General features: G+C 64.6%; 51 protein-coding genes (2 of these 51 cut by a window edge). 28 read left to right on the forward strand and 23 right to left on the reverse strand.

What is annotated here, in order from left to right; all coding sequences use genetic code 11:
* From trpS to KRX12_RS11025, 4 genes are all read left to right on the forward strand, one after another.
* Positions 1–901, forward strand: partial view of a tryptophan--tRNA ligase gene (gene trpS / locus KRX12_RS09140; RefSeq protein ID WP_218366428.1) — the 3' portion only. It extends 143 nt beyond the left edge of the window; only the last 901 of its 1,044 coding nucleotides appear in the window; the start codon falls outside the window, past its left edge; the stop codon is at positions 899–901.
* Positions 902–937: 36 nt separating this feature from the next.
* Positions 938–2,014: an inner membrane protein YhjD gene (yhjD, locus tag KRX12_RS09145; RefSeq protein WP_218366429.1), complete on the forward strand. Its 1,077-nt coding sequence runs from the start codon at positions 938–940 to the stop codon at positions 2,012–2,014.
* A 136-nt stretch (positions 2,015–2,150) separates the two neighbouring features.
* Positions 2,151–3,257 carry a YihY/virulence factor BrkB family protein gene (locus KRX12_RS09150; protein ID WP_218365262.1) on the forward strand — a complete coding sequence of 369 codons (1,107 nt, stop codon included), beginning with the start codon at positions 2,151–2,153 and terminating at the stop codon, positions 3,255–3,257.
* Complete coding sequence (locus tag KRX12_RS11025) at positions 3,257–4,162, forward strand: RDD family protein (RefSeq protein WP_218366430.1); 906 nt, start codon at positions 3,257–3,259, stop codon at positions 4,160–4,162. Before KRX12_RS09150 ends, KRX12_RS11025 begins: the two co-directional genes overlap by 1 nt.
* On the opposite strand, the gene KRX12_RS09160 is transcribed toward KRX12_RS11025, so the two are convergent.
* Entirely contained in the window at positions 4,159–5,472 is a 1,314-nt protein-coding gene (locus KRX12_RS09160; protein ID WP_218366431.1) for a serine hydrolase, read from the reverse strand. The genes KRX12_RS11025 and KRX12_RS09160 overlap by 4 nt on opposite strands.
* Before the next feature lie 78 nt (positions 5,473–5,550).
* On the opposite strand from KRX12_RS09160, the gene KRX12_RS09165 reads away from it, so the two are divergent.
* The gene (locus KRX12_RS09165; RefSeq protein WP_218366432.1) at positions 5,551–7,290 is read left to right on the forward strand and encodes an adenosine deaminase; all 1,740 of its coding nucleotides are present in this window, start codon (positions 5,551–5,553) and stop codon (positions 7,288–7,290) included.
* Positions 7,291–7,330: 40 nt separating this feature from the next.
* On the opposite strand, the gene KRX12_RS09170 is transcribed toward KRX12_RS09165, so the two are convergent.
* From KRX12_RS09170 to KRX12_RS09180, 3 genes are read right to left on the reverse strand one after another with little or no spacing between them, the layout of a single operon-like run.
* Positions 7,331–8,572, reverse strand: coding sequence for a hypothetical protein (locus tag KRX12_RS09170; RefSeq protein WP_218365259.1), 1,242 nt, complete (start codon positions 8,570–8,572; stop codon positions 7,331–7,333).
* A 21-nt stretch (positions 8,573–8,593) separates the two neighbouring features.
* Positions 8,594–9,439 carry a C40 family peptidase gene (locus KRX12_RS10965; RefSeq protein ID WP_218366433.1) on the reverse strand — a complete coding sequence of 282 codons (846 nt, stop codon included), beginning with the start codon at positions 9,437–9,439 and terminating at the stop codon, positions 8,594–8,596.
* A gap of 5 nt (positions 9,440–9,444) precedes the next feature.
* Positions 9,445–9,726, reverse strand: coding sequence for a hypothetical protein (locus tag KRX12_RS09180; protein WP_218366434.1), 282 nt, complete (start codon positions 9,724–9,726; stop codon positions 9,445–9,447).
* A 76-nt stretch (positions 9,727–9,802) separates the two neighbouring features.
* Between KRX12_RS09180 and upp the strand changes: the two genes are divergently transcribed.
* Positions 9,803–10,438 carry a uracil phosphoribosyltransferase gene (gene upp / locus KRX12_RS09185; protein ID WP_218365309.1) on the forward strand — a complete coding sequence of 212 codons (636 nt, stop codon included), beginning with the start codon at positions 9,803–9,805 and terminating at the stop codon, positions 10,436–10,438.
* Positions 10,439–10,534: 96 nt separating this feature from the next.
* Positions 10,535–11,104, forward strand: a complete 570-nt coding sequence (locus KRX12_RS09190) for a helix-turn-helix domain-containing protein (RefSeq protein ID WP_218366435.1) — start codon at positions 10,535–10,537, stop codon at positions 11,102–11,104.
* On the opposite strand, the gene KRX12_RS09195 is transcribed toward KRX12_RS09190, so the two are convergent.
* Positions 11,087–12,622 (reverse strand): phospho-sugar mutase, encoded by a 1,536-nt coding sequence (locus KRX12_RS09195; protein ID WP_218366525.1) that lies wholly within the window; start codon positions 12,620–12,622, stop codon positions 11,087–11,089. The two genes, KRX12_RS09190 and KRX12_RS09195, sit on opposite strands and share 18 nt — an antisense overlap.
* A gap of 240 nt (positions 12,623–12,862) precedes the next feature.
* On the opposite strand from KRX12_RS09195, the gene KRX12_RS09200 reads away from it, so the two are divergent.
* On the forward strand, positions 12,863–14,059 hold the full coding sequence (locus tag KRX12_RS09200; RefSeq protein ID WP_218366436.1) for an amidohydrolase: 1,197 nt from the start codon (positions 12,863–12,865) through the stop codon (positions 14,057–14,059).
* A 55-nt stretch (positions 14,060–14,114) separates the two neighbouring features.
* Complete coding sequence (locus tag KRX12_RS09205) at positions 14,115–15,521, forward strand: NAD(P)H-quinone dehydrogenase (protein WP_218365255.1); 1,407 nt, start codon at positions 14,115–14,117, stop codon at positions 15,519–15,521.
* 69 nt (positions 15,522–15,590) lie between these two features.
* On the opposite strand, the gene KRX12_RS09210 is transcribed toward KRX12_RS09205, so the two are convergent.
* Positions 15,591–16,913 carry a short-chain fatty acyl-CoA regulator family protein gene (locus tag KRX12_RS09210; protein WP_218366437.1) on the reverse strand — a complete coding sequence of 441 codons (1,323 nt, stop codon included), beginning with the start codon at positions 16,911–16,913 and terminating at the stop codon, positions 15,591–15,593.
* Positions 16,914–17,080: 167 nt separating this feature from the next.
* On the opposite strand from KRX12_RS09210, the gene prpD reads away from it, so the two are divergent.
* From prpD to KRX12_RS09230, 4 genes are all read left to right on the forward strand, one after another.
* Positions 17,081–18,586, forward strand: coding sequence for a 2-methylcitrate dehydratase PrpD (gene prpD, locus KRX12_RS09215; protein ID WP_218366438.1), 1,506 nt, complete (start codon positions 17,081–17,083; stop codon positions 18,584–18,586).
* Positions 18,587–19,507, forward strand: coding sequence for a methylisocitrate lyase (gene prpB, locus KRX12_RS09220; RefSeq protein WP_218366439.1), 921 nt, complete (start codon positions 18,587–18,589; stop codon positions 19,505–19,507). It begins immediately after the preceding gene.
* A gap of 2 nt (positions 19,508–19,509) precedes the next feature.
* Positions 19,510–20,655: a bifunctional 2-methylcitrate synthase/citrate synthase gene (locus KRX12_RS09225; RefSeq protein ID WP_218365251.1), complete on the forward strand. Its 1,146-nt coding sequence runs from the start codon at positions 19,510–19,512 to the stop codon at positions 20,653–20,655.
* Positions 20,656–21,111: 456 nt separating this feature from the next.
* Complete coding sequence (locus KRX12_RS09230) at positions 21,112–24,522, forward strand: pyruvate carboxylase (protein WP_218365250.1); 3,411 nt, start codon at positions 21,112–21,114, stop codon at positions 24,520–24,522.
* Between the two features lie 208 nt (positions 24,523–24,730).
* Here KRX12_RS09230 and KRX12_RS09235 read toward each other — a convergent pair whose 3' ends face one another.
* Positions 24,731–26,509 carry an acetyl/propionyl/methylcrotonyl-CoA carboxylase subunit alpha gene (locus KRX12_RS09235; protein WP_218365249.1) on the reverse strand — a complete coding sequence of 593 codons (1,779 nt, stop codon included), beginning with the start codon at positions 26,507–26,509 and terminating at the stop codon, positions 24,731–24,733.
* 462 nt (positions 26,510–26,971) lie between these two features.
* Positions 26,972–27,859, reverse strand: a complete 888-nt coding sequence (locus KRX12_RS09240) for a sulfurtransferase (RefSeq protein WP_151550087.1) — start codon at positions 27,857–27,859, stop codon at positions 26,972–26,974.
* A gap of 557 nt (positions 27,860–28,416) precedes the next feature.
* On the opposite strand from KRX12_RS09240, the gene KRX12_RS09245 reads away from it, so the two are divergent.
* Together KRX12_RS09245 and KRX12_RS09250 are read left to right on the forward strand one after the other, a co-directional pair.
* Complete coding sequence (locus KRX12_RS09245; RefSeq protein ID WP_151529531.1) at positions 28,417–29,478, forward strand: Cj0069 family protein; 1,062 nt, start codon at positions 28,417–28,419, stop codon at positions 29,476–29,478.
* A gap of 150 nt (positions 29,479–29,628) precedes the next feature.
* The gene (locus KRX12_RS09250; RefSeq protein ID WP_151529529.1) at positions 29,629–30,045 is read left to right on the forward strand and encodes a hypothetical protein; all 417 of its coding nucleotides are present in this window, start codon (positions 29,629–29,631) and stop codon (positions 30,043–30,045) included.
* Here the strand turns inward: KRX12_RS09250 and KRX12_RS09255 are convergent.
* The 6 genes from KRX12_RS09255 to KRX12_RS09280 form a co-directional block, all read right to left on the reverse strand.
* Positions 30,042–30,455, reverse strand: coding sequence for a DUF3151 domain-containing protein (locus tag KRX12_RS09255; protein ID WP_218366440.1), 414 nt, complete (start codon positions 30,453–30,455; stop codon positions 30,042–30,044). The two genes, KRX12_RS09250 and KRX12_RS09255, sit on opposite strands and share 4 nt — an antisense overlap.
* A gap of 29 nt (positions 30,456–30,484) precedes the next feature.
* A complete protein-coding gene (locus KRX12_RS09260; protein WP_218366441.1) occupies positions 30,485–31,075 on the reverse strand; it encodes a nucleoside triphosphate pyrophosphatase in 591 nt (196 codons plus the stop codon).
* A gap of 11 nt (positions 31,076–31,086) precedes the next feature.
* Positions 31,087–33,066, reverse strand: a complete 1,980-nt coding sequence (locus KRX12_RS09265; RefSeq protein WP_218366442.1) for an OPT family oligopeptide transporter — start codon at positions 33,064–33,066, stop codon at positions 31,087–31,089.
* Positions 33,067–33,356: 290 nt separating this feature from the next.
* Complete coding sequence (locus KRX12_RS09270) at positions 33,357–33,626, reverse strand: acyl-CoA carboxylase subunit epsilon (RefSeq protein ID WP_151529523.1); 270 nt, start codon at positions 33,624–33,626, stop codon at positions 33,357–33,359.
* A 45-nt stretch (positions 33,627–33,671) separates the two neighbouring features.
* Complete coding sequence (locus KRX12_RS09275) at positions 33,672–35,297, reverse strand: acyl-CoA carboxylase subunit beta (RefSeq protein WP_218365243.1); 1,626 nt, start codon at positions 35,295–35,297, stop codon at positions 33,672–33,674.
* Positions 35,298–35,500: 203 nt separating this feature from the next.
* Positions 35,501–37,126 (reverse strand): acyl-CoA carboxylase subunit beta, encoded by a 1,626-nt coding sequence (locus tag KRX12_RS09280; protein WP_218366443.1) that lies wholly within the window; start codon positions 37,124–37,126, stop codon positions 35,501–35,503.
* Between the two features lie 159 nt (positions 37,127–37,285).
* Between KRX12_RS09280 and KRX12_RS09285 the strand changes: the two genes are divergently transcribed.
* The 5 genes from KRX12_RS09285 to KRX12_RS09305 all read left to right on the forward strand — a co-directional run bounded on the left by KRX12_RS09285 (position 37,286) and on the right by KRX12_RS09305 (position 40,922).
* Positions 37,286–38,080: a biotin--[acetyl-CoA-carboxylase] ligase gene (locus KRX12_RS09285; RefSeq protein ID WP_218365241.1), complete on the forward strand. Its 795-nt coding sequence runs from the start codon at positions 37,286–37,288 to the stop codon at positions 38,078–38,080.
* A gap of 14 nt (positions 38,081–38,094) precedes the next feature.
* Complete coding sequence (locus KRX12_RS09290; protein ID WP_218366444.1) at positions 38,095–38,574, forward strand: hypothetical protein; 480 nt, start codon at positions 38,095–38,097, stop codon at positions 38,572–38,574.
* Positions 38,575–38,669: 95 nt separating this feature from the next.
* Positions 38,670–39,854 (forward strand): 5-(carboxyamino)imidazole ribonucleotide synthase, encoded by a 1,185-nt coding sequence (locus tag KRX12_RS09295; RefSeq protein ID WP_218366526.1) that lies wholly within the window; start codon positions 38,670–38,672, stop codon positions 39,852–39,854.
* Positions 39,855–39,888: 34 nt separating this feature from the next.
* Positions 39,889–40,386: a 5-(carboxyamino)imidazole ribonucleotide mutase gene (purE, locus tag KRX12_RS09300; protein ID WP_151550079.1), complete on the forward strand. Its 498-nt coding sequence runs from the start codon at positions 39,889–39,891 to the stop codon at positions 40,384–40,386.
* Positions 40,383–40,922: a YdcF family protein gene (locus KRX12_RS09305; RefSeq protein ID WP_218366445.1), complete on the forward strand. Its 540-nt coding sequence runs from the start codon at positions 40,383–40,385 to the stop codon at positions 40,920–40,922. The genes purE and KRX12_RS09305 overlap by 4 nt, the downstream gene beginning before the upstream one ends.
* Here KRX12_RS09305 and KRX12_RS10925 read toward each other — a convergent pair.
* The 7 genes from KRX12_RS10925 to KRX12_RS09335 all read right to left on the reverse strand — a co-directional run bounded on the left by KRX12_RS10925 (position 40,830) and on the right by KRX12_RS09335 (position 47,787).
* Positions 40,830–41,042 (reverse strand): hypothetical protein, encoded by a 213-nt coding sequence (locus tag KRX12_RS10925; protein WP_255549308.1) that lies wholly within the window; start codon positions 41,040–41,042, stop codon positions 40,830–40,832. The genes KRX12_RS09305 and KRX12_RS10925 overlap by 93 nt on opposite strands.
* A gap of 84 nt (positions 41,043–41,126) precedes the next feature.
* A complete protein-coding gene (locus KRX12_RS09310) occupies positions 41,127–41,948 on the reverse strand; it encodes a carbohydrate ABC transporter permease (protein ID WP_151529508.1) in 822 nt (273 codons plus the stop codon).
* Positions 41,945–42,979, reverse strand: coding sequence for a carbohydrate ABC transporter permease (locus KRX12_RS09315; protein ID WP_218365238.1), 1,035 nt, complete (start codon positions 42,977–42,979; stop codon positions 41,945–41,947). Before KRX12_RS09315 ends, KRX12_RS09310 begins: the two co-directional genes overlap by 4 nt.
* A gap of 192 nt (positions 42,980–43,171) precedes the next feature.
* On the reverse strand, positions 43,172–44,422 hold the full coding sequence (locus KRX12_RS09320) for an ABC transporter substrate-binding protein (protein WP_218366446.1): 1,251 nt from the start codon (positions 44,420–44,422) through the stop codon (positions 43,172–43,174).
* A 97-nt stretch (positions 44,423–44,519) separates the two neighbouring features.
* Entirely contained in the window at positions 44,520–45,551 is a 1,032-nt protein-coding gene (locus KRX12_RS09325) for an ABC transporter ATP-binding protein (protein WP_218366447.1), read from the reverse strand.
* Between the two features lie 84 nt (positions 45,552–45,635).
* Entirely contained in the window at positions 45,636–46,283 is a 648-nt protein-coding gene (locus tag KRX12_RS09330) for a TIGR03089 family protein (RefSeq protein ID WP_218366448.1), read from the reverse strand.
* Between the two features lie 10 nt (positions 46,284–46,293).
* On the reverse strand, positions 46,294–47,787 hold the full coding sequence (locus KRX12_RS09335) for an LCP family protein (RefSeq protein ID WP_218366527.1): 1,494 nt from the start codon (positions 47,785–47,787) through the stop codon (positions 46,294–46,296).
* Between the two features lie 274 nt (positions 47,788–48,061).
* Here KRX12_RS09335 and rfbD point away from each other — a divergent pair, with 274 nt between their 5' ends.
* The 4 genes from rfbD to KRX12_RS11030 all read left to right on the forward strand — a co-directional run bounded on the left by rfbD (position 48,062) and on the right by KRX12_RS11030 (position 51,997).
* Positions 48,062–48,940, forward strand: a complete 879-nt coding sequence (rfbD, locus tag KRX12_RS09340; protein WP_218366449.1) for a dTDP-4-dehydrorhamnose reductase — start codon at positions 48,062–48,064, stop codon at positions 48,938–48,940.
* Complete coding sequence (locus KRX12_RS09345) at positions 48,937–49,833, forward strand: glycosyltransferase family 2 protein (protein ID WP_218366450.1); 897 nt, start codon at positions 48,937–48,939, stop codon at positions 49,831–49,833. Before rfbD ends, KRX12_RS09345 begins: the two co-directional genes overlap by 4 nt.
* A 214-nt stretch (positions 49,834–50,047) precedes the next feature.
* Positions 50,048–51,181 carry a sugar phosphate nucleotidyltransferase gene (locus tag KRX12_RS09350; protein ID WP_370625580.1) on the forward strand — a complete coding sequence of 378 codons (1,134 nt, stop codon included), beginning with the start codon at positions 50,048–50,050 and terminating at the stop codon, positions 51,179–51,181.
* Positions 51,182–51,652: 471 nt separating this feature from the next.
* Positions 51,653–51,997, forward strand: a complete 345-nt coding sequence (locus KRX12_RS11030) for a WhiB family transcriptional regulator (RefSeq protein WP_370625236.1) — start codon at positions 51,653–51,655, stop codon at positions 51,995–51,997.
* 81 nt (positions 51,998–52,078) lie between these two features.
* Here KRX12_RS11030 and KRX12_RS09360 read toward each other — a convergent pair whose 3' ends face one another.
* Positions 52,079–52,546 (reverse strand): metallopeptidase family protein, encoded by a 468-nt coding sequence (locus tag KRX12_RS09360; protein WP_218366451.1) that lies wholly within the window; start codon positions 52,544–52,546, stop codon positions 52,079–52,081.
* Positions 52,547–52,641: 95 nt separating this feature from the next.
* Between KRX12_RS09360 and KRX12_RS09365 the strand changes: the two genes are divergently transcribed.
* From KRX12_RS09365 to manA, 4 genes are all read left to right on the forward strand, one after another.
* Positions 52,642–53,100 (forward strand): DUF3499 domain-containing protein, encoded by a 459-nt coding sequence (locus tag KRX12_RS09365; RefSeq protein ID WP_151529494.1) that lies wholly within the window; start codon positions 52,642–52,644, stop codon positions 53,098–53,100.
* A gap of 89 nt (positions 53,101–53,189) precedes the next feature.
* The gene (locus KRX12_RS09370; RefSeq protein WP_218366452.1) at positions 53,190–54,566 is read left to right on the forward strand and encodes a phosphomannomutase/phosphoglucomutase; all 1,377 of its coding nucleotides are present in this window, start codon (positions 53,190–53,192) and stop codon (positions 54,564–54,566) included.
* A gap of 23 nt (positions 54,567–54,589) precedes the next feature.
* On the forward strand, positions 54,590–55,579 hold the full coding sequence (locus KRX12_RS09375) for a hypothetical protein (protein ID WP_218366453.1): 990 nt from the start codon (positions 54,590–54,592) through the stop codon (positions 55,577–55,579).
* A gap of 89 nt (positions 55,580–55,668) precedes the next feature.
* Entirely contained in the window at positions 55,669–56,895 is a 1,227-nt protein-coding gene (gene manA, locus KRX12_RS09380; RefSeq protein ID WP_218366454.1) for a mannose-6-phosphate isomerase, class I, read from the forward strand.
* Between the two features lie 77 nt (positions 56,896–56,972).
* On the opposite strand, the gene KRX12_RS09385 is transcribed toward manA, so the two are convergent.
* Positions 56,973–57,671: the 3' portion of a hypothetical protein gene (locus tag KRX12_RS09385; protein ID WP_218366455.1), read on the reverse strand. Its footprint extends 177 nt past the window's final position; the window shows 699 of its 876 coding nt (coding positions 178–876); its start codon lies beyond the right edge, outside the window — the gene reads right to left on this strand; it ends in the stop codon at positions 56,973–56,975.

The following is a 57,671-nucleotide window of genomic DNA, read 5'->3' on the forward strand; positions in this document are numbered from 1 at the left end:
CGCCTTCTACTTCATCCCTGATCTGCACGCCATTACTGTTGAGCAGAATCCGAAGGAGTTGCGCGAGCGCACCATCAAGGGTGTCGCGCAGCTCTTGGCGCTGGGTATTGACCCGGAAAAGTCCACCCTCTTCGTGCAATCGCATGTGCCCGCCCACGCCGAGCTGAGCTGGGTGCTCACCTGCCTCACCGGCTTCGGCGAGGCCTCCCGCATGACCCAGTTCAAGGACAAGTCCGCCAAGCAGGGCCAAGACCGCACCAGTGCCGGTCTGTTTACCTATCCCATGCTCATGGCCGCCGATATCCTGCTCTATCGCCCCCAGCTGGTGCCGGTGGGCGAGGATCAGCGCCAGCACCTCGAGCTCACCCGCACCCTTGCGGAGCGCTTTAACTCCAAGTACAAGAAGACTTTCGTGGTGCCGGAGAGCTTCATCCCCGAGGGCGCGGCCAAGATCTACGATCTGCAGGAGCCCACCTCGAAGATGAGCAAGTCCGGCTCCAACCCCAAGGGCCTGATCAACCTGCTCGACGAGCCGAAGGTCTCCGCCAAGCGGATTAAGTCCGCCGTCACCGACAATGACGGCGAGATTCGTTATGACCGCGAGGCCAAGCCGGGCGTGTCCAACCTGCTCGTGATTCAGTCGGCATTGACCGGCACCAGCATCGAGGATCTGGTGAACGGTTATGCTGGACAGGGCTATGGCGCGCTCAAGACGGATACGGCCGCCGCGCTGGAGGAGTTCACCACCCCGCTCAAACAGCGCTTCGATAGCTTCTTGGCTGATCGCGGCGAGCTGGAAAATATCCTGGCCAAGGGAGCCGATAAGGCTTCTGAGATCGCCGAATCCACCTTGGACGATGTCTACGAGCGGGTGGGCTTTTTGGCAGGACAGCGTCGCTAAGCGAGACGCATAAAAGAGACTGAGGAGACACCATCTATGGCGGCACGCACTACCGCTAATCCCGCACGCACCGACGTGCACGGCATCGAGCGCACCAACGACGATAACGTCGGCGCCCTCGCCGCGTTCCGCGCCAAGCACGCGTGGTTCGATCACATCATGCGCATGCAGGAGCGCTATTCCTCGATGGGTGGCAATCAATACGCCGCCGGCATCACCTACTTTTCGGTGCTGTCGATTTTCCCCATTCTCATGCTGCTATTCGCCGCCCTCGGCTTCGTGCTCGCCGGCAATCCGCAGCTTCTCGGCGAGGTGCACCAGCGCATCACCGAATCGGTGGACGGCTCCATGTCTGAGACCCTCACCGAAATCCTGGACACCGCCGTGAAACAGCGCGGCTCGGTGGCGGGAATCGGTGCCCTCACCGCCCTGTGGTCCGGTCTGGGCTGGATGCACAACCTGCGCTATGGCGTGTCCAAGATGTGGAAGCTCAACCCAGTGGGTGGCAACTTCTTGGTGAATAAGCTGCGCGACTTCGTCGGCCTGATCACCCTGCTGCTGGCCTTGGTGCTTGCCTTCGGCGTGACCGCCGTGGGCGCCTCGGGCCTGACCGCCACGCTGCTGGAACGAGTGGGCTTGAGCGGTATTCCTGGCATCAGCTACATCACCTATGTGGTGGCGGTGGTCGTCGGTGTGCTGGCGAACTACCTCGTGTTCTTCTGGTTGGTGAAGTTCATGCCGCGCACCACGACCCCGCTGAAATCCTGCGCGAAGGCCGCTCTTTTGGGCGCAATTGGATTCGAAATCCTGAAGCAGTTCGGTTCCTTGTTCTTCTCCAATGCGCTGTCCAACCCGGCCGGTGCCACCTTCGGGCCGATTATCGGTGTGATGGCCCTGCTCTACTTCGTCTGGCGTATCCTGCTGTATTCCTCCGCGTGGGCGGCCACCACCGAGGAATCTCTGCAGCTGGTGGACTATGACGTGCCAGAGCCGGCCGTGATCCGCGTGCGCCGCGAAGTGCGCACGCAGAGCGCCGCCTCCTCGACCGCCGCTATTATCGGCGCGGGCGCCGTGGCCGGCGGTCTGCTCGCCGCGATCTTCGGCGGCAAATAGATTCTCCAGCCTCTCGGGCCTCGTTCACCCAGCGTGGACGGGGCCCTCTTTCTGTGATGGGCGGACTGTGCTGCTTCTCAGTCTTTGCTAAGCTGCCAGTGGTCTGCTCAGCGAGACGGATGGAGAGCACACCCAGGTGGCCGCACTAACCTCACCGAATCCCGCGGCGGAGGATGAATTCGGCATTGAACGCGCCGATTCCGTCCCGCCGCGGTTGTGTGCTGCGCGCCGCGCCGCGTGGCCGTGGTTCGACCACACCATGCGCATGATCGAGCGCTATATTCGCTGCGGCGGCTGGCAATACGGTGCCGCCATCACCTACTTCTCGGTGATGTCCATCGTCCCGCTGCTCATGCTCGTCTTTGCCGCCGCCGGCTTCGTGCTCAATAGCCAGCCGCGGCTCATCGACGGCATCGATAGCTTCCTCCGCGAATACTTAGGCGGCGACGCCGCTGCTCCTTTCATGTCCCTCATCATGGAGGCCATGGACCAGCGCAATATGGTGCTGGGAGTGGGTGCCTTCACGGCGCTGTGGACGGGCACGAACTGGATGGTGAACCTGCGCTTCGGCACCAGCGCGGTGTGGCTGGCGGATGCCCGCGGCCCCAATTTCCTCATCTCTAGGCTGCGTGACCTGGTGGAGCTCATCGGCCTCATGGTGGTGCTGCTCATCGCCTTTAGTGTCACCACCGTGCAGACGAGCGCGGTGGCGGACCGCATTGTCGCCTATCTCCGACTGACTCATGTGCCTGGGGTTGGCGTGGGGTTGAGTCTGGCGGCGCTGGCCGTGGCGGTGCTGGCGAATATCATCGCTCTGGCGTGGATTATGAAGGCCGTGCCCACCGTGGCTGTGCCGTGGTCGCTGGTGTGGCAGCCGGCGCTGGTGGGTGCGGTGATCCTGGAGCTATTCAAACGCGCCGCCAGTGCCATCGCCATCTTTTTCTTCAACTATCCGGCGGGGGTGGTATTCGGCCCCGTGATCGCGCTCATGGTGCTGCTCTTTATCGTCTGGCAGATCGTGTTGCTGTGCACCGCGTGGTCGGCCACCAGCGATGGTGCCCGCCAACTCGTGGAGCTTGAGGTGCCCCAACCCGCCGTGCTGCACATGGTGGGGGTGCGTGTCCGCCGCGCCCCGATCGCCACCGTGTTCGCACTCCTGTGCGCCGGAGCCGCCGCAGTGGCCGTGGGTGTCCGGTGGCTGCGCTACTCTAGAACTGACGATCGTGCCAAAGGAGAACACTAGTGAATTACCAGCACATTGTGGCCGAGCCAGTGGTGGACATTTACCGTTTGCTGGACCTCGATCATGACGGGGAGCGAGCCCTCGTGCGGCTGTGCACCATCGACGCCGAACTAGAGCTGGAGGGGCTGGCGGAAGAACAATCACCGCGGCGCGAGGTGCGCATCCTCATGGAAATCATGGATGATGCCGACACGCAGCGGGAATATGACGAGAAGGCGCTCGGCCAGCCGTGTAGCTGGGCTGAGCTCGACACCCTCGCCAAGCTCGGCGAGCTGCCCGATGATCTCGGCACCCGTACCCACTTCGGCTCGCAGGCAGCGATGCCGCCGCAGCCCGGGCCGGGAGTCACCACGGCAGGGCCTGCTGGGGTGCCGGGGATGCCGAATATGTCTTCCCCCACCTACGGGGTCGCGCCGCAGAGCCCGCAGCAGCCTGTCCCCGCGCAGGGATATAGCACCGGCGGCCCCGAAGAGCGCCGGCCAGGGCAAGGAACGCGCTTTATCCTAGGAGTCGGCGACTGGTTTGTCGCCCAGTTGTGCGCGCAGGCGATACTAGGGGTCTTAGGCTATCCCGACTCGGATACCCTGGTGAGCGTCCTCATTACCCTCGTGGTCATGCTGGTCTATGTGTGCGGCTCCGAAACCCTCCTCGGCGGCACCCCGTTGAAACTCGCCGCCGGATACCGCACGAAGGATGTGCGCACCGGGAAGAATCTCTCGCTGGGGCAGTCGTTGCGGCGTTCCTGGTGGAAGTTCTTCGCCTGCTTCTCGGGCGGCCAGGTGATATCGATCGTCGCCGGCGCCTACTACAAATACACCATCACCGAGCAGCGAGGATATGTGGGTAAGCACGACGAGTTCGTGCACGGCGAGGTCGTGCGCAAGCGCTTCGTGGAGGATAACTAGCGCCGGCGGCGGGGGCGCAGACGCACCCGACGGCGCCGCCGCGAGCGCACCCCAGCCACGCCGACCACTCCAGCGAGAATAAGACCGAGGAGAAACGCCGCCACCAAGGCGACGTCCGCACCCCGTGATGGGGCGGCAGGTTCCGGCTCCGCCGCAGCGGCGTCCTCGCTGGTAGTGCTGGTGGCTGAGGGGGTGCTTTCCTCCGTGGGGCTGGTCGCGGCCAGAGCGGCCACCGTGCCGACCGGCTCGGCAGCGGGTGGGGTGTCGGCTGCGGCGTCGATGAGATCATCGGCCATCTGCCAGGCGCGCCTCTCTGGGGTGATGGTGGCATCCAAGATCACCGCGGCGAGGCGGCGCCCATTGACCTCCCGCGCGCCCACGAAGGTGTGGTTGGCGTCATCGGTATAGCCGGTCTTGCCGCCGAGGGAGTCCTCATGCTTGGACAGCAGCTGATTATCGTTCCACACCTCGAATCCCTCGTAGTCGCCCCAGCCGGGAAAATCGATGGAGCGCGTGCGTACGATCTCCGCGAATACCGGATTGGCCCACGCCTGCTTATAAATGAGCGCCAAATCAAAGGCCGTGGTGGACATGCCCGGGCCATCCAGGCCGCTATAGGAAGCGGCGCGCGTATTGCGTGCCCCCACCTGCTGGGCGAGGGCATTGACCTTCTCGAGTGCGATGCGATCGCCGCCGAGCTCCTGGGCGAGAGCGTGGGCGGCATCGTTGCCGCTGGCCATGAGCAGGCCACTGATGAGCTGCCGGTTGGTGTACACCCCATCGGGGCCGATACCCACCGCCGAGCCCTCGATACCGGCCGATTCCGCCGAGACGGTCACCTTCTTATCCAGATCGAGATTGGTGATGCTCACCAGCGCCAGTAAGGCTTTGATCACCGAGGCCGGGCGGTAGCGGCCGTGCGGATCCTTCGCGGCACTCACTTCGCCGGAGTCAAGATCGAACACAATCCAGCTCGAGGCGGTATTGCCGTCGGGCACAGTGAAGCCCTCGGCGGCGATGACACCGCACTCGTTGAGCTTCGGCCCGCCAGCATTGATTGCCGGCACCGGTAGCGGCGCCGGGGAGCTCTGCCCCGGTTTCGGTTCCTCCGAGGTATCCACCGGCGGCGGTGGGGTAGTGGCGTGCGGGCAATCATCCGTATTCGGCGAGGTGGTTCGCTGCGTCGTCTCTGAGGTGGAGGGAGTGGTCTCCTCCTGCGCCCAGGACACGGGCACGCCGGTGGTGCATAAAGAGAGCGCGAGAAGACAGGCGGGGAGGCGTCGATAAGCGCGGGAAAAATGTTCAGCCATGATAGGCCGATAGTCTATTGCACGAGGCCACCCATGAGGTGGGAGGCGGCGACGCTGGTGTCACCCTAGAATGTGACCATGATCAACCCCACGTCCTCTCCTCTTCCACCGCCGCCGCGTGAGATCGTGCAGCAGCTGCCGAAAGTATCCCTTCACGATCACCTCGATGGCGGTTTAAGCCCCGATCTCATGGTGAGTCTCGCCGCCGAGCAGGGCTATGAGCTGCCGGAACCCACACCAGAGGCGCTGGCGCAGTGGTTTGAGCAGAAGGCCAATGCGGGCAGTCTCGCGGGCTATCTCGAGTGTTTTGCCCACACCGTGGCCCTGATGCAAGACGCCGCCTCCATCACCGCCGTGGCCAAGGACGCCGTGTTTCAGCTGGCCGCCGACAATTGCGTATACGCGGAGCTGCGCTTCGCCCCGGAGCTGCACACGCAGAAGGGGTTGAGCATGCAGGAGGTGGTGGACGCCGCCATCACCGGGATCAAGACGGCCACCGTCATGCTCGACGAATGCGGCGTGAGCATTGTGGTGCGGCTGATCCTCTGCGGCATGCGCCAGCAGAACAACGTGCTGGAGGTGGCGCAGCTGACCGTGGACAACTATCACCCGGGCTCGGTCGAAGGCATGGTGGTGGGCTTCGATCTTGCCGGCCCGGAGGATGGTTTTCCGGCCTCGCGCTTCCGCGAGGCCTTCGAGCTGCTGCGCCGTCACTTTGTGCCCGTGACCATTCACGCCGGCGAGGCCGCCGGGGTGGAGTCCATCCGCGAGGCCCTGGAGCTGGGGGCGCGTCGTATCGGCCACGGGGTGCGGCTGATGGATGTGCTGCCCGGGGATGAGGAACTCACCACCGATCCCGTTGCGCGCTATATCTACGACAACGAAATCTGCCTCGAGCTCTGCCCCCACTCGAACTACCAGACGGGCGCGGTCGCCCACGGCCAGGTGCATCCCTTCGCCGAATTATTCAACCGCGGCTTCGCCTGCGCCATCAACACCGATAACCGGCTGGTCTCGGGTGTCACCCAGACCGATGAGATGATGTATCTGGTCGAGGAGTGCGGCCTGAGCTTCGAGGATCTGCGCGATATCACCCTGATCTCCATGGAGGCCGCCTTCATGCAGCGGGAGGTGCGCGATGTGATCCTCGTGGACTATATCGATCCGCGCATGAACGAGGCGCGGGAGGCCTATGCCGCATGGCTTGCCCGCGCCGGCGCGGGCAGCGCTGAGGGTGAGACCACCGGCGCAGGCGAGGAGGGCGTTCTGCCCGTCTCCACACCGGATGTGGAGGAGGGGCACTCCTATGGCGAGGGCGAGGCCATGCCGCTGCTGGTGGTGGAACAGCTCAGGGTCACGCCCTTCTGGGGCGATATGAACCAGGAGCTGGCTGGGCTTACTCCAGAACGGGTGGAGGATATTGAGGAGCGCGTCGATATGCTGGCGCGCACCTACCTAGTGACCCACCACGTGGCGCTGGATGGGGTGCACCGCGCGCGGCTGTGGCTGCTGCTGCGCGATAGCCTCGCGATGCTCGATGAGCTCTCCCACGTGGCGGGCCGCCCCATCAAGGCCGTGCACGATATCCTGCCGATCTTTCGCCCCGATGCCGAGGATGAGCGCAGCCGCTATGGCGGCTACCGGGTAGATGCCAGCGAGCTCGCCGCGCTCATCGGGGAGGATGTGCAGGGCGCAGATACCGCCGCCAGTGAGGAGGAGGACATGGATGAGCCCACCGTGTCGGAGCCGCCGCAGGGGGTGCAGCCCTGGGCGCGCGGTGTCGATCACGATGGGCAGATTGGGTGGCGCCGCGTCTAGCGGCTAGGGCATCAGCGCCGCGAGCGCTGGCGCCACGGGGCTAGAACTTGCTGAAGCGCTGGGTGAGAGTCTCGGTGAGGGCCTTCCAGCCTTCGGCCTCCTTGCTAAAGGGCGCATCCGGCACATAGTTGGAGGCGCCGCCAAGCATATAGGCGATGTAGTCCTGCAGGCTGGGGCGGGCCAGCAGGATGGAGTTGAGCGAGTCATCGGCGGCCCAGTCGGCGGCATCGGCCAGCAGCTCATAGGCGCGGCGCATCTGCTCGGTATCCACTTCCTTAGGCCCCTTGCGGATATCGTCCTCGAGCCCGGCGAAGGAATAGGAGTTGTCCTCGTGCACGGTGACATCGAGGGTGCCGCCATTGACCTCCGTCATCACGGTCTCCCAGGTGGAGAGCTTGGCGAGGTCATGATCGCCGTGCTCGGCCAGCCAGCGGGGCATGGTCTTGCGGTTATTGAAGGTGAAGATCTCGCCGTATTTACCCAGGAACACCGGCCGGCCTTCCACATAGGTGCGCAGCGTATAGAGGGTGCGGCCTTCAATGCTGATTTTCACCGGATCGATACCGGCGGCAGCCCACACGGTGCTGTCATAGGGATCAGCGGCCTCGGCCTCTTCCTTGCGCTTGGCCTCGGCGGCGGCCTTTTCCTCCGCAATGCGCTCCTGGGAGGCGGCGATAGCGGTCTCGGCCTCGGCCACGGCGGCGTCATCGACCTCGGGGGTGAATACGTGGCCGTCGAGGGCGTCCACCACATCATTCCAGCTGTTGAGCACCACGCGGCCCACGCCGGTCCATTCCTCTGCGCCCTGCTCGCCGATGTAATGATCCGAGCCGCGATCCAGATTGTCCAGCACAGAGTGCCCGGAGAAGAAGGAGGTCACCGTCACATCGGCGAGGACCTCGCCCAGCGAGCGCGCCACCCGCAGGGCGCGGGCAGTGCCCGAGACGGCGTTGTGGCTGGGGCGCTCGGCGAGCAGCGCGGGCACACCCACCACATCGGCGTAGCCGGAATCGTCCGGCACCACGCGGGCCTCCGGTTTGGATTGGAAATTCGACCAGCGCGGGTGATTCGACAGATCGTGGTGCGGATGCGCCGAGATATAGGCGAGGAGCTCGGCGGGGGAGTGGAAGAAGAAGACATTGTCGTCATCTCCCAAAAACGCCTGCCAGACGCTGCCGTGTTCGCGGTAGGCCGGCGCCCACAGGGTGTAGAAGTCCCCTTCTGTGAGCGCAATCTTTATAGGAATAATCGTCTGTTGTGCCTCGGAGGAGGAAGAAGTCATGCGCTAAAGCCTAGTCGAGCCTTAGTAGGTGGGGCGATAGAACCCTAGAAACCCCATCCCCATGTTGGTGGTGCGCACCGGATTCTTCTGCACCGGGTCGCCGGCCTCGATCATCATGCCCTCGCCGGCGTACATGGCCACATGCCCATCCCACACCACGAGATCGCCCAGCTGCAGCTCATCGGCGCTGACCTGCCGGCCCACCGCCTGCTCGTGCGCCATCCGCGGCAGCTCCACCCCGGCCTGGGCATAGGACCATTGCACCAGCCCGGAACAATCAAAACCATCCGGGGTGGTGCCGCCCCACACATAGGGCGTACCCAGCTGGGATTCCGCGGCCGCCACGGCACGCGCTCCCGCGGTGCTTGTCGACGCCGTCCCGCTGCCCGCACCACCCGCCGCAGAGTCGGGCGCCTGGTCCAGATCGAGCGGGCTGCGCTGCGCGATATGCTCCAGCTGGGCGGTGGGCTGTGCCAGCTCCGCCTCGAGCTGCTGGGTGCGCTGCCCCGCCGCCGCGAGGGTGGCGGGGGAGAGCGCCGCGAGCGCCTGGGCGGCGGCGAGGTGCTGTGCCGGATGGGGGCTGAGCATTTGGGGCGCCAGCCGGGTGACGTCTGCGAGATAGTGCTGGGCCAGCTGCACGAGATCGGTGCTGGCGCGGGCAATGATCGGCTGGGCAATGGCCATGATCTGCTGCATTTCCGCCTTTTCCGCATCCAGGGCGCCGGCGGCGTGGGTGAGGCGGTGGGCCGCGGCGCCGAACATGGGGGCCAGACGCTGTGCGGCGGAAATATCCGTCACCCCGCCGAATGCGCGGGGCAGGGTAGCGGTGGGCACAAGGGCGGCGAGCTGGGTGAGTACCGGAAACATGAGCCTTAGACCTGCCTGTTCAGGGATGCGGCGAGGTCGGCGTCGACAAGCTCAATCGAATGAAGATGCCCGGCTGTGTCCTGGGCGCGCTGTTCGCAGCAGCGGGCGAGCTGCTGGCTGCGCTGCCCAGTGGCGGCCGTGGCGCGGGCGAGGGCGGCGGCGAAACGCTCCATCCCAGGTGTTGGGGCCAGCGCCGGTGGTGCTGCTGGGGTGGTGGCGGCTGCCGCGGCGAGGAGATCGCGCAGCAGGGAGCGGGCATAGCTGGGGGTGCATATGAGGTCAGTCATGCTCATTAAGACGTTGCGCACACCCGTGATGGTTCCCCTCGTCGGCGACACGGGGCACTGTTCTATTCTGGAACGTATGGAGACCAAGGTTATTGACCACCCGCTCGTCGCAGCCCGACTGACCATCATGCGGGATAAGCGCAGCAACAACGCCACCTTCCGCGCCGCGCTCCGCGATCTCGGAGCAATGCTCATCTACGAAGCCTGCCGCGAGGTGCCGGTAGAAACCTTCGACTGCCACACCCCAGTGGCCGTGGCCGAGGGAGTGCGCCTGGAAAACCCGCCGATCATCGTGCCCGTCATCCGCGCCGGGCTGGGCATGATCGATCCGGCCCTGTCCATGATCCCCGACGCCCAGGTGGGCTTCATCGGCTTGGCCCGGGATGAAGAGACCCACGAGCCGGTGCCCTATCTGGAGGCACTGCCCGAGGATCTCACCGACCAGCCGGTGTTCGTGGTGGATCCCATGCTCGCCACCGGTGGGTCGCTGCTGCACGCCATCCGGCTGCTGCACGCCCGCGGCGCCACCGATATCACCGCCGTGTGCATGGTCTCGGCGCAGCCCGGGGTGCAGGCGCTCGCCGATTCCGGACTGCCCGTGCGGCTGGTCACCGCCACCATCGATCCCGAGCTGAACGAGGACGCCTATATCGTCCCCGGTTTGGGTGACGCCGGCGATCGCCTCTACGGTCCGCGCAACATCGACCTCTAAAAATCCGCCCACCCCATGGTGGTGCTCCTCACTCTCGTGGGGAATGCACACCATGGTGTGCAGACTCTGCCCGCTTGCGTAGGCAGAGTCTTTTTGATGGCTGATGACGATAACGTAATTTACTGGCCGAGCTACGCTGTGGCGCTCGGCCAGCGGGTGCGCACATTGCGCGCCATGCGCGATATCAGCCAAGAACGCCTCGCCGAGCTCGCCGGGGTGCACCGCAACGCGGTGGTCGGGCTCGAACGCGGGGTGTCCTCCCGAAATAGCAGCGCCAATCCGCAGCTCGCCACCGTCTATCGCATCGCCCGTGCCCTCCACGTGCCCCTCGCAGTGCTGCTTCCCGACGCCACCACCCCGCCCCGCCGGCTCTGCCGGGCCACCGAGTCCCTGCCCAGCGAGGTGGATGTGGTGTGGCCGCGCGAGCCGGAGGACGTGCTGCCCTTCGATGGCTCGCACGTGATCATTGACGGCGATGATCCTCGCTTTGTGGATGAGTTCCACCCGCTCTATGTTCTCCGGCAGCGGGCGCGGCTGCAGCTCAAGGCGCGAGAGGATGCTGTAGACGACGCGGATGCTGTGGATGCTGCCGAGACCGCGGCGACTGCGGATGCTGCCGAGCCCGCCGAGACCCCAGAGACCGCCGAGCTAGAGGCGTCCGAGTAGCTCCCGCAGCTCGCCGACGATGCGGGTGAGCAGCGCCTCCGAGTGCTCCGCTGAGTCGGTCCCAGAGACGTGGATATAGATTTTGGCTTTGCTCTCCGTGCCAGAGGTGCGGGCCAGAATGCGCACGCGCCCGGCCTCGCCGCTGCCGCTCCAGCCGATGATTTGATCGTCGAGAAGCGGCAGGGGACGGAGGGGAATGCCGGCCAGTTCCTGCGGCGGCGTGGCGGCGGCTTCCTCCAACAGGGTCTGCGGATCGGAGGTGCGGATGATGACTTTGCGGCTGGCATAGTAGCCATGGCGTTTATGCAGCGTCATCAGCTCCTGCTCGAGGGAGGAGCCGTGCATATTCAGCTCGGCCGCCCAGGCACAGGTAATCAGCGCGGTGGCCAGCCCATCCTTGTCCGGAACCCGCGCCGGATCGACGCAAAAACCTTGAGCTTCCTCATAGGCGAAGGCGAGCTGGCCGGGGCGATCGTCCGCGGTTTGGGTCATGTTCTTAAAACCGGTGGCGGATTCCTGATAATCCCAGCCCCGCGCGGCGGCCAGAGACTTCAAGAGATGCGAGGACACGCGGGTGGTGGCCACCACCGGCGCCGGCGCGCCCGCAGGAGCGTTGGCGACCAGCCGGGTAGCCAGCAGCGGACCCAACTCGTCGGCGCTGAGCATGCGGTGGCTGCCGGCGGCGGTCTTGATGCCGATGCCGCAGCGATCCCCGTCCGGGTCGAGGGCAATGATGAGATCGGCGTCGTGGTGGGCGGCGAGCTCCAGCACCTGCTCGACCGCGCTGGGTTCCTCCGGATCAGGGAAGGCGAGGGTGGGGAAGGTGGGGTCGGGATGCTGCTGGCTCAGCACCGGATAGCACAGCGCGAACCCCGCTGACTGCAGGCATTGGTGCAAAACACGGCCGGTCACCCCATGCATCGCGGTGTAGACCACCGTCAGTCCGGCGCGCTCGGTGGCCACGCGCAGTCGATCATCCGCGCCGGGATCCACTAGGTCCACCACATAGTCCACATAGCGGCGCAGTTGATCCTGGGTGGGGCGCACATGCACCCGCGGGATCTCGGGTGCCGGCGGCATCTCCTCCATCAACGCGGTGATCTCCGCCGCCCTGTCGGTAGACAGCAGCCGCCCGTCGCGGGTGTAGAGCTTGCAGCCATTGTCCACGGCCGGATTGTGGGAGGCGGTGATCTGGATGCCGCCATCGAAGCAGCGCGTGTGTATTAAAAAGGGGATGAGCGGGGTGGGGGTGGGTTGGGGCAGCAGTGTCACTTCGAAGCCGGCCCCAGCGCACACCTCGGCGGCGGCCTGGGCGAAGGCGGAGGAGCCATAGCGGGTATCCCAGCCCACCACCACGCGAATGGGGGCGTCGGTGGCGTGGAGCAGCCGGCCGATCCCTGGTTCTTCGGAGGGGGAGTCGCCCGCGAAACGGCTGGGCAGGGTGGTGCGCTGCGTGGTGTGGCTGGGCAGCCAGGCGGCGAAGGCCGCGGCCAAGCGGGTGATGAGAGTGATGTTCATCTGCCGTGGTCCTGGCCCGACGGGGGCGCGGAAGCCGGTGGTGCCATAGACCAAAGGGGCAGCGGAGTGGGGCTCGGAGGGGCGGGATTCCACGACTGACTATCCTTTAGCTGCTTGCGGAAAGGGTCCTGTGTTGAGCCTAGCGTTATTACCCCACGTTCTGGTACGGCAAAGCCGCTAGTGTGTAATGGAAGATAGAGTTCAAGGATTATTTGTTGCCACGAGGAGGGACGAAGTCGCGTGAGCGATGTGTGGAGTCATGTTCAGGGCTGGATCGAAGAGCACCATGATGTGGTGCTCAGCTGGCGCCGTCATCTCCACAGCCACCCGGAGTTATCGCACCGCGAGTACGAGACCACCGATTTTCTCGAGCAGGTGCTGCGCTCCTATGGATTAGAGCCGGTGCGTTTCCCCGATACGGGGCTGCGGGTGGATCTCGGCCCAGACACCGGCGAGAAGCTGGCCTTCCGCGCCGATATCGATGCCCTGCCCATTACCGAGATCACGGGCCTCGATTTCGCCTCCGAGAAACAGGGCTATATGCACGCCTGCGGCCACGATGTGCACACCACCATCGCCTTGGCCACGGCCTGCGCCTTAAGCAGCTTCGACCTCAACCTCGGGGTGCGTTTTATTTTCCAGCCCGCCGAGGAGGTACTAGAAGGCGGCGCCCCCGAGGTGATCTCCTATGGTGCCCTCGAGGGAGTGGGCAGCATCTACGCCCTGCACGTCGAACCGAAACTGAAGGTGGGCAAGGTAGGGGTGCGCACCGGGGCGATCACCTCGGCGGCCGATAGCCTCACCATCACGGTCTCCGGGCACGGCGGGCACTCGGCGCGCCCGCACCTGACCGAGGATGTGGTCTACGCCCTGGGGGCGCTCGTCACCCAACTGCCGGGGCTCTTGTCGCGCCGGGTTGATCCGCGCTCCGGCACGGTGCTGGCCTTCGGCTCGGTCAAGGCGGGTTTCGCCGCCAACGCTCTGCCCCAGCACGGGGTGCTCTTGGGCACGGTGCGCACCGCCGATATTCGGGTCTGGCGCATCATGCAGCCGCTCATGGAAGAGCTGATTCAACAGGTGGTGGCGCCCACCGGCTGCGAGGCGCAGGTGCGCTATGTGCGCGGGGTTCCGCCCGTGGTCAACGATGATGTGGCCACGGCGGTGCTTGCCGACGCCGCCACGAGCGTGGATCCACACGCGGTAGTGGAAGCCCCCCAATCCTCCGGTGGCGAGGATTTCTCTTGGTATCTCGAGCACGTGCCCGGCTCCATGGCGCGGCTGGGCTGCTGGGATGGCACCGGCACCCCGGGAGATTTGCACCAGGGCGATCTGGTGGTGGACGAGCGCGCCATCTCGGTGGGCATCCGCCTCTTCGCCGCGATCCTGAAACGCTACCTCGCCACCGATACTGGGGCCAGTAACCCTGAGATTCCTTAAGGTTTCGTTAGACTGAAGCCACCCATAGTTTCACAATCGTCTGCACGGAGGAATCTTGTCTAAGCGCATTGTCATTATCGGCGGCGGCCCCGCCGGCTACGAAGCCGCTCTCGCCGGCACCAAATACGGTGCCGAGATCACGCTCATCGAGGATCAAGGAGCCGGCGGCTCCGCGGTGCTCTTCGACTGTGTGCCCTCGAAGTCCTTTATTTCCACCACCAGCGTCAAAACGGACCTGCGCCGTGCCGACGACATGAAGCTGGTGGATACCGGCGATACCGTGCTCTTTTCTCTCGGCGCCGCCAATGAGCGTGTGCTGGATCTGGCGAAGGCCCAGTCCCATGACATCCGCACCCAGCTCGAGCGCGCCGGGGTGCGCGTGATCAACGGCCGCGCCGAGTTCGACGATAGCGCCCCCAAGCAGGCCACCCACTTCGTGAAGGTGCACACCGCCGACGGCGAGGAGGAAGTGCTCGAGAGCGATCTCGTGCTCATCGCCACCGGCGCCTCCCCGCGGGTGCTGCCCGGTGCCGTGCCGGATGGAGAGCGCATCCTGGACTGGCGCCAAATCTATGACCTAAAAGAACTTCCCGAGCACCTCATCGTGGTCGGCTCCGGTGTGACCGGTGCGGAGTTCGTCTCGGCCTTCGCCGAGATGGGCGTGCAGGTGACGATGGTGGCCTCCCGCGACCGCATTCTGCCCCACGATGACGCCGACGCCGCCGATACCCTCGAGGACGTGCTCGCAGAGCGCGGCGTGCAGCTGGAAAAGCACGCCCGCGTCGATAGCGTGACCAATACCGGCGAGGGCGTTGTCGTGCGCACCTCTGATGGACGCGAAATCGAGGGCTCGCACGCCCTGATGACCGTCGGTTCCGTGCCCAATACCAAGGATCTCGGCTTGGACCGTGTCGGTGTTGAGGTGGCCCGCTCCGGCCACATCATGGTCGATCGTGTCTCCCGTACCTCCGTCACCGGTATTTATGCCGCCGGCGACTGCACCGACCTCTTCCCGCTGGCCTCCGTGGCCGCTATGCAGGGGCGCATCGCCATGTATCACGCCCTCGGCGAGGGCGTGAACCCGATTCGCTTGAAGACGGTCGCCAGTGCAGTGTTCACCCGCCCGGAGATCGCCGCCGTGGGCATCACCCAGGCGCAGCTCGAGTCCGGCGAGGTGGCCGCCCGCCAGATCAAGCTGCCGCTGTCGACCAACCCGCGCGCCAAGATGCGCGCCCTGCGCTATGGCTTCGTCAAGATCTTCTGCCGGAAGAACTCCGGCCTAGTCATCGGCGGCGTGGTGGTGGCCCCCACCGCCTCCGAGCTGATCCTGCCCATCGCGCTCGCCGTGAACCACAACCTCACGGTGTCCGATCTGGCTGATACCTTCTCCGTGTATCCGACGCTGTCGGGCTCTATCACCGAGGCTGCCCGCCAGCTGGTGCAGCACGACGATCTGGAGTAACACGCCCGCAGGCCGTGATCGAACCCCGAGATTCCCAGCGTATCTCGGGGTTTCTTGCGTTCCGGGGCGCTAGGCGTAGGGGAAACGGGCCGACTGGGAGAGATCAATCTCCACGCGAGAGCGGGCATAGGGGAAGGCCCGCTGATTGCATTCGGGCCGCGAGCAGCTCCGGCAGCCAGGACCGATAGGGGTGGCCGCGTCCGGGGAGAGATTCAACCCGTGGGAGTACACCAAGCGATCCGCGTGGGTGATATCGCAGCCCAGGCCAATGGCGAACTGGGCGGGGTGGTGGCTAAAGCTCGTCGCCCGGCGGGTAATGGTGCGCGCGATCCACAGGTAGGTGCGACCATCCGGCATGGCCGCGACCTGGCGGACGATGGTCTCGGGGGTGTCGAAGGCGCGGTGGATGACCCAGAGCGGGCAGCTGCCGCCGCTGTGCGAGAAGTGAAACGAGGTTGCGGATTGGCGCTTGGAAATATTGCCTGCTCGATCGGTGCGAATAAAGAAGAAGGGCACCCCGTGCGCGCCGGGGCGTTGCAGGGTGGATAGACGGTGGCAGGTGGCCTCGAAGGAGGTGCCAAAGCGGACCCCGAGGGCCTCGATGTCATAGTTGAGCTGCTCGGCCTGGGCGAGGAACTCTCCATAGGGCAGGGTGACGGCAGAGGCGAAGTACTGGGCCAAGCCCAGCCGGGCCACGTCGCGGGTGCTCTCTGGCAGGGTGTCGGCGATGCGGCCAAAGAGCGGATCCAGCACGATGAGCCCATATTGCAGAGCCATTTCGAAACAGAGCTGCGCAGCGGAGAGATCACTGCGCAGGTGTAATTCCCGATGGGCGCTGAGCTGCCGCTTGGGGCCCACGTGATGATGATTAAAACGGACGCTGATCCCCGCGTCCGCGGCGAGGCGTTTGGCCAGGTTCATGCTCCGCAGCGAGCCCGATCCGAGGCTCCCGGCGAGAGATTCGGCCTCTTCCTCGATAGCGGGGAAGTGGTTGTGGTGGGCATAAAAGAGATCGCGCACAGTCTCGTAGGGGTTCGAGGCGCTGTCATCCTCATCCCGCGGGGCGCGCAGTAGCGCGGTGGTGAACTCCGGATGGTGGGTGGCGATCTCGTAGAGCTCATTATCGCTGACCGCGATGTCGGGGGCATGCGCGATGCGCTCTTTGAGCCCGTCGATATGGCGATAGGCGCTATCGGTGGAGAAGTAGTCCACACCCACGGAGAAGTGCTGTGCCAGCGAGATCAGCAGCGGCGCGGTGAGCGGGCGTTTGTCGTTTTCTAATTGGTTGAGATAGCTGGTGGAGATCCCGAGCAGCCGTGCCATCTGCGCCTGGGTGAGATGACGGGCGGAACGCAGCGCCCGAATCCGTACCCCCGCAAAAAGTTTATCCATGACTACCTGCCTCGCTATGTATGCACCTAACAGGAAATTTTACAGAGTTTACAAAACAGCCGAGGTAAGTCTGCAAAAATATTCACCTTTTACTGTGACCTGAGAAACATTTTTCGCCCTAGCGTTAGCGGTACCCCATACGGCACGACCCCTCAGGGAGAAGTGACATGAAGATCCATGATGTGCGGACCTACCGCTCCGCTGAAGAATTTCCGCGAGACGAGCATCTCGCGGCCAAGATCGCGGCGCTCGCCACGGACCCCGTGGCCATCGAGGCAGACGTTGAGGAGATGATCATCAACCGCCTCATCGACAACGCGGCCGTGAGCGCGGCCTCCGTGGGCCGCCGCCCCGTCACCGTGGCTCGCCGCCAGGCCGAGGCGCATGCCGTCACCACCGGCGGCGCCCAGGTATTCGGCATCCCCGGCTCCTATAGCGCCGAGTGGGCCGCGTGGGCCAATGGCGTGGCGGTGCGCGAGCTCGACTTCCACGACACCTTCCTTGCCGCCGAGTATTCCCACCCCGGCGATAATATTCCCGCCCTCGTTGCCGTCGCCCAGCACACGGGCCGCTCGGGCGCGGAGCTCATTGCCGGTATTGCCACCGCCTATGAGGTGCAGGTGGACCTCGTCAAAGGCATCTGCCTGCATGAGCACAAGATCGACCACGTCGCCCACCTCGGCCCGTCCGTGGCTGCCGGGCTGGGCACGCTGCTCGGCTTGGACGAGGAGACCATCTACCAGGCGATCGGGCAGGCCCTGCACACCACCACGGCCACCCGCCAATCGCGCAAGGGGCTCATCTCCTCCTGGAAGGCCTTCGCCCCGGCCTTCGCCGGCAAGATGGCCGTCGAAGCGGTGGATCGGGCGATGCGCGGCGAGGGCGCCCCGGCACCCATTTGGGAGGGCGAGGATGGCGTGATCGCCTGGCTGCTCTCCGGGCCGGAGCACACCTACCAGGTGCCGCTGCCGGAGAAGGGCGAGCCGAAGCGGGCCATTCTCGATACCTTCACCAAGGAGCACTCCGCCGAGTATCAGTCCCAGGCGCCCATTGATCTGGCGCGCCGGATGCGCGAGCGCATCGCCGATCTCTCCGAGATCGAGTCCATTGTGCTGCACACCAGCCATCACACCCACTATGTGATCGGCTCAGGCGCGAATGATCCGCAGAAGTTCGACCCCGATGCCTCCCGAGAAACCCTCGATCATTCGATCATGTACATCTTCGCCGTGGCCCTAGAGGACGGCGATTGGCACCACGAGCGCTCCTATGCTCCCGAGCGTGCCCACCGCCCAGAGACCATCGAGCTGTGGCACAAGATCTCCACGGTGGAAGACCCCGAGTGGACCCGCCGCTATCACTCCACCGACCCCGCGGAAAAGGCCTTCGGCGCCCGCGCCGTGATCACGCTGCGCAACGGCGAGGTGATCGAGGATGAGATCGCCGTCGCGGATGCCCACCCCCTCGGCGCGCGCCCCTTCGCCCGCGAGAACTACATCCAGAAATTCACCACTCTGGCAGAGGGCGTCGTCGATAAGCAGGAGCAGGAACGCTTCCTTGACGCGGTGCAACACTGTGCCGATCTCTCCGGCGCGGAGTTGCACCAGCTCAATCTCCAGGTGCGCGAGGAGGTGCTGGCGCAGGCGCCGCACACGGGGAAGGGGCTGTTCTAGATGAACGAGCGACTATTCGCGCCTGCGGCCACCGCCCGCGATATCCGCGCCAGCTTCGCCCGCTCCTTGCGCAGCGGTGAATTGCAGCGACTGCCCGGCGCGTTCTCGCCACTGGTCGCCCGCGCTATCGAGGACGCCGCATTCGATGGTGTCTACGTTTCCGGCGCCGTGGTCGCCGCCGATCTCGCGCTCCCCGATATTGGCCTGACCACCCTCAGCGAGGTGGCTGCCCGCGCGCGGCAGATTGCCCGGAGCACCTCTCTACCGGTGCTTGTCGACGCCGACACCGGCTTCGGTGAACCCATGTCCGCGGCCCGCACCATCGCCGAGCTGGAAAGCGCTGGGGTTGCCGGCTGCCACCTCGAAGACCAGGTCAATCCCAAGCGCTGTGGCCATCTCGATGGCAAAGAGGTAGTGCCCACCGAGCTCATGGTTCGCCGCATCACGGCGGCGGTGAATGAGCGCGCCGATCCGAACTTCATCATCTGTGCCCGCACCGACGCCGCAGGAGTGGAAGGAATCGACGCCGCCATCGAGCGGGCGCGCGCCTATGCCGATGCGGGAGCCGACATGATCTTCAGCGAGGCACTGACCACGCCCCAGGACTTTGAGACCTTCCGCGCCGCCGTCGATATCCCGCTCTTGGCGAATATGACGGAGTTCGGCAAAACCCAGCTGCTCACCGCCCAGCAGCTCCAAGACATCGGCTATAACGCCGTGATCTATCCCGTGACCACGCTGCGTATCGCCATGGGCCAAGTAGAAGACGCCCTCCACGAGCTCGCGGCAACGGGCACCCAAGAGGGGTGGCTGGAGCGAATGCAGCACCGCTCCCGGCTCTATGAGCTGCTGCGCTACGCCGAGTACAACGCCTTCGATCAAGAAATCTTCACCTACACCAACCCAGAAAGTGGGGCATAACAATGACGCAAGACACAACGATTCGCAAGGGCCTCGCCGGGGTGGTGGTGGACTACACCGCCGTGTCCAAGGTGGTGCCGGAGACAAACTCCCTGACCTACCGCGGCTATCCCGTCCAGGAACTCGCGCGCTACTGCACCTTCGAGGAAGTGGCCTACCTGCTGTGGAATGGTCAGCTGCCCACCCCTGATGAGCTGCGCCGGTTCTCCATCCGCGAAAAGGCCCTGCGGCATATCGACCGCGGGCTAATCGAATTGGTGAATAAGATGCCCACCACCTGCCATCCCATGGACGTGCTGCGCAGCGCCGTGAGCTATATCGGCTCCCAGGACCCGGAGGCCTATACCAAGGACTCCGATCACATCCGCCGCACCTCGCTGGAGCTCATGGCCAAGCTGCCGACCGTGGTTGCCTTGGATATTCGCCGCCGCCGCGGCGAGGGCTATATCGAGCCCTCCACGCGCAAGGGTTTTGCGGAGAATTTCCTGCACATGGTCTTCGGCGATGCGGAAGGATCCCCCGCCAATGATCGCGCCGATATTGAGGCCTTTGATAAGTCGCTCATTTTGTACGCGGAGCACTCCTTCAACGCCTCGACCTTCACGGCACGCGTGATCACCTCCACCATGTCGGATACCTACTCGGCCGTCACGGGCGCCATCGGCGCCCTCAAGGGGCCGCTGCACGGCGGCGCCAATGAGGCCGTCATGCACACCATGCTGCAGATCGGCGATCCCGCCCGCGCCGAGCAGTGGGTGAAGGATGCCCTGGCCAATAAGGAACTGATCATGGGATTCGGCCACCGCGTGTACAAGCGCGGCGATTCCCGCGTCCCCACCATGGAGGCGGCGTTTCGGGAGCTCGCCGAGAACCATGATGGCGAGAAGTGGGTGGAGATGTACGACATCATGGCGCGGACCATGGACGAGGCCACGGGCATCAAGCCGAACCTGGACTTCCCCTCCGGGCCGGCCTATCACCTGCTCGGATTCGATGTGGAGTTCTTTACTCCCATCTTCGTGATGGCGCGGATTACCGGGTGGACAGCGCACATCATCGAACAGAATGAGTCCAACTCGCTCATCCGGCCGCTGTCTGCCTACAACGGCGAAGAGCAGCGCAAGGTCCCGGCCCAGACGGTCGAATAACACGACTTCCGCACCTTCCTGCCGGGGATGCCCCCGAGGAGGGGCGGTAGCGTCTCTCACTCACTCCCAGATCCACAGGCATGGTGGACGCATCACGCGGTCGCGCTGACACGGTGGTTCCTGCACACACGAAAGATGAAGAAAAAAGCGGCACTCAGGTCTTTACGGCAGTCATAACCGAGTCAAAGACAGGGTTTCGCTGGCGCTTCACTTTCGCTGCTGTGGGCGATGAACCATCGCCGCACACCCGTCGGCGCGCAGGCGTACGGGCTCTTAGGGTGCGTTCCACATTAGGATGTGGGATGTGTGAGGGAGACGATCATGGCTCCGGTGCATGTTCCTCCTTACATGCGCCGGAGCCATGTGCTTTCCCGGCGCATGCATAGTACGGCGCTCAAAGGCACTACTCTGTGTGATATGCCCTACACAACGGGCGCACGACCAAGAAAGAGATATATGAATCAGGATCAGTCCCTGCCCAGTTTTAATAAGGTGCTCGTGGCCAACCGCGGTGAGATCGCGGTACGTGCCTTCCGCGCCGCCTATGAGATCGACGCCAGCACGGTGGCGGTCTATCCCATCGAGGATCGCAACTCCTTCCACCGCTCGCATGCCACCGAGGCCGTGCGCATCGGAGAAGAAGGCGCGCCCGTCAAGGCCTACTTAGATCCGAATGAGATTATCCGCGCCGCCCAAAAGGCTGGGGCAGATGCCATCTATCCCGGCTATGGCTTCCTCTCGGAAAACGCCGCTCTCGCCCGCAAGTGTGCCGATGCCGGCATCACCTTCGTCGGCCCGCCCGCCGAGATCCTCGATCTCACCGGCGATAAGGCCGCGGCCGTCACCGCCGCCCGCAAGGCCGGACTGCCCACCCTGGAGGAGTCCACGCCGAGCGACAATATCGATGACATCGTGGCTGCCGCCGAGGGGCAGGAGTACCCGATCTTTGTCAAGGCCGTGGCCGGCGGTGGCGGACGCGGCATGCGTTTTATCCCCAGCCCCGATAAGCTGCGCGCCCTCGCCGAAGAAGCCTCCCGTGAGGCGCTCTCGGCCTTCGGCGATGCGAGCGTGTATGTCGAGCGTGCGGTGATTAACCCGCAGCACATCGAGGTGCAGATCCTCGCCGATACCACCGGTGATGTCATCCACCTCTACGAGCGCGACTGCTCCTTGCAGCGCCGCCACCAAAAGGTGGTGGAGATCGCCCCCGCCCAGCAGCTCAGCGCCGAGCTCCGCGAGAAGATCTGCGCCGATGCGGTGAAGTTCTGTCAGTCCATCGGCTATGTGGGCGCCGGCACCGTGGAGTTCCTCGTGGACGAAAACGGCAAGCACGTGTTCATCGAGATGAACCCGCGCGTCCAGGTGGAGCACACCGTGACCGAGGAGGTCACCCAGGTCGATATCGTGCAGACTCAGCTGCGCATCGCCGCGGGTGCCACCTTGAAGCAGCTGGGACTCACCCAAGACGCCATCCACACCGAAGGCGCGGCGCTGCAGTGCCGTATCACCACCGAGGATCCCAATAACGGTTTCCGCCCCGATACCGGCGTGATCACCGCCTACCGCTCCCCGGGCGGAGCGGGCGTGCGCCTGGATGGCGCCGCCATGCTGGGCGGCGAGATTACCGCGCATTTCGACTCGCTATTGGTGAAGATGACCTGCCGTGGCCCGAACTTTGCCACCGCGGTCTCCCGCGCCCAGCGCGCCCTGGCCGAGTTCACCGTCTCCGGTGTGGCCACCAATATCGGCTTCCTGCGCGCCCTGCTGCGCGAGGAGGACTTCCTGCACAAGCGGATTTCCACCTCCTTCATCGAGGACCACCCGTGGCTCCTGCAGGCCCCGCCTGCCGATGATGAGCCCAGCCGCATCCTCGAGTACCTCGCCGATGTCACCGTCAATCAGCCCAATGGTGCCGCGCCCCAGGTGGGCCGCGCCAAGGCGAAGCTGCCGGTGGTGCCCAAGGGGGAGCGCCCCCGCGGTTCCCGCGATGTACTCCGGGAGCTCGGCCCGCAGAAGTTCGCCGAGCAGCTGCGCGCGAACACCACCCTCGCGGTCACCGACACCACCTTCCGCGATGCCCACCAATCCCTGCTCGCCACCCGAGTGCGCCAGTCCGCGCTGGTGCACGCCGCGCGGGCGCAGTCCTATCTCACCCCGGAGTTGCTCTCTGTAGAGGCCTGGGGCGGCGCCACCTATGATGTGGCCCTGCGCTTCCTCCACGAGGATCCGTGGGAGCGGCTGGATCAGCTCCGCGAGGCTATTCCGAATGTGAATATCCAGATGCTCTTGCGCGGCCGCAATACCGTGGGCTACACCCCCTACCCGGACACGGTGTGCCACTCCTTCGTCCAGGAAGCCGCCCGCTCGGGCGTGGATATCTTCCGTATCTTCGATGCACTCAATGATGTCTCGCAGATGCGTCCCGCCATCGAGGCAGTGCTAGAGACCAATACCGCCGTGGCCGAGGTGGCCATGGCCTACTCCGGCAACCTGGCCGATCCGAATGAGTCGCTCTACACCCTGGACTACTACCTGAAGCTCGCGGAGCAGATCGTGGAGTCCGGCGCCCACATCTTGGCCATCAAGGACATGGCCGGGCTGATGCGCCCGCAGGCCGCCCGCACCCTGGTGTCGGCTTTGCGCAAGGAATTCGACCTGCCGGTGCACGTGCACACCCACGACACCGCTGGCGGCCAGCTGGCCACCTATATGGCGGCGGCCGAGGCCGGTGCCGACGCCGTCGATGGCGCCTCCGCGCCCCTGGCGGGCACCACCTCGCAGCCCTCGCTCTCCGCGATTGTGGCGGCCTTTGCCAATACCGAGCGCGACACCGGGCTATCGCTGAAGGCGATCTCCGATATGGAGCCCTACTGGGAGGCCGTGCGCCAAATGTATGCCCCCTTCGAAACCGGCCTGGCCGGCCCCACGGGCCGCGTCTACCGGCACGAGATCCCGGGCGGGCAGCTCTCGAACCTCAAGGCCCAGGCCACCGCGCTGGGCTTGGCGGATCGCTTCGAGCTGATCGAGGACTACTACGCAGCAGTGAGCGATATGCTGGGTCGCCCCACCAAGGTGACGCCTTCCTCGAAGGTGGTGGGCGATCTCGCCCTGCACCTAGTCGGCGCGGGCGTGGATCCGGCGGACTTCGCCAAGGATCCGCAGAAATACGACATCCCAGATTCTGTGATCGCCTTCCTCCGCGGCGAGCTGGGCACCCCTCCGGGTGGCTGGCCGGAGCCGCTGCGCAGCCGCGCCCTCGACGGCCGGGCACAGGGCAAGGACCCGCTGGAAGCTCTGTCCTCCGACTCGGAGGAGGCACTGCGCAGCGAGGATGTGGATACCCGCCGCCAGATGCTCAACCACCTGCTCTTCCCGCAGCCCACCAAGGAGTTCGCCGAGCACCGTCGCCTCTTCGGCGATACCTCGGTGCTGACGGACCGCGAGTTCTTCTACGGGCTGAAGTCCGGCGAGGAATCTCTGATCCGTTTGGAGAACCAGTCCAGTCTCGTGGTGCGTCTCGACGCTATCTCCGAGCCGGACGATAAGGGTATGCGCACCGTGGTGTGCAATGTCAATGGCCAGATCCGCCCCATCAAGGTGCGCGACCGGTCGGTGGAATCCATCACCGCCGCCGCCGAGCAGGCCGACCCGAACAACCCGGGCCATGTGGCTGCTCCCTTCGCCGGTGCGGTCACCGTGAACGCCTCCGTGGGCGATGAAGTCTCCGCCGGCGACGCCGTGGCCGTGATCGAGGCCATGAAGATGGAGGCCTCCATCACCGCCCCAGTCGATGGCACCATCACCCGAGTGGCGCTGCAACAGCCCACCAAGGTTGAGGGCGGCGACCTGCTCCTCGTGATTGAGTAGCAGCCGCGCCCGCGGCATAGAAGCGAACTGGCCCCGTCCTTGCCGGACAGGGGCCAGTTTTTTATGGCGCACCGTGCTAGTCGCCTCCGGGTCTCGCTGCGGGGTCTCGCCGCCCTATGAGCTCAGCGCCCCAGACAGCACACAGCCCTAGGCAGCACATAGCCGCGTGTGCACGAGGCAGCACGCGGCTATGCGGGAGGGTATGTGACTACTTGATCTCCATGAGCGGCTCGCCCTTGGAGACGCCGGAGCCGTTCTCGGCGCTGAGGCCTTCCACGGTGCCGGACTTGTGGGCCTTCACGGGGTTCTCCATCTTCATGGCCTCGAGGACCACGACGGTATCGCCTTCGTTGACTTCCTGGCCCTCTTCCACGTTCACCTTGATCACGGTGCCCTGCATCGGGGCGACCACGGCGTCACCAGAGACAGCCTTCTTGCCGCCGCCAGCGCGACGCTTCTTGGCCTTCTTCTTGGCACCGCCAGCGCCACCGCCCAGAGCCAGGTCGCCCGGCAGGGCCACCTCGACGCGACGGCCGTCGATCTCCACGACAACCTTCTGGGAGGGAACCTTCTCCTCTTCCTCATCGGCGTCGGCGGGATCCACGTAGGGCTCGATCGGGTTGTCCCACTCCTCTTCGATCCACTTGGTGTAGACGTCGAAGCCTTCACCATCGCCCACGAAGGCGGGGTTCTCCACGATATGTGCGTGGAAGGGGATCACGGTGGGCAGGCCCTCAACAACGTACTCGGCGAGAGCGCGGCGGGAGCGCTGCAGCGCCTCCTCGCGGGTCTCTCCGTAGACGATGAGCTTCGCCAGCATGGAGTCGAACTGGCCACCGATCACGGAACCCTGGACGATACCGGCGTCCATGCGCACGCCCGGGCCGGAGGGCTCGTGGTACTTCACCACGGTGCCGGGGGCCGGCATGAAGTTGGAGCCAGCGTCCTCGCCGTTGATACGGAACTCGATGGCGTGGCCGCGCGGCTTGGGGTCTTCCTTGATGTGCAGCTCGCGGCCCTCGGCGATGCGGAACTGCTCGCGCACGAGATCCAGGCCGGTGGTCATCTCGGTGACGGGGTGCTCCACCTGCAGGCGGGTGTTCACCTCGAGGAAGGAGATGAGTCCATCGGAGCCCACCAGATACTCGACGGTGCCAGCACCGTAGTAGCCGGCCTCCTTACAAATACGCTTCGCGGACTCGTGCAGCTGGGTGCGCTGCTCCTCGGTGAGGAACGGCGCCGGGGCCTCCTCGACGAGCTTCTGGAAGCGGCGCTGCAGGGAGCAGTCACGGGTGCCGGCAACGACGACGTTGCCGTGCATATCGGCCACCACCTGGCACTCCACGTGGCGGGCCTTGTCGAGGTAGCGCTCCACGAAGCACTCGCCGCGACCGAAGGCGGCAGTGGCTTCACGGGTAGCGGAATCGTAGAGGTCGGCGACCTCTTCCATCTTGTAGGCGACCTTCATACCGCGGCCGCCGCCGCCGAAGGCTGCCTTAATGGCGATGGGCAGGCCATGCTCCTCAGCGAAGGCCACCACCTCATCGGCGTCCTTGACCGGCTCCTTGGTGCCCGGGGCCATCGGTGCTTCGGCGCGCAGCGCGATGTGGCGAGCGGTGACCTTATCGCCGAGATCATTGATGGACTGCGGGGAGGGGCCAATCCAAATCAGGCCGGCATCGATGACGGCCTGGGCGAAGTCGCCGTTCTCCGACAGGAAGCCGTAGCCAGGGTGAATGGCGTCGGCGCCGGACTTCTTGGCGGCATCGAGGATCTTGTCGAAGACCAGGTAGGACTCTGCAGAGGTGGAGCCGCCGAGGGCGAATGCCTCATCGGCCAAGGCGACAAAGGGTGCCTCGGCATCAGGCTCGGCGTAGACCGCAACGCTGGCGATTCCTGCATCGCGAGCGGCACGGATCACGCGGACGGCGATCTCACCACGGTTGGCAACCAGCACCTTGGTGATCTTCTTTTGTTCGACGGTCACTAAAACCCCTCCTGAGTTTTGAAAACCTTTAAGTTTTTGCTGTGCGATCCTCGCTATGCACAGGCATGCGCAGTGAGGATAGCGTCGGGCTACCTGTCATTGTTACACACCTAACAACAAAGCAAAGGCGGCTTGGATCAGTTATTTCGTAATTACCCCCACCGTCCACACCTAAATTTGGGTAAGGCGTGCAGGTGGCGTGGGGCGCCGCGGACACCCGCGCACCCCAGATTTCCCTGCGTGCGTGGCCTTATTTTCCCTGCATAGCGCCCGCGGGCTCGGATGCTATGCGAGAGGCATGGGCATAGGTGAAGGCACACCGGCCGAGGAGAAGCCGGACATCGGAGACGTCCTCGGGGTGTGCCTAGTGATGCTAGTCGGAATGTCTTGTGAGCAAAAGTAGAGGTCGCTGAGCTGCCGCTACCGCGAGCCGCCCGCAGCGCCGCGCGAGCGCTGGGCGCTCTACTCGAGAGTGCCCGGCTCCTCGCCGTGCACGATGGGCATGCCGATCATGTTGCCCCACTCGATCCAGGAGCCGTCATAGTTACGGACATTGCTGAAGCCGAGCAGGTACTTCAGCACAAACCAGCTATGCGCGGAGCGATCGCCGAGGCGGCAGTAGACGATGGTGTCGGCGTCCTTGTCATAGTCGGCGTAGAGCTCGGCGAGTTCTTCGCGGGAGCGGAAGCGCGAATTGGCGTAGACGGCCTTATTCCACGGCACGTTGATGGCGGTGGGGATGTGGCCGGTACGAGAGACGGTGTCGGCGGGGTAGCCCTCCGCGTTGGAGGCGGCGCCGGTGTACTCATCGGGCTCGCGGACGTCGAGGAGCGTGGTGTCTCCGAGCTTGGCCCGCACCTCGGCCACGAGGCTGCGGTGCTCGGAATCATCGCGCACAGGCACCTCGTAGTTGGTGCGGGGATACTCCGGCACTACGAAGCTGGTGTCGCGCTCCTCGGCCATCCAAGCATCGCGGCCGCCATTGAGCAGGCGCACGTCCTTGTGGCCGAAGAGGGTGAATACCCAGAAGGTATAGGCGGCCCACCAATTGGATTTATCACCGTAGATCACCACGGTGTCATCATTGGCGATGCCCTTCGAGCGCATGAGCTCGGCGAATTGCTCGGCGGTGATGTAATCGCGGATCAGCGGATCATTGAGCTCGCCGCGCCAATCGATGCGCACCGCCCCGGGCACGTGGCCGATGTCGTAGAGGAGGGTGTCTTCGTCGGATTCCACCACGCGGAGCCCGGGGGTGCCCAGACGTGCGGACAACCAGGACGCCGACACGATCTTCTCCGGATGGGCATAGTCCGCGAGCACGGGGTTGGGGTCAAAAGGGATCGGCATGGACAATCACATTCCTCATACAGTGGGCGTTAGGTGTGCGAGGCCGTGGCCTAGCGCGTGACGACGCTAGGAGCCAGCATCGTCTGCCATCCTGCCGGCAGTGGCCTGCAGTGGTGGCAGCGAGCACGAACCCGCACACACGAGAAGCTTCCACTCTACTTTTATCACCAGTTGGGGCATCACTCTCACTCGCGCAGTGTGTCATTCATTACGCTTTAGGGGCATGTGGAGCGAAAGTAACAGTGCTGCCTTAGAATTATCTGAGTAATGGTTGTCGAGGCATTTTCCTCTATTAAGCACTCACTTAGTGAGAGTTTCACGACGTACACAGTGCTCAGTAAGCACTCGATCCCGGAAGTAATTCTCTAAGCGCCTTCCGCGTCGAGCGCACATCTACGTATCGTTGTGCTGCTGAGCAGTGTCGTTAGCGGGCCTGCTGACTATTACGCACCGGCTGAAGAATGGTGCGCCACGCGCCCTTCAGCCAGCGCAGTTTATGTGATCTTCACATCTGCATGCACGACTCACAATCGCTCTACAAGGAGAGTTTTAGGCTTATGAAGAAGGGTATCGTCGTTTTCGAGGTTGAAGGCGGCAACGACAAGCAGTTCAACGGTCACCGCAAGGACACCCTGCCGATCGTTAACGCCATTAAGGAAAAGGGCTGGAAGTCCGAGGTGGTGTTTTACCGCCCCGAGTGGTCCGAGCAGCTTTTTGAGTACGTGTCCGAGAATTTCGACGCCTATATTTCCCGCGTCAATCCCGGCAATATCCCCGGCGGCGAGAAGGGCTATTTCACCCTCCTCACCAAGCTCTCTGAGGAGGCCGGCCTGGTGGGCATGTCCACCCCGGAGGAGATGATGGCCTATGGCGCCAAGGACGCCCTGGTCAAGCTCGCCTCCACCGATCTGGTGCCGGATGATACCTACGCCTACTACGACGTGGAGAAGTTCCACTCCACCTTCCCGTCCTCCCTGTCCTATGGTGAGCGCGTGCTCAAGCAGAACCGCGGCTCCACCGGCTCCGGCATCTGGCGCGTGCAGCTGGAGGATAAGGAATTGGCTGCCTCCGTCGAGCCCGGCACCGAGCTGCCCCTCGACACCAAGCTCAAGTGCACCGAGGCCGTGGACAACCACACCGAGGTCCGTGAGCTCGGCGAGTTCATTGACTTCTGTGAGCAGTACATCATCGGCGACAACGGCATGCTGGTCGATATGCGCTTCATGCCGCGCATCGTCGAGGGCGAGATCCGCATTCTGCTGGTGGGCCCGCACCCGGTGTTCGTGGTGCACAAGAAGCCGGCCGCGGGCGGCGACAACTTCTCCGCCACCCTCTTCTCCGGCGCCAAGTACTCCTATGACAAGCCGGAAGAGTGGCAGGAGCTCATCGACATGTTCGCCGATGTGCGCCCGGTCATCGCGGAAAAGCTCGGCGGCGACAACATCCCGCTGATCTGGACCGCTGACTTCATGCTGGACGACGCCGAGGACGGCGGCGACACCTACGTGCTCGGTGAGATCAACTGCTCCTGCGTGGGCTTCACCTCCGAGCTGGACATGGGTATCCAGGAAATGGTGGCCGAGGAGGCTATCAAGCGCGTGGAGGCCAAGCACGCATAAGAGCGCGCCCTAGGGGCATACGCTCGAGCGCCGCATAAGCGTCGGGCCCGGACTCGGTGAATCTCATCGGGGCCGGGCCTTCGCCATGGTCTGGGCCGGTTTTATAATCAGCCCATAGAGTCACGATGCCTCGTATAAAGGAGATCCACCATGACTGATGTGCAGTCCCTCGAACGGCGCGTCGCCGCCCTCGAGTTGAATCAGCGGCGGCTGATGGTGCTGCTGCGGCCAGGCAGCGATGATGAAAAGGCTTTTGTGCGCGCGGTGCTCGCCGCTGGCCTCGACGCCACCCAAGAGGTGGATGCGCTGAATACTATTCGCGCTTTTGTGGTGGATGATGCCCAGCGGGAGAACGCCCTGGGCCGGATCCGCACTGAGGCGGTAAAACAGGCCGCATCCACCAAGCCGCGCACACTCACTGGGCTGGTGGAAAGCGTGATGCTGATCGTCGGCGATGTGTGGGTGGCAGAGTCGCTGGTAGCGGCGGTGCGCACCCAGGAGCCGCAGCATGCGCGCTGGGAGCAGCTCGATCACGAGGACGTGATGAAGGAGTGGCCGCGCGTCTAGCGCAGGAGGGTGGCGGCGGCCTCGGGGTCGGCGTCCTTCAGCATCTGCTCGCAGCGCTCGTATTCCGCCGTGTCGTCGATCATCGCCGATACCCGTGCAAGGGCAGCGATAGCGCGCAGCACCCCGCGGTTCGGCTCATGGGAGTAGGGCAGCGGCCCCCAGCCCTTCCAGCCGTGGGCGCGCAGCCGGTCGAGGCCGCGGTGATAGCCGGTGCGAGCAAAGGCATAGGCCTGCGCCCGATCGCTATCGCTGGCGGCGTCTGCCAGGGCCTCTTCGGCGAGCTGGGCCCAGAGCAGCGGTGATTCGGGGTGGCTGAGCACCGCAGATACCAGCGCTCCGGCGGCATCGGCGGCCGGATCCTCCGGCAGGTGTAGTGGCGGTGGGGCGAGCATATCCTTAAATTGCGTCATGGCTTTAGAGGATAGTCGCCGCGGCCGCCTCAGCGCAGAAATTCATGGACCTCATAGCCCAGCTGATACAGCGCTGAGCGCAGCACCGGCAGCGATAGCCCGATCACGCTCGAAGGATCGCCCTCGATGCGATCAATAAACCAGCCGCCGATGGCTTCGAGAGTAAAAGCCCCAGCACATTCCAGCGCTTCGCCGGTGCGGGCATAGGCCTCGATATCGCGGTCACTGGCCTCGGCGAAACGCAGCCGGGTCTGCGCAGACTTATCGACGCAGCCCCGCGGCGAGATAATGCAGTGGCCCGTGATGAGCGTGGCGGTGCGTCCCCGCTGCGCCCGCCATCGCTCGATGGTTGCCTCCACGGTGTGGGGCTTACCCTGCAGGTGGCCGTCGATAAGCAACATGGAATCGCAGCCCACCACGATGTCTGTGGCGAAGCGCTCGGCCACCGCCTCGGCCTTGGCGCGGGCGAGGGCACTAACGATCTCCTGGGGTTCTCGCCCCGCCAGCGCAGCCTCAATGGCGCGCTCATCCACCTCTGCGGGCTGGCACAGCGGTTCGACGCCGGCGGCGCGCAGGATGGAGCGACGGGACGGGGAGGCGGAGGCGAGAACGAGACGCATGTGCACAGATCCTAGCTGGTGGCCTTCTTACCCACCCAGCGGTACATGGCCGCGGCGGCGCCGGCGAAGACGAGCACGCCCAGCCATTGCGCGATCGGGGCGAAGTCCTCGCCGAAGAGGGCCAGCGGATCCGAGGTGCCTGCGGCGGCGATGATGCCGGCGTTGAGCACACCAAATAGCGACTCGCCCACAATCAGGCCGGTGGCCAGCAGCACGCCGAGGCGCTTGATCGGCTCCGGATCATCGTGCTTATCGGCCCAGCGGTTGTAGAAGAAACCGATGAAGGCGCCAATCGGCACGATCAGCGTGAGGGCCACGGGCAGGTACATGCCCATGCCCACTGCCAGCGGCGGCAGGGAGAAGCGGGTGGTGCGGCGGAGGATCTCGTCGACCACGATGATGCCGGCACCGATGAGCGCGCCCAAGCCGATGCGGCTCCAATCCAAGGAATTGCCAAAGATACCCTCAGCCACGCTGGACAGCAGCGCCGCCTGGGGTGCGGCCAGCGCATCCGGGCCGGCGCCCTCCATACCCACGAAGCCGAAACCGGTGAGCATCAGCTGCAGCACCGGCGGAATGATAGCGGAGCCGAAGAGCACACCGATGATCAGCGCGAACTGCTGGCGCCACGGGGTCGCGCCCACCAGCTGGCCGGTCTTGAGGTCCTGCAGGTTATCGTTCGAGATGGTGGCAATACCGAATACCACCGCCGAGGTAAACAGCGTATAGGCCACCAAGGCGGTGGCGTTGGTTTCGTGCTCATTGCCGGTGACCAGCTTGATCAGCAGCGCCGCGGTGATCACCACGATGATGCCCACACCCGAGATCGGGGAGTTAGAGGCACCAATGAGACCGGCCATATAGCCGCAGATACCGGCCACCACCAGACCCACCAGCAGCACGTAGATGATGCTCAGCAGCACCAGGCCGGTGGTGTGGTGAGTGATGGAGGAATCCTTCACAAATAGCCACAGCAGCAGCCCCACCGGCAGCATGGAGATCAGCGTGGTGGTGACCACGATGCTGAAGGGGATATCGCGCTCCGTGAGGGGCACGGACTGGCCATCGTGGCGGGCACGGGAGGAGGCCAGAGCATCCTTCATACCGGAGATGATGGGGCCGATGATCTTCAGCAGGGTCCAGATGGCGGCCACCGCCATGGCGCCAGCGCCCACGAAACGCACATCCGAGGAGAACATGGCGGGCACGATCTCGTCGAGGACCCCGCCAGCGGCAATATCCTCGGAGGTGAACATGGGCAGCAGCACACCATAGGAGATGGCGAGGCCCACGAGCATGGCGATACCCACGGCCACGCCCACGAGGTGGCCGACGCCGATCAGCGCCAGGGAGAGGCTGCCGCCGATCATGGTGCCGCCGGCGCCGAATTTGAAGGTGGAGGTGACCGAGCCTGCCACGGCGCGCACTGCGGCCAGCAGGCCATAGCCGGCAGAGACCAGCGCGCCGCCGACGATCACGGCGAGTCCGCGCTTATTCTCCTCGACCGAGCCTTGCTCATCGCCCACCTTGAGCACCTCGGCGGCGGCGACGCCCTCGGGGTAGGGCAGATCCGAGCCGGTGACGAGGGCGCGGCGCAGCGGGATGGAATACATCACGCCCAAAATGCCGCCGATGGCGCACACGAAGGCCGTCTCCCAGTAGCTGAAGCCGCTCCACCAGCCGATCATGACGAGGCCGGGGAGCACGAAGATAATGGCAGATAGGGTGCCGGCGGCAGAGGCGATGGTCTGCACAATATTATTTTCTTGGATGGTGTGGCCTGCGAACTTACGCAGGATCGCCATCGAGATCACCGCAGCCGGGATGGAGGTGGCAAAGGTGAGACCCACCTTCAGTCCCAAGTACACATTGGCGGCGGTGAAGACCAGGGTAATGAGACCACCGATGATGACCGCTCTAAGCGTTAACTCACTGATCGGGCCGCGCGTCTGCGCTGCGGGCGAGCCCGTGTCGGAGGTTGTCGCGTTCATGTTCCTCTTTTCCATCGTGAAGAAAACAAACTGGACGTGCCGGTGGCCGCGCGGACGCCCCAGCTCAGTCGATGCTGGCTGGGATAACGCTCGGCGCTACGGCCCGCCACAGTGAAAGCGTTGTGCTAACGGCAGCAATTATCCTCTTCCCGCCTGCACGGGGTGTGCTCGGGGCAGGTTAAGGCCATGACACGGGGCGTAGGGGGCTGCGCATGCGACAGCGCCGCCGCGTTCTACCACAGTGGGTACAACGGGGCGGCGCTGGAAATGCGAGGCTGCTTCTGCGAAAGCTAGTAGAAGCTGACGTTGCGGAATGCGTTGGGGTTATAGGTGGTCGGGCGGTTGAGCCGCTCGGCGTAATTGCCCCACTTATTGCGGTCGACTTCTTTCTTCTCGGCTGCCGCGGCCGCAGAAGCAAGCCCAGCGAACACGGTGGTCAACGCGGCCACCTGAGCGTCGCTCGGATTGCCCTTGACGATACTCAAGAAGGGCTTCTTTGCAGCCTCTGCTGCCTCAGTGGTCTCTGGGGAATCCGTGTTCTCCGGACGGGAGTCTGACATGCTTTCTTCCTTTTAACTTCTCGTGGCTTGCGCGTCGTAGCCGGCTTAGAGCGGGATATTTCCGTGCTTCTTGGCGGGAACGCTGACAACCTTGCGGTCGAGCAGGCGCAGGCCCTCGATGATCTGGCCGCGGGTCTCGGACGGCGGGATCACGGCGTCGACGAAGCCGCGCTCGGCAGCCATGTAGGGGTTAACGAGTTCGCGATCGTACTCGGCCTCGTATTCCTTCATCAACTCCTGGACGTCCTTGCCCTCCTTGGCGGCGGCCTTCAGCTCCTTGCGGTAGATGAAGCCCACGGCGCCGGAGGCGCCCATCACGGCGATCTGTGCGGTGGGCCATGCGAGCACGATGTCCGCGCCCATTTCCTTGCCGCCCATCACGCAGTAGGCGCCGCCATAGGACTTGCGGGTGATCACGGTGATCTTGCCGACAGTGGCCTCGCAGTAGGCGTAGAGCAGCTTCGCACCGCGGCGAATGATGCCCTCGTACTCCTGGTTGGTGCCGGGCAGGAAGCCGGGCACGTCCACGAACTCGAGGATCGGGATATTGAAGGCATCGCAGGTGCGCACGAAGCGGGCGGCCTTCTCGGAGGCCTTGATGTCCAAGCAGCCGGCGAACTGCATCGGCTGGTTGGCCACAATACCCACGGAGCGGCCCTCGACGCGGCCGAAACCAATGATGATGTTTTCGGCGTAGTTTTCCTGAATCTCCAAGAAGTCGCCATCATCGATGATGCGGGTGATGACGTCCTTCATGTCATAAGGCTGGTTCGGGGAATCCGGAATGAGGGTGTCCAGCTCCAGGTCAGCTTCGTTGATGTTGTCCTGGATGGAGCCCTCCATGATCTCCGCTTCCATACGCGGGGCCTCATCCCGGTTGTTCTGCGGGAGGAAGCCGATGAGCTCGCGCACCCAGTCGAGGGCGTCGGCGTCATCTGCGCCGGTGTAGTGAGAGGTACCGGAGGTGGCCATGTGGGTGGAGGCGCCACCCAGCTCTTCCTGGGTCACTTCCTCGCCGGTGACGGTCTTGATCACCGAGGGGCCGGTGATGAACATCTTGGAGGTCTTGTCCACCATCACGATGAAGTCCGTGAGGGCGGGGGAGTAGACGTGGCCGCCAGCGCAGGCGCCCATGATCAGCGAGATCTGCGGGATCACGCCGGAGGCTTGGGTATTGCGGAAGAAGATCTTGGAGTAGAGGCCGAGGGAGACCACGCCCTCCTGAATGCGGGCGCCCGCACCCTCGTTGATGCCGATGATCGGCACGCCGGTCTTAATCGCCATATCCATGATCTTGACGATCTTTTCGCCGTAGACCTCGCCGAGGGCGCCACCGAAGACGGCGCCATCCTGGGAGAATACACACACCTTGCGGCCGTCGATGGTGCCATAACCGGTGACGACACCGTCGGTGACGGGGCGCTTGGCATCGAGGCCGAAGTTCTTGGAGCGGTGCCGGGCGAGGGCATCGATCTCCACGAAGGAGCCATCATCGAGCAGATACTCAATGCGCTCACGAGCGGTCTTCTTGCCCGCCTCGTGGACCTTCTCCACAGAGGCAGGGCCCATCGGGGCCTGGGTTTCATTCAGGCGGGCTCGCAGATCGGCGAGCTTGCCTGCGGTCGTATTTACGTCGGGCATGGTATCGCCCGGAGTCTGTGCGGCAGTCATAGTTCCTAAGTTTAGGTGTTGAAGGCCACAATGTTGTCCAAAGCAGCCTTCATTTCAATTTTCACCGCAAAAATCCACATATACGGGGGTAGTGTTCGGCGGCAAAACCCCCACCTCGCCTCGGTATGAGGTGGGTATTTCCCTGAGATGAGGTGGGGGTATGGGGTGGTGGGATGGCGCTTCGCCGCCCCGTCCGCGGGCCCTTAGAGCGGCATATTGCCGTGCTTGCGGGCGTGGCGGTGTTCCACCTTGGAACGCAAAAGACGCAGGTTGCGGATGATGGACTCGCGCGTTTCTGAGGGCAGGATGACGGCGTCGATAAGCCCGCGCTCGGCAGCCTGATAGGGGGTGAGGAAGTGGTCGTTGTACTCCCGCTCATAGGATTCGATGAGCGCGGCCACGTCCTTGCCCTCGGCGGCGGCTGCGCTCAGCTCCTTGCGGTAGATGAAGCCCACGGCGCCGGCCGCGCCCATCACCGCGATCTCCGCGGTCGGCCACGCCAGGTTCAGATCGGCGCCGAGGCCCTTGGAGCCCATCACGCAATAGGCGCCGCCATAGGCCTTGCGCATGGTCACGGTGATCTTCGGCACGGTGGCCTCGCCATAGGCGTAGAGCAGCTTGGCGCCACGACGCAAAATGCCGCCATATTCCTGGGCCGCACCGGGCAGGAAGCCGGGCACATCCACCAGCATCACGATCGGGATATTGAAGCTATCGCAGGTGCGCACGAAGCGGGCGGCCTTCTCGGAGGAGTCGATATCGAGGCAGCCGGCAAAATGCAGTGGCTGATTCGCCACGAATCCCACCGGTTGGCCATCGACGTGGCCGAAGGCGGTGACAACACTCTCGGCGCGATCGGCCTGGATCTCGAAGAAATCGGCGTCATCGGTGAGGGCGGAGATCACATCGCGCACATCATAGGGAACGCTGGGGGCGTCCGGGATGATGGAATCGAGGGCCAGTTCCTCCACGCTCGGCAGCTCCGCGAGATCCACCGGATCCTCCGGCGGGGCCTGGTCGCGGTTGTTATTCGGCAGATAGCGAAGCAAGTCCTGCACCCACTCCAGCGCATCCTCATCCGAGCTGGCGGTGTAGTGGGTATTGCCGGCGGTGGACATGTGGGTAGAGGCCCCGCCCAGCTCCTCTTGGGTAATGAGCTCGCCGGTGACGGTCTTGATCACGTCCGGGCCGGTGACGAACATCTTGGAGCTTTCATCCACCATCACCACGAAGTCGGTGAGGGCGGGGGAGTAGGCGTTGCCGCCGGCGCAGGCGCCCATGATCACCGAGATCTGCGGCACCACGCCGGATGCCTGCACGTTCTGGTAGAAGGTCTGCGCGATGAGATCCAGCGAGACGGCGCCTTCTTGGATGCGGGCGCCCGCACCCTCGTATAGGCCGATGAGGGGGCGGCCGGTGGTGGTGGCGAGTTCCATGATCTTGATCATCTTTTCGCCATAGACCTCTCCCAGGGCGCCGCCAAAGACCGCAGCGTCCTGGGAGAAGACACAGACTTCCCGGCCGTCGATGGTGCCCCAGCCGGTGACAATGCCATCGGTGAGCGGCCGGCGTGCGTGCATGCCGAAGTCGTGGGTGCGGTGGCGTGCCAGCTGATCGGTTTCCACAAAGGAGTTCTCATCCAGCAAGAAATCGAGGCGTTCCCGAGCGGTGAGCCGGCCTTGGCTGTGCCGCTTCTCGATGGGGCGGGTGCCCATGGGGGTGGCGGCATCGGAGCGCAGCTGCTTCAGGGTGGCGATCTTTTCGGCGGTGGTGGGGCGTCGATTCGGATCGGGGAGGGTGTCGGCGCGCAAAGGTGAGGAAATTGTCATGTTTGGGGATAGTAGAGCATTCTTTGTTTTGTGTCCAGAAATTCTGGGCATGTCGCCCAACTTTTTCCGTGTTCTCCCACACAGCCACCGCAGCGAGCGCAGTGCAGCGGCGGACACAATCCGGTGCATAGGGCGAATAAAGGACTAGTCTTAGAGGGCATGAACGAGCGCAGACCAATTGATACGGCCCGACTCCACCAGCGTGTCGTGGGTTATGGTCCCTTCACGCACCTCTACTACACCGAAGAAACCGGCTCGACGAACACGGACCTCGCCAAGGCGGCCACCGAGGGCGCCCCCACCTGGTCCGCGGCGGTGACCGAATCCCAAACCGCCGGCAAGGGGCGCAAGAACCGGGTGTGGGTCACCCCGCCGTATTCGCAGGTCACGCTGTCTGTCTTATTCCGCCCGCACGGCTCCGCCCTCGCGCGGCTGGGAACAATGCCGCTGATGACAGGGCTGGCGCTTATCGACGCCTTGCGCGAGCACTCCATCAACGCCCAATTGAAGTGGCCCAATGATGTGCTGCTCAATGGCAAGAAGCTCTGCGGCATCCTCGGCGAAGCCGTCTCCTTGGGCGAGGAGCCGGCGCTGGTGATGGGCCTAGGCCTTAATGTCTCGCTCACCCAGGAAGAGCTGCCGGTGCCGCACGCCACCTCGCTCGAGCTAGAAGGCTATGAGGTAGACCGCACCGATCTCGTCGGCGATATCCTCCTGGCGCTGCATCACCGCCTCGGCCAGTGGGCAGCCGGGGTGATCAGCCCCATGGACGCCTACCGCGAGGTATGCAGCTCTATTGGGCAGCAGGTGCGGGTGCATCTCTCCGAAACGCAGGTACTGGAGGGCGAGTGCGTGGGTGTGGGCGATGATGGCCGCATCCACGTGCGCGATACGGCCGGCGAGCTCCACCAGCTCTCCGCCGGCGATGTGGAGCACCTGCGGCTGAAGCGCTAGGCTGTGAGGCCACTATGACCATTGTGGACAACCGCGAGCGCTGCATCTTTGACGCCACCACCCCGGTGACGGGATTGACCTTCCCGGTGCTCGAACTCGTGCTGTGGACAGGGCTGGCGTGGATCGCCATCGGCTTTTTCGATCGCCTGCCCGGCAGCCCCGGCTATGAGCAGGTGGGCTACTTTCCCGCAGAGACCCGCGGCCTGGTGCTGCTGCTGTGGGTACTGCTGGTGCTGTGGCGCTTCGTGCTGCCCGTGGTGCGCGCCCGCCGCCGCCGCTTCACGGTGACCACCCAGCGGGTAGTGGTGCGCGGGCCCGCCCTGCGCGCCCGCTCCCAGTCGATTGGGATGCGCTATATCTACCGAGCGAGCAAGCAGCGCGGTGCCGTGGTCCTCGAGGTGGCCGGCCAACCCCACCCGATGGTCTTTCGCGGGGTGCCTAAGTCCAAGCAGGCGGTCAAGGCCATTAATTCCGTGCTGGCGCAACGGCGCTAGGCGGGCGGTGGCTGGGGTGGCCTTAAATACCCAGCGGGGTCTTTGACCTCCTACACTGTGTATCTGTGACTACAGAGCAGCCAGCTAGCGAGAACATGTCCGCCCACGCCCCCGGCTTTCCGATCGTCGCCGTGATCGGCGATGGTCAGCTCGCCCGCATGATGCAGACGGCGGCCATCGAATTGGGGCAATCCTTGCGCGTGCTTGCCTCCAGCCCAGACTCCTCGGCCGCCCAAGTGGCCCACGATGTGCATATCGGCGACTACACCGATCTGGATGATCTCCGCGCGGTCTGCACCGGCGCAGACGTGGTGACCTTCGATCACGAGCATGTGCCCAATGAGCACCAGCACACGCTCATCGGAGAGGGCGTTAATATCCAGCCCCGCCCCGAGGCGCTGGTCTACGCCCAAGACAAGCTGCTGCAGCGGCGCCACCTCAGCGAGCTGGGCGCACCCGTGCCCGACTTTGCCGCCATCACCAGTATCGCCGACGCCCGAGAGTTCTTCGCCCGCGTCAACGGCGCGGTATGCCTCAAGGCACGCCGCGGCGGCTATGACGGCAAAGGCGTGTGGTTTGTCGATAGCGAAGAGGAACTGTGTGAACGCGTGGAGACACTGCTCGGCCAGGGCATTGACCTCATGGCCGAAACCAAGGTGGAGCTGCGCCGCGAGCTCTCGGCCATGGTGGCGCGCCGCCCCTCCGGCGAATGCGTGAGCTGGCCGGTGGTGGAGTCGGTGCAAGAAAATGGGGTGTGTGCGCTGGCGGTTGCCCCGGCCCCTGGCCTCGATGAGAGCGTCGAGGCGCGCACCGCCGCGATGGCGCGACGGGTGGCGGACACACTCGGAGTGACGGGGGTGCTGGCGGTGGAACTCTTTGAAACCACCGCGGGTGAGATTTTTGTCAACGAGTTGGCCATGCGCCCCCATAACACCGGGCACTGGACCCAGGATGGCTGTGTGACCAGCCAATTCGAGCAGCACCTGCGCGCGGTGCTGGATATGCCGCTGGGGGCGACAACCCCCACCGCCGGCTACACGGTGATGGCCAATATCCTCGGCGGCGAGGAGGATCCCGAGCTCAGCTGGGCCGAGCGCCAGACCGAGGTGGGGAAGCGCTATCCCCAGGCCAAGATTCACCTGTATGGCAAGGGCTATCGCCCAGGGCGCAAGATCGGGCACGTCAATCTCAGCGGCGAGGGCGATGTGGACGCCCTGCGCGACGATGCGCGCGCCGCCGCCTATTTCATGGTTCATGCACACTGGCCCTCACAGTCGTGAGCGCCCGCGAGCGGATGATCGAAGGAGAAAAAGAATGCAGCCAGTAGTTGGAATTATCATGGGCTCGGACTCGGACTGGCCCACCGTGGAGCCTGCCGCGGAGATCCTCGCCGAGTTCGGGGTGCCTTTCGAAGTCGGCGTGGTCTCGGCGCACCGCACCCCGGAGCGGATGCTGGACTATGCCCGCGAGGCCCATACCCGCGGCCTGAAGTGCATCATCGCCTGCGCCGGCGGGGCCGCGCACCTGCCCGGCATGGTGGCCGCGGCCACTCCTTTGCCGGTGATCGGCATTCCGCGGGCACTGAAGGATCTCGATGGCATGGATTCGCTGCTGTCGATCGTGCAGATGCCCGGCGGCGTGCCGGTGGCCACCGTCTCCATCGGCGGGGCGAAAAACGCCGGCCTGCTCGCCGTGCGGGTGCTCTCTGCTGGTGATTCCTCACTGCTGGAGAAGATGGTGGACTACCAGGAGAATATGAAAAACGAGGTCTTGGAAAAAGACCGCGCCCTGCAGAAGAAGCTGCTCGGGTGAGTCCCCAGCCGCGGCCTGTGGTGGTGCTGGGCGCCAGCGTGGAGCAGGCCCAGCCGCGCCGCCCCCTCGAGCGGCGGCTGCGTGCGGCCCTCGTCCCCGGCCGTGCAGCAATCGCCCGCGGGGACGTGGTGGTGGTGACCGGCCGCGATGAGGCGCCGGTAATGGCACAGTGGCTGGCAGAGCACGGTATCGAGCGGGCCTCGATCGTGCTGGAAGACCGTGCGGAATCCACCAATGAGAATCTGGAGCACGTGCGCGAGCTGCTACGGGAGCACTATGGGCGAGAGGACATCCGCTATGTGGTGGTCTCGAATCGCTTCCATCTGCCCCGTATCCGGCTGTGGGCGTGGCATCACGGCTATGCGGTAGAGACGATCGGGGCGCCCACTCCCTTCCCCGAGGTGCTGTGGTTATGCCTGCGGGAAGCGGGGGCGCTGGCGCATTCAGCGCTGCGTATCGTCTGGCGGAAGCTGAAACCTATTCTGGCCGCTGCGCCACAGGGTCACCGTGGCGATCACCAACACGAGGGCCAGTAGCGCCGGCCAGACCTCCGGCTCGGGGCGGAGAATATTAGCCACCGCCTGCGCCACGGCGACTGCGGCGAATGTGCCGCAGAATCCCACGAGCGCCTCCCACACCAATTTCTTGCGCCTCATCTCACTCGACTGCGACACAGTGGCGATCCCTCCTCGAGCAGTGGATGTGTGTATTCTCCGTGGCCCATCTTATCGGCCGGCGGTTTAGCCCTTCACGCCGCCGGCGGTGAGGCCGGCGACGATGCGGCGCTGGAATACCAGCACCATGATCACCAGTGGCACAGTCACCAATGCGCCGGCGGCCATGATGGCCGCGTAAGGATATTCGAATGCCGAGGGGCCAGAGAAGCGGGCGATGGCGACCGTCACCGGCTCGGTGCTGGTGGTGGAGAGCTGCTTGGACAGCATGAACTCGTTCCAGGTGGCGATGAAGGCAAGGATCGCGGTGGTAAACAGCGCCGGCGCGGCCAGCGGCAAGAGCACGGTGCGGAAGGCCTGGCCGCGGCTGGCGCCGTCGACGCGGGCCGCCTCCTCGAGCTCCCAGGGCAGCTGCTGGAAGAAGGAGACGAGGGTGTAGATGGTCAGCGGCAGCGCAAAGGAGATATTCGGGATGATCAGCGCCCGGTAGGTGCCGATCCAGCCGAGATCGCCGAAGAGTTGGAAGAGCGGGGTCACTAACGCAATACCGGGAAACATGGAGGCGGCCAGCACGATACCGGTGACAAAGCCCTTGGCGGGAAAGTCGAGCCGCGCCAAGGCATAAGCGGTGAACACGCCCACCATCACGGCCAGCACGGTGGTGACGATGCCAATGAGCAAGGAATTGCCGATCGCGCCGAGAAAGTCATTGCCCTTATCGGTGGCCAGGGCGTCGCGGAAGTTATCTAAGGTGACGTGGGTGGGCCACGGGGTGGTGTCGAAGGTGTGGGAGCTATCGCGCAGCGCGGTCACGAGCATCCAGTAGAAGGGGGCCAGCCCCCACACCAGAATCAGGATCACGCCGATATAGTTGCGCAGTGCTTTCATCGCTGGGCCTCCTTCAGCTGCAGCGGGGCATCTACCGCGGGCAGGGCCACGGTAGACGAGGGGAGTGCATCATCGTCATCGGTTGTGCGTTCGTCCTGGGTGGCACTGCGATTGACGTCAGCGCCGAGGAAACGAATCATGATGAACGCGACGGCGAAGATGAGCAGGAAGATCAGTGTGGACAGCGCCGAGGCGGAGTTGAAGTTATTTTGCCGCAGGTCCTCCACCACCAGCTGCGAGATCGTCGCGGTGGGGGAGTTGGAGGACGCCGAGATCATAATGACCGGCAGATCGTACATGCGCAGGGTGTCTAGGGTGCGGAAAAGCACCGCCACCATCAGCGCCGGCCGGACCAGCGGTAGGGTGATCTGGCGGAAAATCTGCCAGGAATTCGCGCCATCGACCTTGGCGGCCTCGTAGACCTCCTTCGGGATCATCTGCAGCCCAGCCAGGATCAGCAAGGCCATAAACGGGGTGGTTTTCCACACGTCGGCGACGATCACCGCGAAACGCGCCGCCCAGGGATCAGTGGTCCACGCGACGTCGTGGCCCAGCAGGGAGTTAATCACCCCGTGCGGGGCGAAGATGAACTGCCACAGCTTCGCGGTGACCGCCGTGGGGATCGCCCACGGGATGAGCACCGCAGCGCGCAGCAGGGCGCGGCCCTTGAACTCGCGGTTCATCACGATCGCCATCCACATGCCCAGGACCACCTCGATGCTCACAGCCACCACGGTGAAAAAGAGCGTCACCCACACTGCCGGCCAGAAGTCGGAGGAGATCACGCCGGATGGGCAGGTGCTGATGGTGCCATCAGGCTGCATGCAGCGCTGGGTGAGCCAGTACAGGTAGTGATCGACACCGGCGAAGCCGCCATCAACGAACACGCCCGTGGTGGGATCGAGCTTTTTATCCTGCTGGAACGACAACCAGATGGCGCGCACGATCGGATAGCCGATCACGATCGCCAGCACGGTCATGGCCGGCGCGATGAGAAACGCGGCCTGCCGCCGTTGCTTCAACCTTTCCATCAGCTGCTACTCGCTTCCTTGGTATCGGGTGCAGTGGAGCATTCTTTTTGTCTCTTCTCTCAATCTAGCGCCAGCGCTCTCTCAGTGAGGCGTGCTCGCCCCCGCTGGCAGGGAGGGCGGCGTCGATAAGCGCAGAAAACCCACTGCCCCGAGAAATAGGACAGTGGGTGCGCGATGGCGCAGCGCCAAGGACTAACGCGAGGCGTTGGTGATGGCGGCGGACATCGACTCGGTGGCCTCGTCTACGGTGACGTCGCCCTTGAGGGCGGCGGTGGCGTTGTTCTGGATGGCCTTAGACACGGCGGTGTAGAAGGGGGTCACCGGGCGCGGCTTGGCGTTTTCCAAGGACTCCTTCAGCGCGGGCAGGTAGGGGAACTCCTCAACCAGGGCCTCGTCATCGTAGATGGAGGCCAGCACCGGCGGGAAGGACTGCGCGGCGAAGCTCTTCTGATTCTCCTCGGAGACGATGAACTCCATGAAGTCCTTCGCGGTGGCCTTGTGCTCGGAGTTGATGTTGATGGCGTTGTTGTAGCCGCCCAGCGCGGACACGCCCACGCCGTCCTTGCCCACCAGGGGCTGGACCTCGAACTTGCCGGAGGTGGCCTCCGAGTCCTCGGCGTTGCGGTACATGTACGGCCAGTTCACCGCGTAGGCGGTGGTGCCCTCGGTGAAGGCCAGGTTGGTCTCCTCCTCGGTGGTGGCCAGGGCGTTCTTGGCAATCACGCCATTCTTATAGGCGTCCACCATGGCCTGCAGGCCGGCGCGGGAGTCTTCGGACTCCACTGCCGGGGTGCCGTCCTCGTTGAGCACCTCGCCGCCCCAGCCGTGAATGAACGCGGAGGTATTGACGGTCAGGCCCTCATACTCCTTGAGCTGGATCGTCAGGCACTCCTTGTCCGAGACCTCCTCGCAGGAATTGGCCAGATCCTCCCAGGTTTCCGGGGCGTCCTTGACCAGCTCGGTATTGCGGTAGAGCAGCTGCGCGTTGGTGTTCTGCGGCAAGGCGTAGAGAGTGCCGCCATAGGTGGCGGACTCCACGGTGGCCTCCAAGAGGCCATCGGTGTCTACCTCGAGGTCATCGGTGAGCGGAGCCAGCCACTGATTGGCGGCGAAGTCCGCGGTCCACACCACATCGAGGGCCATCACATCGAAATCCGAGTTGCCGGCTTGCAGCGACTGCACCAGGGTGTCGCGCTGCGCATCGGCCTCGCCGGCCAGCTCAGAGAGGGTAACCTGCTCGTCCGGGTGCTCGGCATTCCACGCCTCGATAATGGGCGTGATCTTATCGGTGTCGTTTTTGCCCATCGCGAAGGTGATGGGGCCACGGCCATCGGCGTTGTCCACCTCGGGGGCTTCGGCGCTACCACCGTCGGAGGAACACGCGGTGAAAGCCAGCGCGGTTGCCGCGAGTACCGCGGCGGTGGACATGCGGGAAGTCGACATATAAAACTCCTTGCGTACTATGAACAACTTCCCTCAAATGTAGTGACCCGCAGACACCCTGCGGGAGACTTGTGTAGTCGATCACCCCTAAAGAGGGCTATGTGATGCGACCGCCAGTCTCCACATCGAAGTAGTGGGCCTTGGCGAGGTCGAGCTCCACGGTGATCTGCGTGTCTCGGCCGATGGGCTCGCCATCGTGGCGCACCGCGAGCCGCACCTCGGGGCTGGAGATCAGATGCCCGTAGAGATAGGTGCTCGAGCCGAGTACCTCCACCAGATCCACCACGATCTCCACCGGGGCCCAGTGGCCTGGGCGCTGCTCGCCCGGCACCGCGACGTGCGCATCCTCGGGGCGAATACCCAGCATGACCCGCCCGCGCTGCGGATCGGAGATCTCGATGAGGTTCATCGAGGGCGAGCCAATAAACCCGGCCACAAAAGCATTAGCCGGCTCGCTATAGAGCTCCTGCGGGGTCGCGACCTGCTGCAAGATGCCCTCATTGAGCACCGCCACCCGATCAGCCATGGTCATGGCCTCCACCTGGTCATGGGTGACATATACGGTGGTGGTGCCGAGCGTGCGCTGCAGGGCAGAGAGCTGGCTGCGGGTCTGCACGCGCAGCTTGGCGTCGAGATTCGACAAAGGCTCGTCCATAAGAAAGACCTGGGGCTCGCGCACGATGGCGCGGCCCATCGCCACCCGCTGTCGCTGGCCACCGGAGAGATCCTTGGGGCGGCGATCCAGCAGCCCATCCAGATCCAAAAGCTGTGCCGCGCGCTCCACCCGCTCGGTGATCTCCGCCTTGCTGTGCTTGGCGAGCTTCAGCGAAAAGCCCATATTCTCCCGCACGCTCATGGTGGGGTAGAGCGCATAGTTTTGAAAGACCATGGCGATATCGCGTTCCGCCGGATCCATGCTGCTCACATCCTGATCCCCGATGAGGATGGAGCCGGAGCTAATCGCCTCCAACCCGGCCAAGGCCCGCAGGGTGGTGGACTTACCACAGCCCGAAGGGCCCACGAGCACCAAGAACTCGCCGTCGACGATCTCGAGGTCGAGATGACTCACCGAGGGCCGGGGCGCGCCGGGGTAGGTGATGGAGACATCGTTGAAACGCACAGAAGCCATGGCTTATATCCTAGGGCCTGCGCGCCCCGAAAAGGCAGGACCTACACAAGCGGGCCCACACAAGCGAGCCCACACCACAGAGACTCAGGGCGCCTTGGGGGAATCGAGCAGCGCCTTCTCGGCGGCGGCGATCTCTGCCAGGCGCTCCGCGGGGGCGCCGCCCGCTACCACGACGGCGCTGCCCCCAGCACCGATCGCCGCGAGGGCACGGTGATCCGCAGCGGGATTCTCGCCGCGCAGCAGGATGCGCGCGGCCGTGCCCTCGGGATAGAGCTGCGCCAAAGGCTGGGTGGGGTGCGGGAAGTGATCGCCGTGCAGGCGCACCTCCGCGCCGAGATCGAGGGCCTCGCCGATGTCGATGCCGCATTCGGCGGCGGAGCGGCCGAAGCCATCGATGGTCACGGCAATAAGCTCGCGGTCCTCCGCGCTGTCCAGCCGCGTGGCGTCCTGGAAGAGCACCTCGCTCTCAGTATCTGCCGCATCCGCCACGGTGAGCTGGGCGGCCGCCGCCCCGAGCAGCACCACTAGGCGTTGCCAGGAGCTATCGACGTCGATGGCGATGCTCTCTCCAGGGCTGAGATCCAGCTCCTCGATGAGGAAGTTTCCCATCTTGGCGGCCCAGTTATCGAGGGTCAGCGCCGAGAAATCCATGCGGAATCCGCGGGCTTCATCGTAGAAGGTCAATACGGGGGCGCTGGGGGCGTCGCGGTGCGCGTCGAAAAGCGTGAGCATGCACCCTAACCTAGTTGACGCAGCGCGGGCCGTCTCCGCCGGCATCGAGCGTGGGGGAGAGCTGAGAGTCCTCCAGCTCGGTGCCGGGCTCGCCGATGACCTCGGTGGACTCGCTTTCTACAGGGGCGTTTTCATCCTTCGGGCCGATGTAGTCATTGTGCACAACCACCACGACACTGCCCGGGTTGAGGGTGGGGGAGGAGGTCACGGGCACCCCGCCGAGCTTGTCGGCGAGGGCGAGGGCGGCCGGATTCTGCGGATCGGCGGCCACCACCTGGGAGTAGGTGTACAGCCCTGCCGGGGCATTGCCGATTTCGCCCAGGGTGTAGCCGTCATTCTTCAGCGCCCCACCCACCTGCGCGGCGAGGCCGGTGGTGGTGGTGGAGTTGAGGACGGTGACGTCCGTGATCGCGCTGGGGCCGGCGTTATCGGCAGCCGCGCCCTCCGCATCCCCGCGATTGTCCTGGCCGTCCGTGGACTCCTGGCCGTCTTGCTCGTCGCGGTTGAGCAGGCGATCAAAGTACTCGTGCACCTCGTTGCGATCCACGGTCACCACCGACTCGCCATAGTCGCCCACACCGTCGATGCTGGTGACGGGGATGGTCTCAAACAGCACATTGCCGCCGGCCAGATCCTGCAGCTGGGTGGCGAAGCTCATGATGTCCCAGTCCTCGTCGATGATCACCGATCGGGTGACGGCATCGCCCATCTGGTTCAACTTGGAGGGGCTGGTAAGAGTGTTGGTTTTCAAAGCGGTCTGCACCAGCGAGGCCATATAGGCCTGCTGGCGCACAATGCGGTCGAGGTCGCCGCGGGGCAGGCCGTGGCGCTGACGCACGAAGGCTAGGGCCTCTTTGCCGCTGAGGGTTTGGCGGCCGGCGGGGAAATCCGCGCCGGAGAACTTGTCATAGGTGGCCTCGTTCAGGCACACCTCCACGCCGCCGACAGCGTCGGTGAGCAGCACGAAGCCGAGCAGACCCACCTCTGCGTAGTGGTCGACGGTAATGCCGGTGAGATCCGCGATGGCGTCGATTAGCCCCTTGCGGCCGGCGTCTTTGGATTGGCGGGCAATCTGCTGCTGATCGGTCATGCCCTCGTTGTTAAGGCGGGTGACTTCCTTGGCCTTGTGCGCGGCAAAGACACCATTGATCTTGAGATTGCCAAACTCGTCATCATGAATATAGGTATCGCGCGGAATGGAGATAGCGGTGGCGGAAGAGCCATCGGAGGGCACGCGCACCACCATGATGGTGTCGGTATTGTCATTTTGCTCATCGCCGGCGTGCAGCATCTCGATCTCCTCGGGGGAGAGCGAGTTGCCCTGGGCGTCGGTGCGGGAGTCAGAGCCGACGAGCAAGATATCGGTGGCGCCATCGCTGGGGGCATTCGAGCCGAGGCCGAGCGAGAGATTGCCCGCGCTGGCCACATCCGAGCCGATACGCCCCACCGAGAAGTAGCCGAGGCCAGAAATGGTCAGCACCATCACCGACAGCACCGCAACCATGGCCCGCCACCCTTTGGGGCCGGCCTGCTGCAGCTCGACGCCCGCCTTGGGGGCGGGGCTGATGTCGCGAACATAGCGTTGACGGTTCGAGCCTGACACGGGTGCTACACGCTCCTGACTGTGGCGCAACAAGGATCTGCTCCGCACCCAGCGTGCCGCGTGCGGATTGTGCTGCGGGGCGCTACGGATACCCGCCGCGCCGACAGCATATGAGATTCTAGTGACAAAGCACCAACAATTCCTAGACGCCGCCCGTCAATCCCCAAGGACACTCATGCGTATTACCGTCACCGGCGCCGGGGGCCAGCTTGGCCGCGCCCTCCGTCTGACCTGCCCGCCCGAGCGTCGCCAGCATCTCACCTGGCTCAGCCGCAGTGAGCTGGACATCACCTCCCCGCAGCAGTGTGCGCTTATCGACGCCGACCTCATCATCAACACCGCCGCCTTCACCGATGTGGACGGCGCGGAGACACAGCCCGCCGCGGCTGCGGCCAGCAATACCCGCGGCCCCCAGCTGCTCGCCGAGCATGCCGCCCGCACCGGGGCCTTCTTGGTGCATGTGAGCACCGATTATGTGATGGGCGCTGGGGCGGCGCCCGCTCCACAGCCGGCGCCGGAGGATGCGCCCTGCCACCCAGAGACGGTGTATGGGCGAACCAAGCTCGCCGGGGAGCAGGCCATCGCCGCCAGTGGCGCCGCCGCCACGGTGGTCCGCACCGCGTGGGTGTACTCGGGGCAGGTGCTGCCCGAGGCCCGCGATTTCGTATCGACGATGCTGCGGCTAGAACGCGAGCACGACACGCTGACTGTGGTGGATGACCAATGGGGCAATCCCACCTTCGTTCTTGATCTGGCGCGAGGGCTGTGGGAGATCGTCGATAAGCATGAACAAGGCCAGCCCCTACCGCAGGTGCTGCATTGTGTGGGCGGCGGCGAGGCCGTGACATGGTGCACCCTAGCCCGCGAGGTTGTCCGTGTCGTGGGGGCTGATCCGGCACGGGTGAAAGCCGTGGACTCCAGCGCCTATCCGCGCCCGGCACGCCGGCCACATAATTCGGCCTTGGGGACGCAGGCGTGGGAGCGCGCCGGGCTGACCCCGCTACCGGAGTGGCGCAGCGGGGTGCGCCGTGCGGTGAGCGGTAGCATGGAGTGATTGTGGATACCAATGCTCTAGCCATCATCACCGTGACCTATTCTCCTGGCCGTCACCTGCGGGAGTTCCTCGATTCCCTCCCCGCGGCCACCTCCCGGCCGGTGCGCGTGGTCATGGCAGATAATGGCTCCCGCGACGGCGCCCCCGAGGCGGCCGAACGGGACTATGACTGTGCGGAATTTCTGCCCACCGGCGGCAATGTGGGCTATGGACATGCCATCAATATTGCTGCCCAGCACCTCCAGGCCGCGCGGGCGGCGGGGGAGGTGGACCCGCGCTATCTGCTCGTGGTCAATCCCGATGTGGTGTTTGGCCCAGGCAGTATCGATACGCTCCTGAACACCGCGGACACGTGGCAGGGCTCGGTGGGCTCGGTAGGGCCGTACATTAAGGAGCCCGATGGTTCTGCCTATCCTTCCGCCCGCGCCGTGCCCACGCTCGGGCTGGGTATCGGGCACGCGCTACTCGGCGGGGTGTGGAAGAACAACCCGTGGTCCCGCCGCTACCGCAATGATGCGGATATGAGCACCGCCCACACCGCCGGCTGGCTCTCTGGTTCCTGCCTGCTGCTCAACTGGGAGGCCTTCGACGCTATCGGCGGCTTCGATGAACGCTATTTCATGTACATGGAAGATGTGGATCTCGGAGATCGTTTGGGTCGGGCCGGCTATGAGAATGTCTTTGCACCTGCCGCCGTGATCACCCACGCCAAGGGCCATGTGGCCGATCGGGACCCCGGCCGGCTGCTGCCCGCGCACCATGAATCCGCCTATCGTTTCCAGGCGGATCGCTATCCCAAGGCCTATCACCTGCCGCTGCGCGTGGCCCTGAAAGTGGGGCTGAAGCTGCGGGAGATTCTCGCCGTGGCGCGGGCGCGCCGCAGCGCAGACTAGCCGCGCCGGCGGGGCGGAGGGCAGTGCCGCGCCCTGTGAACAGCACCACCGATATTTGCCGCGGCGCGTGGGCGTGCCGCGACCGACGCGGGCGCGGGCTGGGATAGATTACAAGGAAAGCACCACTGCTTTGGCTGCGGCTCACCCCTGCGTGCAGCCTGCGCCTCAGACGTGGGCGGGACTATTGAGATAAGTAAGGTACAAGCACTCGATGATGAGCTCACCCCAGACATTCGATCCGGCGTCGACGACCCTGGCCGAGGGTACCGAGGTACCGGCGCGCGAGGTAGATGCTGTGATCTTGGTCGGCGGCAAAGGTACGCGCCTGCGCCCGCTGACGGTGAACACACCGAAGCCCATGCTTCCCACCGCCGGCGTGCCCTTCCTGCAGCACCTGCTCGCCCGCATCAAGGCGGCCGGCATGACCCACATTGTTCTCTCCACCTCCTATAAGGCCGAGGTTTTCGAGTCCTACTTCGGCGACGGCTCCGAGTTTGGGGTCGAGATCGACTACGTGGTGGAGGAAGAAGCCCTCGGCACCGGCGGCGGCATTCGTAACGTGCTGGAGAAGCTGCGCTATGACACCGCGCTCGTCTTCAACGGCGATGTGCTCGGCGGCGCGGATCTCGGGGCTCTCTTGGACACCCATGCCGCGAATGAGGCGGATGTGACCCTGCACCTGGTGCGCGTGGCCGATCCCCGCTCCTATGGCTGCGTCACGACCGATAGCGATGGGCGCGTGGTGGAGTTTCTGGAAAAGACCCAGGACCCGCCCACTAATCAGATCAATGCCGGCGCCTATGTGTTCTCTCGCCCGGTGATCGAGACCATCCCCGCCAATCGCAATGTCTCCGTGGAGCGCGAAATTTTCCCGCGCCTGCTGGAGGAGGATTGCCGCGTGTTCTCCTATGTGGACAACTCCTATTGGCGCGATATGGGCACCCCGGAGGACTTCGTTCGTGGTTCTTCGGATCTGGTCCGCGGTATTGCCCCCTCGCCGCTGTTGGCAGGGTGCACCGGCGAGTCCGTGGTGGCTCCCTCCGCGGCGGTGCGCGATGGCGTGCTGCTGCTCGGCGGCACGGTGGTGGGCCGCGGCACCGAGATCGGCGCCGGCTCCCGCCTCGACGCCACCGTGGTCTTCGATGGCGCCACCATTGAGCCGGGGGCGATCATCTCCAATTCGATTATCGGCGCGGGGGTGCATATCGGCCCCAATACCCACATTCACGATGCAATTGTCGGCGATGGCGCCACCTTGGGGGCGCGCTGCGAGCTGCGCGGCGGGATGCGCGTGTGGCCGGGGGTGTCCATTCCGGATGGCGGCATTCGCTTTTCGACGGATGCCTAGCGGCCCGCGGTAGTCGCTGCCCGTAGTCTGCGCGCGAGGGACGCGCTGTGGGCCCGTTGGCATATATGGCCGGCGACATCTATATGTAGTACCCCCACGCCTCACCCCCGAGGCTGGGGGTTTGTTAATTCTGTGACGAATGTGGCGATTATCCAGCAAATTCGCACATTTTCATCCAGGGAGGGCCGAAGCGGCTTGACGATATCTAGGCCCGCGTGTGTAATCACAAGTGTGTAACTGGCTCGCATTCCCTCTCGCTAGCCGGAGTCAAAAATCCACCCCAGTGGTGGGTGAGGAGCGGACCATTCTTCGGTGAAAATCACACGGAATGTTCCACCCCGAATACTGTCGGACTGATCTAGTGAGAGATAGCAGTGCGGGCTGCGCGCGAAGCGCGCTGAGGAAGTAGCAAGAGATCACGCCGGCAAAGAAAGGGGGCTTGACGTGGAAAATAAGGCCGATCACCTCGTGATCAGCAGCGTCGAGGGTGACTACCCCGATACTGAGGCGCAGGATCACGGCGATGCCACCACCCGTTCCGCTGCGGCGGAATCCTCCTACGGTGAACTCAGTTTTGATGATCTCTTCGGAGCCGTCGAGCAGGAATGGCACGACCAGGCGCTATGCGCCCAGACTGACCCCGAGGCATTCTTTCCTGAAAAGGGCGGCTCCACCCGTGAGGCCAAGCGCATCTGCAAGGCCTGCGGTGTCCGCGATGAATGCCTGGAGTACGCCTTATTGCACGATGAGCGCTTCGGCATTTGGGGCGGACTCTCCGAGCGTGAGCGTCGCCGTCTGAAGAAGCAGCTCGGCTAATACGAGCCTTCCTCCTGTTCAGAGCAGCCTAGACCCGCGGGTCTAGGCTTTTTCTTTTTCTCCGGGGCCCCAGTGCCGCCATTAGAGCTCGAAGCTGGGATCGATCACGGTGGGGGCCACATTGAGGAATGAGGCCACCAGGGCCACCAGCACCGTATCGAGCAGCTCGGCCCGCTCCTGGGGTGTGGGCGCCCGCAGCTCGATGGGCTTGCGGAAGAGCACGATGCGCGGACGGGTGGGATTGCCATAGCGATCCACTCCGGCGGAGATGACGCGCCCTAGCGGCACCGGCCCGTCCGAGGCGATATCGTCCGGCAGGATCGTCAGATCGGTGCGCAGGCGCATGCGCGGGATCATGTCGATGGCAATATCGAGATGGTCCAACTCCGCGGCGAAGCGAGCCTGAATGGGGGCATAGGCCGCCAAGACGGCGCGATCAAAATCTTCGCTGCGGCTGACAAAGCGGGGCAAGGCCGCGGGCATCAGGGGCCCACGCACCCCGCGACCTCGACGATCGCGAGAACGGAGGCGGGCAGGAAGGGTGCTCATAGCTTCCCACTCTAAGTGGCCGCGGCGACCAGATGGGTGAGGCGCCACCGCCAAGGACTGTCTAAACCTTGACTAACAGTCTAGACTTTTGGGGCGTGAGCCAATTTCGTCGTTGTTCCCGTCCTGGCTGCGGCAAGCCTGCCGTGGCAACGCTGACTTATGCCTATGCGGAGTCCACTGCCGTGGTGGGGCCGCTCGCTGCCCGCAATGAGCCCCACAGCTGGGACTTATGCGCAGATCACGCCGCCCGCATCACCGCCCCCTTAGGCTGGGAGATGCTGCGCGTGGATGGCATTGATACGGGGCTGCAGGACGATGATGAGCACCTCACCGCCCTCGCCGAGGCCGTGCGTGAGGTGGGCAAGAATGCCTCCGGGCTCGTGCCGCGCTCGGCTCTAAGCGAACATGGCTCGAGCACCCGCGCCGACGCTCAGCAGCGCGCCCGCGATGCGGAGAACCGCCGCCACCCCGCGCGCAGCCGCCAGGATCGCCCCAAGGGCGCGGTGGGCAAGCGCCACCTCTATATCGTTCCTGCTGAGAACGAGGAATCCTAAGCGGCGGCCGCCGTGTCCGCGCGGCGGGCTATAGTTGTCGGTACGTTTTTAATCCAGTAGATCTACGTGCCTGCAAAGGAAAGAACTTTATGCGCTCGCCAGAGGCAGTCCATGCTGTAGTGAAGGCCTACGATATCCGCGGAGTCGTCGGGGAGAGTATCGACGCAGAATTCATGTACGACACCGGCGCCGCTTTCGGGCACCTGATCTATGGTGAGGGGTCCCGCCTGCTGGCCATTGGCCACGACATGCGCCCCAGCTCTCCGGAGCTCTCCCAAGCCTTCGCCGACGGCGCCGCCTCCCAGGGCGTGGACGTCATCCACCTGGGACTGGCCTCCACCGATGAGCTCTATTACGCCTCCGGGGTACTCGAGTGTGCCGGCGCGATGTTCACCGCCAGCCACAACCCCGCCCAGTACAACGGCATCAAGCTCTGCCGCTCCGGGGCGAAGCCGGTGGGGCAGGAGACCGGGCTGGCCGATATCACCGAGATGCTCATCGAGGGCGTGCCGGTGTTCGAGGGCGAGCCCGGCAGCATGGAAAGCCGCGATGTGCTCGAGGGCTATGTGGACTATCTCAACGAGCTGGTGGATATTTCCTCCATCCGGCCGCTGCGGGTAGCCATCGACGCCGCCAATGGCATGGCGGGGCTGACCGCCCCAGCGATGTTCGCCGATAGCCCCATCGAGGTCGCAGACCTCTACTTCGAACTCGACGGCACCTTCCCCAACCACGAGGCCAATCCGCTCGACCCGAAGAACCTGGTGGATCTCCAGAAGTTCGTGCTCGACACCGGCGCCGATGTCGGTTTGGCCTTCGATGGCGACGCCGACCGCTGCTTCGTGGTGGACGAGAAGGGCCAGCCGGTAAGCCCCTCGGCAATTTGTGCCCTCATTGCCGAACGCACCCTGCGCGAGCATCCCGGTGCAACGATCATCCACAATCTCATCACCTCCAAGAGCGTGCCGGAGATTATCGCCGAGCACGGCGGCACCGCCGAGCGCACCCGCGTGGGCCACTCCTTCATTAAGAAGACGATGGCCGATACCGGGGCGAAGTTCGGTGGCGAGCACTCTGCGCACTACTACTTCACCGACTTCTTCAACGCCGACTCCGGCATGCTGGCCGCGCTGCACGTCCTCGCCGCCCTCGGCGAGCAGGAGGCCCCGCTCTCGGAGCTGATGGCCCGCTATAACCGCTACGCCGCCTCCGGCGAGATCAACTCTGTGCTGGAGAATGCGCAGCAACAAGAGGAGCGTCGCGAAGCAGTGGTCGAGGCCTTCGCCGACCGGGCGGAATTCATTGACCGCCTCGATGGCGTGACCGTGGAACTGGCCGGCACTCCCGCTTGGTTTAATGTCCGCGCCTCCAATACCGAGCCGCTGCTGCGGCTCAACGTGGAGGCACCCACCGCCGCTGATGTGGAGGAGCTCGTGAACGAAATCCTCGGCATCATCCGCGCCTAACCCACCGCTAGGGGCCGCCAGCCATGATGAACCAGCAGGAACTCTTCGACCTGTCCCACGAGGGCGCCCAAATCCGCGCCATTGCCAGCGCCGTGCGCGACGGCGCCCTCGAGCTGAGTACCTCGCCGCGGGCGATCATCGTGGTGGCCCCCGACTATCTCAATCGCTGCGTGGTGCGCGCGGGGCTGGCCCTGCTGCCCAGCGCCGGGGTGCCGGTGGTGTGTGTGCCGGCGCTTCCGCGCTACGCAGGGGCGATGGATGTGGTGATCATCAGCGCCGATGAAGCCCACGAGCCCCAGGCCTATGCCGCCGCCAGCGCCGCCCATGCGCGGGGATGCGTGAGCATCCTGCTCAGTCCTTTCGCCTCCTATACCGCCGAGGAAACCGGGGTGGCTGGGGTGCCGGCACTGCCCTCGGTGACGCAGAACTCGCCGGCGCGCACCATCGCGGCCCTCGCCGCCGCCGTGCTCGGCCTGCGCATGGACGCCGCCGGGGTGGCCGATACCCTCGACTCGATTGCCGATGAGGTGGATGAGGAACTAGCCGCCTGCCACCCTGATCGCGATAGCGTGGTCAATCCGGCGCGCTCCTTGGCCGAGTATGTCCAGGACTCGCCGGTGGTCCACGTGGCAGCCAGCGACGATAGCGAGGAGATCGCTACCCTCATTGCGGTACTCTTTAGCCGCGCCGGCGGCGTACACACGGCGCTATCGGCCCAGGGGCATCGGCTCCACGATGAGTCCTCACCGAGCTCAACTGAGGACATCTTCTATGACCCGTTCCTCGACGAACCGCCGACGATGCTATCCTCAAAGGTTGTTGTTTGGGCACTCGGCTCCGTAGCCGATCTTGTGATGCCTATTGAAGCGCGCTGCGAATACTGCGAGAATCATTCAGCAGACACAGCGGACGCGCTGCCACTCGGAGACGCGCACCCAGCCGACTCCGAGTCACTTGCACCAGGCTTAAGGCTCATTGCACGCGCGTGGGCAGCCAGCTGCGCCACTGCTTAAATGCGCAGTGCACTGGCTTCTTGTGTCATTGCATGAGCCGCTTTAAGGCGTGCGCCGCAAAGCGCAGGCCAAGGAGGTAATAGAAGTACATGCACCGTCTCGAGGGAATCGAGCGGGCCTATCCATGGGGTTCCCGCACCGCCATTCCACGGCTAAAAGGGGATCAGGCCCCCGCGCCGCATCCCATCGCCGAACTGTGGTTCGGGGCGCACCCGGCTTCCCCTTCCACGGTGGACGGCGAGCCGCTGAGCGAGCTCATTGCCCAGCAGCCCAGTGAGTGGCTGGGCGAGCGCATCGCCGATCGCTACCAGAACCGGCTGCCGTATTTGGTCAAGATTCTCGCCGCCGATGAGCCCTTGAGCCTCCAGGCCCATCCCTCGAAGCAGCAAGCCGAGGACGGCTGGGAGCGGGAGAATGCTCTCGGTATTCCGGTAGGCGGGGCGCAGCGCAACTACAAGGACGATAACCACAAGCCCGAGGTGCTGGTGGCGCTGTCCGAGTTTGAGGCCATGGCGGGATTCCGTCCCCTCGCGCAGACGATTCAGCTGCTGCGCCAGCTGAACTGCGCGGCCATGGAGCGCTACCTGCACATGATCGACGATGGCCAGGCGCTCGCGGAGAAGGAAGAGGAAAACCGCCTCCGGGCGCTGTTCACCACCTGGATCACCATTCCCACCGCCGCCCGGGCGGAGCTGATTCAGAACCTCATTGGCGCCATCGACGCCCTCGATGAGACACAGGTGGAGCCGTGGATCGCCCACACTGTGCACAATGTGCGCGCCATCAATGAGCGCTATCCCAATGACATCGGCGTGTTGGGTGCCCTGCTGCTCAACCACGTGCGTCTCGAGCCCGGCGAGGCAATCTATCTGCGCGCCGGCTCGCTCCACGCCTATCTGCACGGGGTGGGTGTGGAAGTGATGGCCAACTCGGACAATGTGCTGCGCGGTGGCCTCACCACCAAGCACGTGGACGTGCCCGAGCTGGTGAAGGTCTTGGGCTTCGCCCCGCTCGTTGATCCCTTCGTGACAACACAGAGCACCACCCAGAACGGGACCACCATCACCCGCTATCCCGTGCCGATCGAGGATTTCACGCTCTCCTGCGCGCATATCGACGCCGCGAACCCGCCACTCGATCTAGAGCTCAGCGGCCCCACCATTCTGGTGGCCACCGCCGGCGAGCTGACGGTCACCGATGCCGCGGGCGAGCAGCTGACACTTCACCCCACCGAGGCGGTGTGGGTGGATGAGCGCGATCGCGCTGTGAGCGTCTCCACCAGCGAGAGCGCCCACCTCTTCTGGGCGTTCGCCTAAACACCCCACGAACCCCAAAAAACGGCCCCCATCCTCAGGGAGGGGGCCGTTTCTGCTGTCCGGAAAAGAGCTGTGGGTTAAGAGCTGGGAGTGTTTCGCGGCGAGCTCACTGTGGGGCCGGTGCTCGTAGCGTCGGCGCTGGCGTTCTCGGCCGCCGGAGAAGGCTGTACGGCGGAGCTGCTCGGAGCGGCGGAGGAGGGCGCCGGGCTGCTCTGCTGGGAGCTGCTCGGGGCCGTGCTCGTCGCGCTCGGTTGGGTGCTGCTGCGTTCACCCGCAGAGCGCTCGCTGGGCTCTACAGGGGCGGAGCTGGACGGCTCGCTCGAGGGCGTGCCCGTTGTCGTGCTCTCCGCGGGTTCATCAGCGGGGCTGCTCGGCACGGGCTCGACGTCCCCAGTGGTCGGGGTGTAGGTGTCATCATCCTCCGGCGTCGTAGTCGTGCTGCTCTCCGAGGAGGTGCTAGAGGAATCACTCGTGCCCGGAGTGGAGGAGCTGCTGCTGATTGCAGGGGTGGAGGGCTCGCCCGTGCCAATGATCGGAGGAATGCTCGGGAGCAACGACGGCAGCTGCGAGCTTGTCGTCGCGGTTTCGCCGGTGGTCGGCAGGCGCAGCACCTTGGTGGGCGGGGCCGTGCTACTCATCGGCGCACCGAGGGACTGCGGGGTCGAGCCGCGGTTGGGGGCGAGGGGCGTCATGCGGGAAGGGCTGGCCTGGTACTCGGCCGAGCTGTCCTCATCCTCCCGGCGCTCCGGCTCGCTCGACGCCTCGGTGGAGGAAGA

Source organism: Corynebacterium sp. TAE3-ERU2 (genome assembly GCF_019209955.1).
Classification (GTDB): domain Bacteria; phylum Actinomycetota; class Actinomycetes; order Mycobacteriales; family Mycobacteriaceae; genus Corynebacterium; species Corynebacterium megadyptis.

Coding starts and splice junctions, on each gene's coding strand:
- yhjD (WP_218366429.1), top strand. CDS start 938: ATGGCGGCACGCACTACCGCTAATCCCGCACGCACCGACGTGCACGGC.
- KRX12_RS09160 (WP_218366431.1), bottom strand. CDS start 5,472: ATGGCTGAACATTTTTCCCGCGCTTATCGACGCCTCCCCGCCTGTCTT.
- KRX12_RS09165 (WP_218366432.1), top strand. CDS start 5,551: ATGATCAACCCCACGTCCTCTCCTCTTCCACCGCCGCCGCGTGAGATC.
- KRX12_RS09170 (WP_218365259.1), bottom strand. CDS start 8,572: ATGACTTCTTCCTCCTCCGAGGCACAACAGACGATTATTCCTATAAAG.
- KRX12_RS10965 (WP_218366433.1), bottom strand. CDS start 9,439: ATGTTTCCGGTACTCACCCAGCTCGCCGCCCTTGTGCCCACCGCTACC.
- KRX12_RS09180 (WP_218366434.1), bottom strand. CDS start 9,726: ATGACTGACCTCATATGCACCCCCAGCTATGCCCGCTCCCTGCTGCGC.
- upp (WP_218365309.1), top strand. CDS start 9,803: ATGGAGACCAAGGTTATTGACCACCCGCTCGTCGCAGCCCGACTGACC.
- KRX12_RS09190 (WP_218366435.1), top strand. CDS start 10,535: ATGGCTGATGACGATAACGTAATTTACTGGCCGAGCTACGCTGTGGCG.
- KRX12_RS09195 (WP_218366525.1), bottom strand. CDS start 12,622: ATGAACATCACTCTCATCACCCGCTTGGCCGCGGCCTTCGCCGCCTGG.
- KRX12_RS09210 (WP_218366437.1), bottom strand. CDS start 16,913: ATGGATAAACTTTTTGCGGGGGTACGGATTCGGGCGCTGCGTTCCGCC.
- prpD (WP_218366438.1), top strand. CDS start 17,081: ATGAAGATCCATGATGTGCGGACCTACCGCTCCGCTGAAGAATTTCCG.
- prpB (WP_218366439.1), top strand. CDS start 18,587: ATGAACGAGCGACTATTCGCGCCTGCGGCCACCGCCCGCGATATCCGC.
- KRX12_RS09225 (WP_218365251.1), top strand. CDS start 19,510: ATGACGCAAGACACAACGATTCGCAAGGGCCTCGCCGGGGTGGTGGTG.
- KRX12_RS09230 (WP_218365250.1), top strand. CDS start 21,112: ATGAATCAGGATCAGTCCCTGCCCAGTTTTAATAAGGTGCTCGTGGCC.
- KRX12_RS09240 (WP_151550087.1), bottom strand. CDS start 27,859: ATGCCGATCCCTTTTGACCCCAACCCCGTGCTCGCGGACTATGCCCAT.
- KRX12_RS09245 (WP_151529531.1), top strand. CDS start 28,417: ATGAAGAAGGGTATCGTCGTTTTCGAGGTTGAAGGCGGCAACGACAAG.
- KRX12_RS09250 (WP_151529529.1), top strand. CDS start 29,629: ATGACTGATGTGCAGTCCCTCGAACGGCGCGTCGCCGCCCTCGAGTTG.
- KRX12_RS09255 (WP_218366440.1), bottom strand. CDS start 30,455: ATGACGCAATTTAAGGATATGCTCGCCCCACCGCCACTACACCTGCCG.
- KRX12_RS09260 (WP_218366441.1), bottom strand. CDS start 31,075: ATGCGTCTCGTTCTCGCCTCCGCCTCCCCGTCCCGTCGCTCCATCCTG.
- KRX12_RS09265 (WP_218366442.1), bottom strand. CDS start 33,066: ATGAACGCGACAACCTCCGACACGGGCTCGCCCGCAGCGCAGACGCGC.
- KRX12_RS09270 (WP_151529523.1), bottom strand. CDS start 33,626: ATGTCAGACTCCCGTCCGGAGAACACGGATTCCCCAGAGACCACTGAG.
- KRX12_RS09275 (WP_218365243.1), bottom strand. CDS start 35,297: ATGACTGCCGCACAGACTCCGGGCGATACCATGCCCGACGTAAATACG.
- KRX12_RS09280 (WP_218366443.1), bottom strand. CDS start 37,126: ATGACAATTTCCTCACCTTTGCGCGCCGACACCCTCCCCGATCCGAAT.
- KRX12_RS09285 (WP_218365241.1), top strand. CDS start 37,286: ATGAACGAGCGCAGACCAATTGATACGGCCCGACTCCACCAGCGTGTC.
- KRX12_RS09290 (WP_218366444.1), top strand. CDS start 38,095: ATGACCATTGTGGACAACCGCGAGCGCTGCATCTTTGACGCCACCACC.
- KRX12_RS09295 (WP_218366526.1), top strand. CDS start 38,670: ATGTCCGCCCACGCCCCCGGCTTTCCGATCGTCGCCGTGATCGGCGAT.
- purE (WP_151550079.1), top strand. CDS start 39,889: ATGCAGCCAGTAGTTGGAATTATCATGGGCTCGGACTCGGACTGGCCC.
- KRX12_RS10925 (WP_255549308.1), bottom strand. CDS start 41,042: ATGAGGCGCAAGAAATTGGTGTGGGAGGCGCTCGTGGGATTCTGCGGC.
- KRX12_RS09310 (WP_151529508.1), bottom strand. CDS start 41,948: ATGAAAGCACTGCGCAACTATATCGGCGTGATCCTGATTCTGGTGTGG.
- KRX12_RS09315 (WP_218365238.1), bottom strand. CDS start 42,979: ATGGAAAGGTTGAAGCAACGGCGGCAGGCCGCGTTTCTCATCGCGCCG.
- KRX12_RS09320 (WP_218366446.1), bottom strand. CDS start 44,422: ATGTCGACTTCCCGCATGTCCACCGCCGCGGTACTCGCGGCAACCGCG.
- KRX12_RS09325 (WP_218366447.1), bottom strand. CDS start 45,551: ATGGCTTCTGTGCGTTTCAACGATGTCTCCATCACCTACCCCGGCGCG.
- KRX12_RS09330 (WP_218366448.1), bottom strand. CDS start 46,283: ATGCTCACGCTTTTCGACGCGCACCGCGACGCCCCCAGCGCCCCCGTA.
- KRX12_RS09335 (WP_218366527.1), bottom strand. CDS start 47,787: ATGGTTGCGGTGCTGTCGGTGATGGTGCTGACCATTTCTGGCCTCGGC.
- rfbD (WP_218366449.1), top strand. CDS start 48,062: ATGCGTATTACCGTCACCGGCGCCGGGGGCCAGCTTGGCCGCGCCCTC.
- KRX12_RS09350 (WP_370625580.1), top strand. CDS start 50,048: ATGAGCTCACCCCAGACATTCGATCCGGCGTCGACGACCCTGGCCGAG.
- KRX12_RS09360 (WP_218366451.1), bottom strand. CDS start 52,546: ATGAGCACCCTTCCTGCCCGCCTCCGTTCTCGCGATCGTCGAGGTCGC.
- KRX12_RS09370 (WP_218366452.1), top strand. CDS start 53,190: ATGCGCTCGCCAGAGGCAGTCCATGCTGTAGTGAAGGCCTACGATATC.
- KRX12_RS09375 (WP_218366453.1), top strand. CDS start 54,590: ATGATGAACCAGCAGGAACTCTTCGACCTGTCCCACGAGGGCGCCCAA.
- manA (WP_218366454.1), top strand. CDS start 55,669: ATGCACCGTCTCGAGGGAATCGAGCGGGCCTATCCATGGGGTTCCCGC.